The 57,671-nt window shown below is 69.3% G+C and carries 47 protein-coding genes, 1 tRNA gene and 2 pseudogenes (1 of these 50 cut by a window edge); 35 read left to right on the top strand and 15 right to left on the bottom strand.

Annotated elements, in window-relative coordinates:
- The 4 genes from ACIOJD_RS17975 to ACIOJD_RS17960 all read right to left on the bottom strand — a co-directional run.
- Positions 1–144, bottom strand: the beginning of a protein-coding gene (locus tag ACIOJD_RS17975) for a helix-turn-helix domain-containing protein (protein ID WP_401914338.1). The gene continues 678 nt to the left of window position 1, outside the view; only the first 144 of its 822 coding nucleotides appear in the window; it begins with the start codon at positions 142–144; the stop codon falls past the left edge of the window.
- A gap of 152 nt (positions 145–296) precedes the next feature.
- Positions 297–1,127, bottom strand: coding sequence for an aldo/keto reductase (locus tag ACIOJD_RS17970; RefSeq protein ID WP_401914337.1), 831 nt, complete (start codon positions 1,125–1,127; stop codon positions 297–299).
- Between the two features lie 185 nt (positions 1,128–1,312).
- Positions 1,313–3,142, bottom strand: a complete 1,830-nt coding sequence (locus tag ACIOJD_RS17965; RefSeq protein WP_401914334.1) for an AMP-dependent synthetase/ligase — start codon at positions 3,140–3,142, stop codon at positions 1,313–1,315.
- Between the two features lie 396 nt (positions 3,143–3,538).
- Complete coding sequence (locus ACIOJD_RS17960) at positions 3,539–4,420, bottom strand: LysR substrate-binding domain-containing protein (RefSeq protein WP_401914331.1); 882 nt, start codon at positions 4,418–4,420, stop codon at positions 3,539–3,541.
- 178 nt (positions 4,421–4,598) lie between these two features.
- Between ACIOJD_RS17960 and ACIOJD_RS17955 the strand changes: the two genes are divergently transcribed.
- On the top strand, positions 4,599–5,657 hold the full coding sequence (locus ACIOJD_RS17955; protein ID WP_401914328.1) for a bile acid:sodium symporter family protein: 1,059 nt from the start codon (positions 4,599–4,601) through the stop codon (positions 5,655–5,657).
- 288 nt (positions 5,658–5,945) lie between these two features.
- Here the strand turns inward: ACIOJD_RS17955 and fdhD are convergent, their stop codons facing one another.
- A complete protein-coding gene (gene fdhD, locus ACIOJD_RS17950) occupies positions 5,946–6,785 on the bottom strand; it encodes a formate dehydrogenase accessory sulfurtransferase FdhD (protein WP_401914326.1) in 840 nt (279 codons plus the stop codon).
- A 33-nt stretch (positions 6,786–6,818) separates the two neighbouring features.
- Positions 6,819–6,935: pseudogene (locus ACIOJD_RS17945) on the bottom strand (Fe-S-binding domain-containing protein); the annotation flags it as partial.
- A gap of 1,822 nt (positions 6,936–8,757) precedes the next feature.
- Between ACIOJD_RS17945 and ACIOJD_RS17940 the strand changes: the two are divergent.
- The gene (locus tag ACIOJD_RS17940; RefSeq protein WP_401914324.1) at positions 8,758–9,726 is read left to right on the top strand and encodes a helix-turn-helix domain-containing protein; all 969 of its coding nucleotides are present in this window, start codon (positions 8,758–8,760) and stop codon (positions 9,724–9,726) included.
- Between the two features lie 135 nt (positions 9,727–9,861).
- Positions 9,862–10,302, top strand: a pseudogene (locus tag ACIOJD_RS17935) (transposase family protein); the annotation flags it as partial.
- A gap of 71 nt (positions 10,303–10,373) precedes the next feature.
- Here the strand turns inward: ACIOJD_RS17935 and ACIOJD_RS17930 are convergent.
- Positions 10,374–10,829, bottom strand: coding sequence for a PaaI family thioesterase (locus tag ACIOJD_RS17930; protein ID WP_401914322.1), 456 nt, complete (start codon positions 10,827–10,829; stop codon positions 10,374–10,376).
- A gap of 187 nt (positions 10,830–11,016) precedes the next feature.
- Here ACIOJD_RS17930 and ACIOJD_RS17925 point away from each other — a divergent pair, with 187 nt between their 5' ends.
- The 18 genes from ACIOJD_RS17925 (at position 11,017) to ACIOJD_RS17840 (ending at position 34,947) form a co-directional block, all read left to right on the top strand.
- A complete protein-coding gene (locus ACIOJD_RS17925; protein WP_401914319.1) occupies positions 11,017–12,381 on the top strand; it encodes an OFA family MFS transporter in 1,365 nt (454 codons plus the stop codon).
- A gap of 223 nt (positions 12,382–12,604) precedes the next feature.
- On the top strand, positions 12,605–13,552 hold the full coding sequence (locus ACIOJD_RS17920; protein WP_401914316.1) for a beta-ketoacyl-ACP synthase III: 948 nt from the start codon (positions 12,605–12,607) through the stop codon (positions 13,550–13,552).
- A gap of 128 nt (positions 13,553–13,680) precedes the next feature.
- Positions 13,681–14,358: a GntR family transcriptional regulator gene (locus ACIOJD_RS17915; protein ID WP_401914313.1), complete on the top strand. Its 678-nt coding sequence runs from the start codon at positions 13,681–13,683 to the stop codon at positions 14,356–14,358.
- 346 nt (positions 14,359–14,704) lie between these two features.
- Complete coding sequence (locus ACIOJD_RS17910) at positions 14,705–15,895, top strand: ROK family protein (RefSeq protein WP_401914310.1); 1,191 nt, start codon at positions 14,705–14,707, stop codon at positions 15,893–15,895.
- Between the two features lie 290 nt (positions 15,896–16,185).
- Positions 16,186–17,715, top strand: a complete 1,530-nt coding sequence (locus tag ACIOJD_RS17905; RefSeq protein WP_401914308.1) for a sugar ABC transporter ATP-binding protein — start codon at positions 16,186–16,188, stop codon at positions 17,713–17,715.
- Complete coding sequence (locus ACIOJD_RS17900) at positions 17,712–18,815, top strand: ABC transporter permease (protein WP_401914305.1); 1,104 nt, start codon at positions 17,712–17,714, stop codon at positions 18,813–18,815. Before ACIOJD_RS17905 ends, ACIOJD_RS17900 begins: the two co-directional genes overlap by 4 nt.
- Positions 18,816–18,914: 99 nt before the next feature.
- A complete protein-coding gene (locus ACIOJD_RS17895; protein ID WP_401914303.1) occupies positions 18,915–19,952 on the top strand; it encodes a substrate-binding domain-containing protein in 1,038 nt (345 codons plus the stop codon).
- A gap of 136 nt (positions 19,953–20,088) precedes the next feature.
- Entirely contained in the window at positions 20,089–21,318 is a 1,230-nt protein-coding gene (locus tag ACIOJD_RS17890; protein ID WP_401915500.1) for a Gfo/Idh/MocA family protein, read from the top strand.
- Positions 21,319–21,328: 10 nt separating this feature from the next.
- A complete protein-coding gene (locus tag ACIOJD_RS17885) occupies positions 21,329–22,333 on the top strand; it encodes a sugar phosphate isomerase/epimerase family protein (protein WP_401914300.1) in 1,005 nt (334 codons plus the stop codon).
- A 314-nt stretch (positions 22,334–22,647) separates the two neighbouring features.
- Entirely contained in the window at positions 22,648–26,331 is a 3,684-nt protein-coding gene (locus tag ACIOJD_RS17880; RefSeq protein WP_401914297.1) for a ThuA domain-containing protein, read from the top strand.
- A 171-nt stretch (positions 26,332–26,502) separates the two neighbouring features.
- A complete protein-coding gene (locus ACIOJD_RS17875; protein ID WP_401915497.1) occupies positions 26,503–27,666 on the top strand; it encodes an inositol-3-phosphate synthase in 1,164 nt (387 codons plus the stop codon).
- Positions 27,667–27,692: 26 nt separating this feature from the next.
- On the top strand, positions 27,693–28,778 hold the full coding sequence (locus tag ACIOJD_RS17870; RefSeq protein ID WP_401915495.1) for an SCO3242 family prenyltransferase: 1,086 nt from the start codon (positions 27,693–27,695) through the stop codon (positions 28,776–28,778).
- A complete protein-coding gene (locus tag ACIOJD_RS17865) occupies positions 28,775–29,620 on the top strand; it encodes a sugar phosphate isomerase/epimerase family protein (RefSeq protein WP_401914295.1) in 846 nt (281 codons plus the stop codon). Before ACIOJD_RS17870 ends, ACIOJD_RS17865 begins: the two co-directional genes overlap by 4 nt.
- Positions 29,617–30,288, top strand: coding sequence for an EboA domain-containing protein (locus ACIOJD_RS17860; protein WP_401914293.1), 672 nt, complete (start codon positions 29,617–29,619; stop codon positions 30,286–30,288). Before ACIOJD_RS17865 ends, ACIOJD_RS17860 begins: the two co-directional genes overlap by 4 nt.
- Positions 30,288–31,136 carry a TatD family hydrolase gene (locus ACIOJD_RS17855; RefSeq protein WP_401914291.1) on the top strand — a complete coding sequence of 283 codons (849 nt, stop codon included), beginning with the start codon at positions 30,288–30,290 and terminating at the stop codon, positions 31,134–31,136. The genes ACIOJD_RS17860 and ACIOJD_RS17855 overlap by 1 nt, the downstream gene beginning before the upstream one ends.
- A gap of 7 nt (positions 31,137–31,143) precedes the next feature.
- Positions 31,144–32,313, top strand: a complete 1,170-nt coding sequence (gene eboE / locus ACIOJD_RS17850; protein ID WP_401914288.1) for a metabolite traffic protein EboE — start codon at positions 31,144–31,146, stop codon at positions 32,311–32,313.
- Positions 32,310–33,824, top strand: coding sequence for a nucleotide pyrophosphatase/phosphodiesterase family protein (locus tag ACIOJD_RS17845; RefSeq protein ID WP_401914285.1), 1,515 nt, complete (start codon positions 32,310–32,312; stop codon positions 33,822–33,824). Before eboE ends, ACIOJD_RS17845 begins: the two co-directional genes overlap by 4 nt.
- A 70-nt stretch (positions 33,825–33,894) precedes the next feature.
- A complete protein-coding gene (locus ACIOJD_RS17840) occupies positions 33,895–34,947 on the top strand; it encodes a sugar phosphate isomerase/epimerase family protein (protein ID WP_401915492.1) in 1,053 nt (350 codons plus the stop codon).
- A gap of 184 nt (positions 34,948–35,131) precedes the next feature.
- Here ACIOJD_RS17840 and ACIOJD_RS17835 read toward each other — a convergent pair whose 3' ends face one another.
- The 5 genes from ACIOJD_RS17835 to ACIOJD_RS17815 form a co-directional block, all read right to left on the bottom strand.
- On the bottom strand, positions 35,132–36,556 hold the full coding sequence (locus tag ACIOJD_RS17835; RefSeq protein ID WP_401914283.1) for an OFA family MFS transporter: 1,425 nt from the start codon (positions 36,554–36,556) through the stop codon (positions 35,132–35,134).
- A 1-nt stretch (position 36,557) separates the two neighbouring features.
- On the bottom strand, positions 36,558–37,946 hold the full coding sequence (locus ACIOJD_RS17830; RefSeq protein WP_401914280.1) for an OFA family MFS transporter: 1,389 nt from the start codon (positions 37,944–37,946) through the stop codon (positions 36,558–36,560).
- A gap of 131 nt (positions 37,947–38,077) precedes the next feature.
- Positions 38,078–40,186: an acetate--CoA ligase family protein gene (locus tag ACIOJD_RS17825; protein WP_401915489.1), complete on the bottom strand. Its 2,109-nt coding sequence runs from the start codon at positions 40,184–40,186 to the stop codon at positions 38,078–38,080.
- 104 nt (positions 40,187–40,290) lie between these two features.
- Complete coding sequence (frc, locus tag ACIOJD_RS17820) at positions 40,291–41,565, bottom strand: formyl-CoA transferase (protein WP_401914279.1); 1,275 nt, start codon at positions 41,563–41,565, stop codon at positions 40,291–40,293.
- Between the two features lie 12 nt (positions 41,566–41,577).
- On the bottom strand, positions 41,578–43,260 hold the full coding sequence (locus ACIOJD_RS17815; RefSeq protein ID WP_401914277.1) for a thiamine pyrophosphate-binding protein: 1,683 nt from the start codon (positions 43,258–43,260) through the stop codon (positions 41,578–41,580).
- A gap of 163 nt (positions 43,261–43,423) precedes the next feature.
- Here ACIOJD_RS17815 and sucC point away from each other — a divergent pair, with 163 nt between their 5' ends.
- From sucC to ACIOJD_RS17785, 6 genes are all read left to right on the top strand, one after another.
- The gene (sucC, locus tag ACIOJD_RS17810) at positions 43,424–44,557 is read left to right on the top strand and encodes an ADP-forming succinate--CoA ligase subunit beta (protein WP_401914275.1); all 1,134 of its coding nucleotides are present in this window, start codon (positions 43,424–43,426) and stop codon (positions 44,555–44,557) included.
- Positions 44,558–44,684: 127 nt separating this feature from the next.
- Positions 44,685–45,587, top strand: coding sequence for a succinate--CoA ligase subunit alpha (sucD, locus tag ACIOJD_RS17805; RefSeq protein ID WP_401914274.1), 903 nt, complete (start codon positions 44,685–44,687; stop codon positions 45,585–45,587).
- 104 nt (positions 45,588–45,691) lie between these two features.
- Positions 45,692–47,236, top strand: coding sequence for an aldehyde dehydrogenase family protein (locus ACIOJD_RS17800; RefSeq protein WP_401914273.1), 1,545 nt, complete (start codon positions 45,692–45,694; stop codon positions 47,234–47,236).
- Positions 47,237–47,286: 50 nt separating this feature from the next.
- A complete protein-coding gene (locus ACIOJD_RS17795) occupies positions 47,287–47,865 on the top strand; it encodes a TetR/AcrR family transcriptional regulator (RefSeq protein WP_401914271.1) in 579 nt (192 codons plus the stop codon).
- Between the two features lie 123 nt (positions 47,866–47,988).
- Positions 47,989–48,867, top strand: a complete 879-nt coding sequence (locus ACIOJD_RS17790) for an SDR family NAD(P)-dependent oxidoreductase (RefSeq protein WP_401914268.1) — start codon at positions 47,989–47,991, stop codon at positions 48,865–48,867.
- 232 nt (positions 48,868–49,099) lie between these two features.
- Positions 49,100–49,187, top strand: a tRNA-Leu gene (locus ACIOJD_RS17785).
- A 246-nt stretch (positions 49,188–49,433) separates the two neighbouring features.
- On the opposite strand, the gene ACIOJD_RS17780 is transcribed toward ACIOJD_RS17785, so the two are convergent.
- The gene (locus ACIOJD_RS17780; RefSeq protein WP_401914266.1) at positions 49,434–50,039 is read right to left on the bottom strand and encodes a TetR/AcrR family transcriptional regulator; all 606 of its coding nucleotides are present in this window, start codon (positions 50,037–50,039) and stop codon (positions 49,434–49,436) included.
- Positions 50,040–50,223: 184 nt separating this feature from the next.
- Here ACIOJD_RS17780 and ACIOJD_RS17775 point away from each other — a divergent pair, with 184 nt between their 5' ends.
- Entirely contained in the window at positions 50,224–50,616 is a 393-nt protein-coding gene (locus tag ACIOJD_RS17775; RefSeq protein ID WP_401914264.1) for an ester cyclase, read from the top strand.
- A gap of 130 nt (positions 50,617–50,746) precedes the next feature.
- On the opposite strand, the gene ACIOJD_RS17770 is transcribed toward ACIOJD_RS17775, so the two are convergent.
- Positions 50,747–51,547: an SDR family NAD(P)-dependent oxidoreductase gene (locus ACIOJD_RS17770; protein ID WP_401914262.1), complete on the bottom strand. Its 801-nt coding sequence runs from the start codon at positions 51,545–51,547 to the stop codon at positions 50,747–50,749.
- Positions 51,548–51,865: 318 nt separating this feature from the next.
- Between ACIOJD_RS17770 and ACIOJD_RS17765 the strand changes: the two genes are divergently transcribed.
- Complete coding sequence (locus ACIOJD_RS17765; protein ID WP_401914259.1) at positions 51,866–52,372, top strand: DUF4232 domain-containing protein; 507 nt, start codon at positions 51,866–51,868, stop codon at positions 52,370–52,372.
- Between the two features lie 217 nt (positions 52,373–52,589).
- On the opposite strand, the gene ACIOJD_RS17760 is transcribed toward ACIOJD_RS17765, so the two are convergent.
- Positions 52,590–53,039: a DNA-binding protein gene (locus tag ACIOJD_RS17760; RefSeq protein WP_401914257.1), complete on the bottom strand. Its 450-nt coding sequence runs from the start codon at positions 53,037–53,039 to the stop codon at positions 52,590–52,592.
- 300 nt (positions 53,040–53,339) lie between these two features.
- On the opposite strand from ACIOJD_RS17760, the gene ACIOJD_RS17755 reads away from it, so the two are divergent.
- The 6 genes from ACIOJD_RS17755 to ACIOJD_RS17730 all read left to right on the top strand — a co-directional run bounded on the left by ACIOJD_RS17755 (position 53,340) and on the right by ACIOJD_RS17730 (position 57,614).
- Positions 53,340–53,840: a hypothetical protein gene (locus ACIOJD_RS17755; protein WP_401914254.1), complete on the top strand. Its 501-nt coding sequence runs from the start codon at positions 53,340–53,342 to the stop codon at positions 53,838–53,840.
- Between the two features lie 191 nt (positions 53,841–54,031).
- The gene (locus tag ACIOJD_RS17750) at positions 54,032–54,490 is read left to right on the top strand and encodes a nitroreductase family deazaflavin-dependent oxidoreductase (RefSeq protein ID WP_401914251.1); all 459 of its coding nucleotides are present in this window, start codon (positions 54,032–54,034) and stop codon (positions 54,488–54,490) included.
- Positions 54,491–54,492: 2 nt separating this feature from the next.
- Positions 54,493–54,954 carry a cupin domain-containing protein gene (locus tag ACIOJD_RS17745; protein WP_401914249.1) on the top strand — a complete coding sequence of 154 codons (462 nt, stop codon included), beginning with the start codon at positions 54,493–54,495 and terminating at the stop codon, positions 54,952–54,954.
- 97 nt (positions 54,955–55,051) lie between these two features.
- Positions 55,052–56,011, top strand: coding sequence for an alpha/beta hydrolase (locus ACIOJD_RS17740; protein WP_401914246.1), 960 nt, complete (start codon positions 55,052–55,054; stop codon positions 56,009–56,011).
- Positions 56,012–56,075: 64 nt separating this feature from the next.
- The gene (locus ACIOJD_RS17735; protein ID WP_401914243.1) at positions 56,076–57,029 is read left to right on the top strand and encodes a helix-turn-helix transcriptional regulator; all 954 of its coding nucleotides are present in this window, start codon (positions 56,076–56,078) and stop codon (positions 57,027–57,029) included.
- A gap of 27 nt (positions 57,030–57,056) precedes the next feature.
- Positions 57,057–57,614, top strand: coding sequence for a TetR/AcrR family transcriptional regulator (locus tag ACIOJD_RS17730; RefSeq protein ID WP_401914240.1), 558 nt, complete (start codon positions 57,057–57,059; stop codon positions 57,612–57,614).
- Positions 57,615–57,671 lie beyond the last annotated feature (57 nt).

Raw genomic sequence — 57,671 nt, 5'->3', positions numbered from 1 at the left:
GCGTGCCCTGCCCGTCTCGACGAAGCTGATGTGCCGGGCGGACGAATCCGCCCGGCTGGCCAGTTCCAACTGGCTGACCCGGCGCTGCCGGCGCCAGTCGCGCAACAGGGGACCGATGGCCGGGTCCGGGGCGGTTGCTGTCATACGAGGACCGTAATACAGAGGGCGGTGACACCGTCCGCCGCCGACATCGGGGCCGCGTGCTCAGAGCCTGCTCAGGACCCCCGGGGCCGCAGCCGGACACGGCGGTGCCGTCGGCCGAGGGGCACCTCGGCCGACGGCACCGTGGGGCCCGCTCAGCCGTTGAACTCCGCCGGGTGCGGGCCGATGCGCCTGCCCTCGTCGAGCGCAGCGAGCGCCGCCAGGTCGTCCGCGTCCAGCTCGAAGCCGAAGACGTCGATGTTCTCCTGGATCCGGGACGGGGTCACGGACTTGGGGATCACCACGTTCCCCAGCTGGACGTGCCAGCGCAGCACCACCTGGGCGGGAGTCCGGTCGTGCTTGCGGGCGATCGCCACGACCGTGGGGACCTCCAGCAGTCCCTTGCCCTGGCCGAGCGGCGACCAGGCTTCGGTGAGGATGCCGTGCTCCGCGTGGAAGGCGCGCGACTCGGCCTGCTGGAGCTGCGGGTGCAGCTCGATCTGGTTGATCGCGGGGACCACGGAGGTCTCCTCGATCAGCCGCTCCAGATGCGCCGGAAGGAAGTTGGAGACACCGATGGCCCTCGTACGGCCGTCCGCGAGGATCTTCTCGAACGCCTTGTACGTGTCTACATAGGTGTCGACTTCCGGCATCGGCCAGTGAATGAGGTACAGGTCGACATAGTCGACGCCGAGCTTCTCCAGCGAGGTGTCGAAGGCTCGCAGGGTCGAGGCGTAACCCTGCTCGGCGTTCCACAGCTTGGTGGTGACGAAGAGATCCTCACGGGCTATCCCGGAGGTGGCGAGCGCCTTGCCCGTGCCCTCTTCGTTGCCGTAGATCGCCGCGGTGTCGATGCTGCGGTAGCCGGCCTCCAGCGCGGTGGAGACGGCCTGCGTCGCCTCGTCGTCCGCCACCTGCCAGACGCCGAAACCGAGCTGGGGCATCTCGATGCCGTTGTTGAGAGTGAGGTTGGGGACCTTGCTCACGAGCGATCGATCCTAACGTCGTCGGTTGCTTCTCCGTTGTACAACGGTCACGGAGACGGACGGATTCCCGCCACCGTGCTCCGTCACACGTCCGGTGCGTTCTGTGTTCCGCGTGTTCCGCATGTTCTGCGAGTTCCGCGTATTCCGTATGTGTCCTGACGGGAGTGCCGGGACATGTGCGGCCTTCAACGGTAGAGCGCGTCGACCTCCGCCGCATAGGCGGCCTCGATCGCCTTGCGCTTGAGCTTCAGCGACGGCGTGAGCAACCCGTGCTCCTCACTGAACGGATGGGCCAGTATCCGGAAGGTACGGATCGACTCGGCCTGCGACACCGCGGTGTTCGCGGCCACCACCGCACGCCGGATCTCCGTCTCCAGTTCCGGATCGCGCACCAGGGCGGCGGGTGCGAGCGGCTGCTTTCCCTGGATGGAGAGCCAGTGCTCGACGGCCTCGTGGTCCACCGTGACCAGCGCCGCGATGTACGGCCGGTCGTTGCCGACCACGATGCACTGGGCCACCAGCGGATGCGCCCGTACCCGCTCCTCCAAGGCCGAGGGCGACACGCTCTTGCCGCCGGAGGTGACAAGGATCTCCTTCTTCCGCCCGGTGATGGTCAGATAGCCGTCCTCGTCGAGCGCGCCCAGATCGCCGGTGGCGAGCCAGCCGTCGTGCCGGGAGGCATCGGTGGCCTTCTGGTCGTTGAGGTAGTGGGCGAAGACGTGTTCCCCGCGCAGCCACACCTCGCCGTCGTCCGCGATATGCACCGAGGTGCCGGGAATGGGCTGCCCGACCGTGCCGAAGCGGGTGCGCTCCGGCGGGTTGGCCGTGGTGGCCGCGGTCGACTCCGTCAGTCCGTACCCCTCGTAGATGGTGACGCCCGCGCCCGCGAAGAACAGCCCGAGCCGCCGGTCCATCGCCGAACCGCCGGACATGGCATGCCGTACGCGCCCGCCCATCGCGGCCCGCACCTTGCCGTACACGGCCTTCTCGAAGAACTGGTGCTGTAGGCGCAGCCCGGCGGAGGGCCCGGGACCCAGTCCGAACGCCCGCTGCTCCAGGGCCTCCGCGTAGCGCACCGCCACGTCCACGGCCTTGTCGAAGGGGCCGGCCTTGCCCTCTCTCTCCGCCTTGCGGCGTGCCGCGCCGTACACCTTCTCGAAGATGTGCGGCACCGCCAGGATGAACGAAGGCTGGAACGCGGCCAGATCGGGCAGCAGCGCGCTCGCCGCGAGAACGGGCTGGTGGCCCAGCTTCACCCGGCCGCGTATCGCCGCTATCTCGATCATCCGCCCGAAGACGTGCGAGAGCGGCAGGAAGAGGAGAGTCGCCGCCTCGTCACCCTTTCTGGAGTGGAAGACGGGCTCCCAGCGTCTGAGGACCGTGTCGGCCTCGAACATGAAGTTGGCGTGGGTGATCACACAGCCCTTGGGGTTGCCGGTGGTGCCCGAGGTGTAGATCACCGTGGCCACGGACTCGGGGGTGACCGCTCTGCGGTGCCGGTGCACCATCTCGTCATCGATCCCGGCGCCCGCCTCGAACAGCTCCGCCACGGCGTCGGCGTCCAGCTGCCACAGTCGCTTGAGCTGCGGCAGCCGGTCCACCACCGAGCCGATGGTCATGGCGTGGTCCTCGTGCTCCACCACACACGCGGTGACCTCCGCGTCGTACAGCATCCAGTGGACCTGCTCGGCGGAGGACGTGGGGTAGACCGGTACGGGCTGCGCGCCGACGGTCCAGAGCGCGAAGTCGAAGAGCGTCCACTCGTAGCGCGTACGGGACATGATCGCGACGCGGTCCCCGAACCGTACGCCGTGCGCGAGGAGCCCCTTGGCCAGAGCGAGCACCTCGTCGCGGAACGCGGCGGAGGTCATGTCCCGCCACTGACCCGCCTCGTCCTTGCGGCCGAGCGCCACGCGATGCGGGTCGTCGAGCGCATGCTCGAAAACGGCATCCGCGAGCCCACCGACGTGGGGTGCGGCCGGAAGAGGTGGGACGGTGATCTCGCGCAATGACATGCTCCTCGTGGCGCTCCGCACAGCGCCGGTGACGGTACCCCACCGGGAAAACGGGGGCGGGGCGTGTACGCGACCAGCGCTTAGTCATATATCCACAGGTCAGCGGCCGAAACGGGGCCGAGGTCGCAGCGCGGGGATCGGCTTTCGGCTGTGCGGTACGTACGCCGCGCGGGAATCTCCACCGAATCCGTACGCCGTCAGCACGCACGCATGGGCATCGCATTACCACAGGGCGGATCTTGGTCTGTACCTGGGGGGTGTACGGGGAGGGGAGGGGTACGGCGGGGCCCGTGGGGCGTTCGGGGCTTTCGCGGCCTGGCCCGGGGTGTCGGCTCCGGGGTATCAGCCTGGGGTATCAGCGTGGGGGGCCGGCTCTGCGGTGACGGTCGCGGGGTGTCAGCTGCCCGCCGGTGGCCGGTGCAACCGGTCGCCGCCCGCCAGGATCGCCGATGCCAGGGCGTCCGCCGCCTCCTGCGCCGCCGCGTGCCTGCGGCCCTGCCCGTGCAGCAGGACGAAGTCCACCTCGCCCAGTTCGGGCAGCCCCGCCTTGGCCGGAACCGGGGCCAGGCCCGGCGGTATCAGCCCGCGGGTGTGGGCCATCACGCCCAGGCCCGCCCGAGCCGCCGCTATCAGCCCGCTCAGACTGCCGCTCGTGCACGTCACACGCCAGCGCCTGCCGTGCGCCTCCAGCACCTCCAGCGCGCGGGCACGGGTGATGCCGGGCGGCGGGAACACGATCAGCGGGACGGGGCGGTCCGGGTCGAGACGCAGCTGTGGCGCCCCGATCCAGGCCAGCGTCGACTGCCAGACCAGCTCGCCGTGGGTGTCGCCCGTACGGCGCTTGGCCAGTACCAGATCGAGCCGGTCGTCGGCCAGCTGCTCGTGCAGCGTGCCGGACAGCTCGACGGTCAGCTCCAGGTCGACCTCGGGATGGTCGCGCCGGAAGGACTCCAGGATCTCCGGGAGCCGGGTGAGTACGAAGTCCTCCGAGGCGCCGAAACGGAGCCGCCCGCGCAGCCGGGTGCCGGTGAAGAAGGTCGCCGCGCGATCGTGGGCCGCCAGGATCGTCCGGGCGAAGCCCAGCATGGCCTCGCCGTCCTCGGTGAGCTCCACGCTGTGGGTGTCACGAGTGAACAGCGGCCGCCCCGTCGCGTCCTCCAGACGCCGGACGTGCTGGCTCACCGTGGACTGGCGGACCCCCAGACGGCGGGCCGCCTGGGTGAAGCTCAGGGTCTGGGCCACGGCCAGAAAGGTGCGCAGCTGTCCGGGGTCGTACATACGACCAGGCTACGGCGTTATCGCGGAACGTGATGACAGTCAGAGTCGTATGCGGGATTCCCGATCAAGGAGTGGGAGTGGAGCATGGGGAGGGCACGATCGCGCGGTCTGTACGGCTGCGCGACGCGCACGACCTGCACGACCGTACTACCTGCACCGACCGCTAGTTGTGGAGCACATGAACCGCCGCCGTTCCCCGCGCATGCCGTCCTGGCTGCCCGTAGACCCGTTCATCCTCGCGCTCATCGGAACCGTGGCCCTGGCGGCGTTGCTGCCCGCGTCCGGTGCCGCGGCCGATATCGCGGGGGGAGCCTCCACCGGGGCGGTGGCGCTGCTGTTCTTCCTCTACGGGACGCGGCTCTCCACGGCCGAGGTGGTCGACGGAGTGAAGCACTGGCGGCTCCATGTCACCGTCCTCGCCTGCACGTTCGTGCTCTTCCCGCTCCTGGGACTGGCGGCGGGTGGACTCGTCCCGTACGTCCTGACGCCCCAGCTGTACAGCGGGCTGCTCTTCCTCTGCCTGGTGCCGTCGACGGTCCAGTCATCCATCGCCTTCACCTCCATGGCCCGCGGCAACGTACCCGCCGCGATCTGCGCCGGATCGTTCTCCAGCATCGTGGGCATCATGATCACTCCGCTGCTCGCGGGGCTGCTGATCAGCGGCGGGACGGCGGGCTTCTCCGCGGATTCGTTGTTCAAGATCGTGGCGCAGCTGCTGCTGCCCTTCCTCGCGGGGCAGCTGCTGCGCCGATGGATCGGCGGCTTCCTCGCCCGTCACAAGAAGCTGCTGAGCTTCGTGGACCGCGGCTCGATCCTGCTGGTCGTCTACACCGCGTTCAGCCAGGGCATGATCGCGGGCGCCTGGCACCAGGTGACACCGGGCCGTTTGGGGGCGCTGCTGGCCGTCGAGGCGGTGCTGCTCACGGTGATGCTGGCGGTGAGCTGGTACGGCGGCAAGGGGCTGGGCTTCGACCGGGCGGACCGGGTGGCGATCCAGTTCGCCGGCTCGAAGAAGAGCCTGGCGGCGGGACTGCCGATGGCGAGCGTGCTGTTCGGGGCGCATGCGAGTCTCGCGGTGCTGCCGTTGATGCTGTTCCATCAGATGCAGTTGATGGTGTGCGCGGTGATCGCGAAGAGGCGGTCGGGGGACGGGGAGTTGGAGACGGGTTCGGCGTCCGCGTCTGCGTCCGTGTCGGCGTCGGCGTCGGCTGAGGCTGAAGTGGCGGCGGTGCGGTGACGCCTGCCGGCTGGGGGCCGTGGGCGCGGGTGGTGCGGGGGCCGGGGACTCCGGAGGCGCATGTCCGGACTGCATGATGTACGGCGTGTGCGGGTTGGTTTTCCGGGTGCGGGTTGTCGTACGCCACACATCACGCTTTACATCCGGACACGTCACCTCCTGCGACCCCGGTCCCCTCCCGCCGGTCCGCTGTCTGCGGGCCGCCTTGTGCTTCTGAAGGCTGGGCCCGGCCGACGCAGGGGGCGCTCCCCGTCGGCCGGGCCCTTGTCCCGTGCAGCGGGCGACCCTTCACACCTCGGTGTGCAGGGCGATCCGTTCGTCGCCCGCGTACACGTTCATGGAGGCGCCACGGAGGAAGCCGACGAGTGTCAGCCCTGTCTCCGCGGCGAGATCGACGGCGAGCGAGGACGGCGCGGATACGGCCGCCAGTACGGGGATGCCGGCCATCACGGCCTTCTGGGCCAGTTCGAAGGAAGCGCGTCCCGAGACCAGCAGGATCGACCGGGAGAGCGGGAGTTGGTCCTGCCGTAGTGCCCGGCCGATCAGTTTGTCGACCGCGTTGTGCCGGCCGACGTCCTCGCGGATGTCCAGCATCTCGCCGGATTCCGAGAAGAGGGCCGCCGCGTGGAGGCCGCCGGTGCGGTCGAAGACCTGCTGGGCTGCCCGTAGCCGGTCGGGCAGAGCGGAGAGCAGCGCGGGTTCGATCCGGACCGGGGGAGTGTCGGCGATCGGGAAACGGGCGGTGGTCCGTACGGCGTCCAGGCTGGCCTTGCCGCACAGTCCGCACGACGAGGTGGTGTAGACGTTGCGCTCCAGCGTGATGTCCGGGACCGGTACTCCGGGCGCGAGTTGGACGTCGACCACGTTGTACGTGTTGGAGCCGTCGTCCTTCGCTCCGGCGCAGTACACGATGGACCGTACGTCCGTGCCGGACGCCAGCACGCCCTCGCTGACGAGGAAGCCCGCCGCGAGCGCGAAGTCGTCGCCGGGGGTGCGCATCGTGATGGCGAGCGGATTGCCGTTCAGCCGGATCTCCAGCGGCTCCTCGGCCACCAGGGTGTCGGGGCGGGTCGTGACGGCTCCGTCCCGGATACGGATGGTGCGGCGGCGCTCGGTGACCCGTCCCATGGTGATCAGCCCTACTCGTTCTCGTCGGTCCTGTCAGCGCTGCTGTACGTGCTGGAAGCCGAAGTGGCCCTTGATGCGAACGTTCTCGTGCGGTGAGGTCACCTTCACCGTCTCATTGTCCTGTACGGGTAGGGGCAGGTGGCAGCCGATCCGCCGTACGCGCAGCTGATGGTGAGCTTCACTCCTTTTCGTGATGTGCATACAGTATTTCGTAGACGCTCCTGTGTGGAAGTCCACGTACGGGATTCGTCACGAGCCCTTCACCGTAGGGAGTTGAGGTATCGGTGCCCTCGGGTTGGAGGTACGGTGATCGCCGCTCCTGTCCGGCCCGGCGGCTCCAGACTTCGGTGCTCAGCCGGGCTGCGACGTGTTCCCGGCCAGTCGCCACCACCTCAGGAGCAGCGCCGACCTGGTCCGGATGATCTACTTCGGTGAGGTCGCTGTCGATACGGATCAGTACCACCTGATGGACCCCGTACCGATGCTCGTCCAAGACGTCCAGGGCATCCTCAGGCCGTACCGGACCTTGTGCGACGCCCAGCGACCGGCGCTCAAGGCGACCCGCAACGACCGACTACGCACCAGCATCGTTGAGAGCCCCTTCCTGCCGGTTCGGAACGGCGCGCAGGACTGTGGTCACCGTCGCGCGGTGCACGGCCCGGGTCAAGGGATTTCGTGGAGTCCGAGCACCGTAGGCCCGCTCCGACCGTCAGTGCCACGGCAGCGCCGAGGTGATGCAACAACAGTTTGCAGCGGGGACCGAGTACGCCGCATGGAACGCTGACTCCAGGCAGACCGCAAGCGCCTACAGAACGATGGCAGCGCCAGTCTCTACGACGAGCCGAAAGACGCCGCGTGGTTCCGCACGAAGCACGTCGATATGGGCAAGGAGGTCAAGGAACTTGAAGACGCTCCCAGAGTGTGCGCCGGACGTTTGCCTGGTGCCGACGGAACGGACCATTGCGGACGAATGTCGGACAGCCTCAGAATACGCCGCGCGGCGTGAACTTCTTGCCAAGTTCTCCGTGCGCATCACGCTCGAAGGAGCCCGTGGGACGGCAGTTGGGATGGCAGAAGCCCCCAGAAGATGTGAGCTCTTCCGGGGGCTTATGCGCGCCCACGGCCTAGCGGCAGTTCTTGGGCGAACCTAATTCAGGCCCAGTTAATGCATGAATTAAGTTTCGTGTCACCCTCGAATCGGGCTACTTCGACACCCACCTCGTAGATGCCGTACTCGCTTTGGGCGCTGGTCTCCCACTCCTTCGTTGTGTTTGCGCCGCTGGTATTGGAGCGCCACGACCACGGCACCGACACGCTCCCACTCGTCTTGTGCATGAACCTAACCCTGACGTGATGGTTATCAGCCGACGTGTCTGTAACGCTCAACGTCACCTTCGACTCGGCGTACGGAGAGGTTGAAGTGTGGACCGTGACCGATGAACCCTTCGCCCCGGGAGTGGAGCAACTCGCCGTTTTGGTGATGGCTGCGTTGGACGCATGAGCAGCCGTTGCAGTTCCTACCGTCAGGGCTGTAGCGGTCAGGGCCAAACCGAGTGTGCGGCCGATTTTTATCTTCGAGCGGTTCATTATTCCCCCGATGTTTGATCTTCGTACCGTTTGATCGAAACACATGGAGCGCTTTCCAATCTCACGGTGCCAACCGTGCGGTCTTGTTCGTCATCCAGGTCGTTCTCTCAAACGTCGTCCACTGCCTCGCTATGGATCTTAGGGTCATAGTGGGCTTCGGACTTTGTCAGCGGTGCAGGGAACTTTGTCAGTGGTGCACCGCCTCGTAGTTGACGCCACACCAGGCGAGAGCCCTGCGTGTGTCTGTCGAAGCGCGTTGCGCAGCGAGAGAGAATCCTGCCAAACTGATGTCCGGAACCGTCCGTGTCGAGGAGTGGCTTGTGGGGGAACGGGGAGAGGTCTTGTCAGGCGGGCTTTATGACCGATGCAGACGAAGGTCTGCCTCGTGAGCCCGGTGCTGGACACCGAGTTCATGCCTCCGCAGGACCGGGAGGAAGTGCTCCGGCACGCGGTGCGGGAATCTATGGTGGCCGTCGACATCGATCACCGTCCCGCAGCTGAGGACATCTCAGTTCGCATGGAGCTCGACGCCATTGAGCCCCTCCGGATCTGTTCGGTGCGGGCGACCGCGGTCACGATCCGTCGGACGGAGCAGCTGGCCCGGGAGGACGAGGAGCCGGCCGTCTTCGTCGGTCTTCAGCGGACGGGCACCAGCCTGGTGGTGCAGAACGGCCGCCAGTGCTTACTGAGGCCGGGAGCCCTCGCCGTCTTCGAAACGATCGCTCCCTACACACTTCTCTTCGACGAGGGACTCGATCACCACTTCTTCCGTTTCCCCCGCGTGGCGCTCGCGCTCCCCGAACGGTTGCTACGAGACATCACCGCGGTTCCCCTGGGACCCGACAACCCCATTGCGCGTCTCGCCTTCACCTACTTCTCCCAACTGGCCGTCAGCGACGACATACACCAAAGCATGCACGCCGACGCCGTCGTGGAACCCAGCATCGAACTACTCCGTGCCGTCTTGACGTCCCAGCAAGGTAACTCCGGCCTGGCCAGAGGGCCGTTCGATGCGACGCTCGGTCTGCGGATCACTCAATACATCCGGGCGCACCTGGCTGATCCCGATCTGTCGGCGGCACGGATCGCCGCCGCACACAACATCTCCGTGCGTCATCTCTACGCTGTGCTGTCCCGGTCGGGCATCGGCCTCGGAGACTGGATCCGTACACACCGCCTGGCCGAATGCAGGCGAGAGCTGGCCGGCCCGAACAGCCGACTGCGGACCATCGCAGCAATAGGACGGAGTTGGGGCTTCGCTGACGCGACCCACTTCAGCAAGGTGTTCAAACAGGCATACGGAATCTCGCCTCGAGCCTGGCGCGAGCAGAACCACCCCCGCTCCTCCGAGTGATGGAGCGTTTTCCAATCTCACGGTGCCGACCTTGAGATTGGACGCTCCTGCGGAACCACGAAGCTCCTGGCGGGCGGGGGCTCGATCAAGATCACTCTGTCTGCCAGGAGCTTCGTGTGCTTGTTTCCCGTCTTCGACAACCCGTACTACTCCGGAGAACACAAGCGGCACGACATGAACGTGCAGGTCCTGGCCAATCCGTTCGGTCAGTTGCTCCGAGCCTCGCCCGCTCTGCCCGGCTCGACTCACGACCTGACCGCCGCGTGGCGACAGCGGATCATCGAGGCCCTCACCGATGCGAACCTCAAATGCTGGGCGGATAAGGCGTATCAAGGAGCGGACGGCCCCGTCTGGGTACCATATTGGGGCCGCCACCTCAACCGATGGAAGCGTCATCACAACACCACCCAGGCCAAGATCCGTTGCCTCGGCGAACGCGCCATGGCCACCCTGAAGGGCCGGCGCCTCCTCCGGAAGCTCCGCTGCGGCACCAACCGGATCACCAAAGTACTGAAAACCATCCTCGTCCTTCAGCACGCCTCAACACGAGGATGGAACATGCCCACTGGCGGCTGATTGGGCATCACTGGGCGGCCTTGGCATACCGGACGCGATGCCGCGCCGCTGTATCGGCGGCCCCTGAGACGTCACTGCTCGGGCCTGTTCACGCGGATCAGGGTCTGCTGCCCGTTCGCGACGAGCGATCGTCGGTCGTCCTGGACGCCGAAGACCTCCAGTTGGCACACGGTCAGGGTCCGCCCGGACTTCAGGACCGTTCCTACCGCCTCGATGTACTCGCCGGCGGCCGGTGCCAGGAGGTTGATCTTGTATTCGACGGTGAGCACCGAGGTGTTCTCGGGGAACAGGGTGAATGCCGCGTAGCCGCCCGCGCTGTCCGCGATCGCGCTCGTGGCGCCCGCGTGGAAGTAGCCGTGCTGCTGGGTCACTTCCGGGCGGCTCGGGAGCGCGATGTGTACGCGTCCGGGGGCGATGTGCGTGATGCGGGCGCCGAGGTGGCCCATGAGCCCCTGGCGGTCGAAGCTGTCCTGGACGCGTGACTTGATCTCGGGGCTTGCCTGCTCCTGGCTCGTCCGGTCTTCCATCTGAACTCCTTCGGCGATACCGCGGCCGGGGCAGTGGCCACGGGTGGTTTCCTGGACGGGATCGTGCTACAGGAGCGGCCGATCCTGTCGAGTACGCCCCGACCGAACCACATCAGAAGCCGCATCCGGTCGGCAAAGATCGCCGCGGTCTTCACAACCGGTCAGTGGGTTCCTAGAGTTCGCGACCATGACGCCACCACTCGCACCCCCTGGCTGGAGCCGTTGGCTCGTACCTCCCGCCGCGCTGTCGGTGCATCTCTCGATCGGCCAGGCCTACGCATGGAGCGTGTTCAAACCCGCGTTGGAGTCGGCCCTCGATCTCTCCGGCACTCAAAGCGCGCTCCCCTTCCAGCTCGGCATCGTGATGCTCGGCCTGTCGGCCGCCTTCGGCGGCACGCTCGTCGAACGCAATGGGCCGCGCTGGGCGATGACCGTGGCCCTCTGCTGTTTCTCCTCCGGCTTCCTGCTCGCCGCGCTCGGCGCCGCCACCGAGCAGTACTGGCTGATCGTCTTCGGCTACGGCTTCGTCGGCGGGATCGGGCTCGGTATCGGCTACATCTCGCCCGTCTCCACGCTCATCAAATGGTTCCCCGACCGGCCGGGCATGGCCACCGGCATCGCGATCATGGGCTTCGGCGGCGGTGCGCTCATCGCCTCGCCGTGGTCCGCGCAGATGCTGGAGTCGTTCGGTGCGGACAGTACGGGCATCGCGTACGCCTTCCTGGTGCACGGGCTGGTCTACGCGGTCTTCATGTCGCTCGGCGTCCTGCTGGTCCGCGTCCCCGCGCCCGGCTACCGGCAGAGTGAGAGCGCCGGTCCGGCCGCGCCGCCGGCGGCGGGCTCGCTGATCTCCACCGCACAGGTGTCGGCCAGGTCCGCCGTGCGTACCCCGCAGTTCTGGTGCCTGTGGGTCGTCCTGTGCATGAACGTCACCGCGGGCATCGGGATCCTGGAGAAGGCCGCCCCGATGATCACCGATTTCTTCACCGGGACCAGCGCCCCGGTCTCGGCCGCGGCCGCGGCGGGTTTCGTCGCCCTGCTCTCCGCCGCCAACATGGCCGGCCGGATCGGCTGGTCCTCCACTTCGGACCTGATCGGCCGCAAGAACGTCTACCGCGTCTACCTCGGCGTCGGCGCCCTGATGTATCTGCTGATCGCGCAGTTCGGCGACTCCTCCAAGCCGCTGTTCATCCTCTGCGCGCTGGTGATCCTCTCCTTCTACGGAGGAGGCTTCGCCACCATCCCCGCCTACCTCAAGGACCTCTTCGGCACCTACCAGGTCGGTGCCATCCACGGCCGGCTGCTCACCGCGTGGTCCACCGCCGGCGTGCTCGGTCCGCTCATCGTCAACTGGGTCGCCGACAGCCAGGAAGAGGCGGGCCGAAGCGGCGCGGGACTCTACTCGCTCTCGTTCAGCATCATGATCGGCCTGCTGGTCGTCGGCTTCGTCGCCAATGAGCTGGTACGGCCCGTTCATCCCCGCCACCACGTCCCCGCGCCCGAGGAGGCCACCGATGACGAGCCCGTCAGCGAAAAGCAGCACAGCGCCTGAGTCCCCGCGTACCGGTCTGATCGCCTTCGCCTGGCTTTGGGTAGGAGCGCCGCTCGCGTACGGTGTGTATGAGCTGGTCCTCAAGGCCGCACAGCTGTTCACCGGATGAGTCGGAGTCTCCAAGCGGCGTGGATGAATCCTGTTGGTTCACCTGTACGCCTACCGGTGAGTCGCTGACGAGACTGGAGGGCTCCTGACGTCGACAACAGAGGGGGTCCCGGGCATGACCGGCACTCGTATCGCCGCGCTCGGGCACTATCAGCCCGCCAAGGTGCTCACCAATCACGATCTGGCCGCGATGGTGGACACGAGCGACGAATGGATCAGCAGCCGGGTCGGCATCAAGACCCGGCATGTGGCGGGTCCGGACGAGCCGGTGGATGAGCTGGCCGCGCACGCGGGCGCCAAGGCGCTCGCCGCGGCCGGTCTCACCCCGGCGGACATCGATCTCGTGCTGGTCGCCACGTCCACCGCGATCGACCGTTCGCCGAACACGGCCGCCCGGGTCGCTGCCCGGCTCTCCATGGGGTCGCCCGCAGTGATGGACCTGAATGTGGTGTGCGCGGGATTCACCCACGCCCTCGCCACGGCCGACCATGCCGTACGGGCGGGCTCGGCGTCCCGGGTGCTGGTCATCGGCGCCGACAAGATGGCCGGGGTCGCCGACTGGACGGACCGTACGACCTGCGTCCTGGTCGGTGACGGCGCGGGCGCCGCGGTGGTCGTCGCGACCGACGAGGACGAGGAGCCGGGGATCGGCCCGGTGCTCTGGGGCTCGGTTCCGGAGATGGGGCACGCGGTACGGATCGAGGGCTCACCGCCGGTGTTCGCGCAGGAGGGCCAGTCCGTCTACCGCTGGGCGACCACCCAGCTGCCGCCGATCGCCCGCAAGGTCTGCGAGCGGGCGGGTATCGCCCCCGAGGATCTGGCCGCGGTGGTGCTGCACCAGGCGAACCTGCGGATCATCGAGCCCGTCGCCCAGAAGATCGGGGCGGTCAACGCCGTCATCGCCCGGGATGTGGTGGAATCCGGCAATACGTCCGCCGCCTCCATCCCGATGGCCCTGTCCAAGCTCGTGGCCAGGGGAGAGGTTCAGTCCGGGGCGCCGGCCCTGCTGTTCGGCTTCGGCGGGAATCTCTCGTACGCGGGCCAGATCATTCGCTGCCCCTGACCACACGGCGACCCCGCGGTTCTCGGTAGACTGTAGACGATAGCCAATGTCTCGATGCCGTCCGTCGGACGGCATCATCACCGTCATTGACACCGTCATTGACTCTGCCGGCCAGGAGGGGACCGCGAATGTTGTCCGCGAAGTTGGCGCAGGGAGCCGTACCCAAGCTCGAACGACCGGGGCCACTGCGTGAGCGCGTGTACGAGGCCCTGCTCGAACTGATCACGACCCGGGCACTCCAGCCGGGCCAGCACCTGGTCGAGAGTGAGCTGGCGGGTCATCTCGGGGTCTCCCGGCAGCCGGTGCGCGAGGCGCTCCAGCGGCTCAACACCGAGGGCTGGGTCGATCTCCGCCCGGCCCAGGGCGCGTTCGTCCATGAGCCGACCGACGAGGAGGCCGACCAACTGCTGTCGGTCCGTACGCTCCTGGAGGCGGAGGCCGCCCGGCTGGCCGCCGCCAACTCGGGCACGGCGGGGATCGCCGCGCTGGAGGCGCTGTGCGCCACCGGCGAGCAGGCGGTGGCGGACGACGACGTGGATCAGGCGGTCGCCACCAACGCGGCCTTCCATGCCAAGGTCATGGAGCTGGCGGGCAATGTCGTGCTGGCCGAGCTGGCCGGGCAGGTGGACCGCCGGGTCCGCTGGTACTACACGCCGGTCGCCCGGCAGCGCGGCAAGCAGTCGTGGATCGAGCACCGGGACCTGATCGCCGCGATCTCGGCGCGGGACGAACAGCGCGCGACAGAGGTCATGAAGGCGCACACGGAACACACGCGTACGACCTATCACCAGCGCGAACGCGGCTGACGGCGCACACGCCCCCCCCGGGCGGTCGGGCGGGCGGTGCTGATGCCGGGCAGCGCCCGCCGATCCTGCGGCGGCCCTCGCGGATCCCGGGCCGGCGGGCGCAGGTCCCGGGGCCGCCCCGCTGATCCCGCGGCAGTCCTCGCCGACCTCCGCGGCAGTCCTCGCCACCCCCGGGGCAGTGCTCACGAATCCCGGGGCGGTGCTCTCGCGAAACCTTTGTCCTGGGTGTGGAGAAAGTTGGTACGGATTCCCGCGCAACTTCTTCCCCCTGCGGGCAAGCGCTGCTACGTTCCCTCAAAAGCCCGATAATCACAGCCGACAGGGCGGGGAGGGGCGCGTGAGACGTATGACCGCACGACCCGCGAACGCGCACCAGGCGCGACTGCTGCGGCTGTTGCGCGACGGCGGACCCAACTCCCGCGCACAGCTGGGCGATCAGGTCGACCTCTCCCGCTCCAAGCTCGCCGTCGAGGTGGACCGGCTGCTGGAGACCGGCCTGGTGGTCGCCGACGGACTCGCCGCCTCGCGCGGCGGACGGCGCTCCCACAACATCCGGCTGGCCCCCGGTATGCGTTTCCTCGGCGTGGACATCGGCGCCACCTCCATCGATGTGGCCGTCACCAACGCGGAGTTGGAGGTGCTGGGACACCTCAACCACCCCATGGACGTCCGTGAGGGCCCCGTCGCCGTCTTCGAGCAGGTGCTCGTGATGGTCTCCAAGCTCAAGACCTCCGGACTCGCCGAGGAGTTCGACGGCGCGGGGATCGGCGTGCCGGGCCCGGTCCGCTTCCCCGAGGGCGTCCCGGTCGCGCCGCCGATCATGCCGGGCTGGGACGGATTCCCCGTACGGGAGGCGCTCAGCCAGGAACTGGGCTGCCCCGTCATGGTCGACAACGATGTGAACCTGATGGCGATGGGAGAGCAGCACGCGGGCGTCGCACGCTCGGTGGGCGACTTCCTCTGCGTCAAGATAGGCACCGGCATCGGCTGCGGCATAGTCGTCGCCGGCGAGGTCTACCGGGGAACGACCGGCAGCGCCGGTGACATCGGCCATATCCAGGTCGAATCCGACGGCCGCGCCTGCGCCTGCGGCAACAAGGGCTGCCTGGAGGCGTACTTCAGCGGCGCCGCGCTCGCCCGTGACGCCGAGGAGGCGGCCCGCACCGGCCGATCGCCCGAACTGGCCTTCCGTCTCGATGCGCTGGGCCCCGGGGGCCGGCTCACCGCGGCGGATGTCGCCAAGGCCGCGGCCGCCGGTGACCCCACCGCGATCGACCTGATCCGCGAGGGCGGAAACCGCGTCGGCCAGGTCATCGCCGGGCTCGTGAGCTTCTTCAACCCGGGGCTCGTGGTGATAGGCGGCGGGGTGACCGGTCTGGGACACACGCTGCTGGCGAGCGTCCGTACCCAGGTCTACAAGCAGTCACTGCCGCTGGCCACGGGCAATCTCCCCATCGTCCTGGGTGAGTTGGGGCAGACCGCCGGAGTGACCGGCGCGGCCCGGCTCATCAGCGACCACCTGTTCTCGCCGGTCTGACACCGGCGGCGCATCACCCGGGACCTCGCGTTCCGCCCCGGCACCACAAGATCACCCCGCACCACCCGGCACCACAAGATCCACCCCGCACCACGCGCACACCTGGCACCACGCGCTCCACCCGCACCGAGCCGCAAGCACTCGCACGAGCCGCTCCACCCGCACCGAGCCGCGTCACCCGCACCGAGCCGCACCATCGCGCCACCGCATCACAGGCTCCGCCGCACCTGGTTCCGTCCTGCCCTTGTACAGCCCTTGTACAGCCCTTGTACTGCCCGAGGGGATACGCCATGGCACCAGCACCACCAGAAACCCTTCTGCTCACCATGTCCGGCATCACCAAGACCTTCCCCGGCGTCCGCGCGCTCGACGGCGTGGACCTGGAGGTCCGGGCGGGCGAGGTGCACTGTCTGCTCGGCCAGAACGGCGCCGGGAAGTCCACCCTCATCAAGGTGCTCGCCGGTGCCCACCAGCCCGACGACGGTGTCGTCAACTGGCGCGGCGAAGCGGTCACACTCAAGTCGCCCATCGCCGCCATGCGGCTCGGCATCGCGACCATCTACCAGGAACTCGACCTGGTCGAGGGCCTGTCGGTCGCCGAGAACATCTTCCTCGGACACGAGCCCACCACCGCCGGCTTCGTCGTCAGGGGCAGGGAGGCCAGGGCCGAGGCGACCGCGCTGCTGGCGCGGCTCGGCCACCCCGAGATCCAGGCCCACCGGCCCGTCGGCTCGCTCTCCGCAGCCCAGCAGCAGATCGTGTCCATGGCCCGCGCCCTCTCCCACGACGTACGGCTGATCGTGATGGACGAGCCGTCCGCGGCTCTCGACCCCGACGAGGTCGACAACCTCTTCCGTATCGTCTCCACCCTCACCGACGACGGTGTGGCCGTCATCTACATCTCCCACCGGCTGGAGGAGATCCGGCGCATCGGCGACCGGGTCACCGTCATCAAGGACGGGCGTACGGTGGCCGTCGCGCTGCCCGCGAAGGAGACCCCGACCTGCCAGGTCGTCGCGCTGATGACCGGCCGGAACGTCGAGTACGTCTTCCCCGAGCGGCCCGCGTACGCCGCGCCGCCCGCCGAGCCCGTACTGCGGGTCGAAGGGCTCGCCAGGGAAGGGGAGTTCGAGCCGGTCGACCTCGAACTTCGGCCCGGCGAGATCGTCGGACTCGCGGGTCTCGTCGGCTCGGGACGCTCCGAGATCCTGGAGACGGTCTACGGGGCGCGCAAACCCACCGCGGGCCGTGTCCTGGTCGACGGCGCCCCGTTGCGGCCCGGCAGCGTACGAGCCGCCGTCCGCGCGGGACTCGGCCTCGCCCCCGAGGAACGCAAGGCCCAGGGCCTGCTGATGCTCGAATCCGTCACCCGCAACGTGTCGGTGTCGTCGCTGTCCCGCTTCTCGCGGGCCGGCTGGCTCGACCGCTCGGCGGAGCGGGCCGCGGCCCGGGAAGCCACCAGGGAACTCTCGCTGCGCCCCGACAACCCGGACGCCCGTATCCGTACCCTCTCCGGCGGCAACCAGCAGAAGGCGGTCCTCGCCCGCTGGCTGCTGCGCGGCTGCCGGGTCCTGCTGCTGGACGAACCGACGCGCGGCGTCGATGTCGGCGCCCGCGCCGAGCTGTACGCCGTGATCCGCAGGCTGGCCGACGAAGGCCTCGCCGTACTTCTCGTCTCCAGCGAGGTCCCCGAAGTGCTGGGCCTCGCCGACCGGGTGCTGGTGCTCCGTGAGGGCCGGGTCGTCCACCGGGCGCCGGCCCAGGAGCTCGACGAGCACCGTGTACTCGACCTTGTGATGGAAGGGAGCCCGACGCCATGAAACAGCCTGCCTCCGAGGCGCGGCAGGGGGCCGACGGCGCGGCCGGCTCCGAGCCGTCCGGCCCGCCCGCCGAGCCCACCGCGCACACCACGTCCGGCACATCCGCCGCCGTGCTCACCAAGTCCGGTACGGACAAGGGTGGTTGGCGTGCGTTCGGGCTGCGGCTCGATGTCCGTAACCTCTCCCTGCTCGGAGTGCTCGCCGTACTGATCATCGTCGGGGGCATCACCAAGCCCGATCAGTTCCTCGACACCAACAACCTCCAACTGGTCCTCACCCAGGCATCGGTCATCGGTGTGGTCACCGTCGGTATGACGTTCGTGATCACCAGCGGTGGGATCGATCTGTCGGTGGGCGCGATCGTGGCCCTGTCGTCGGTCTGGGCGACCACGCTGGCCACCCAGGAGTACGGTTTCGCCGGCATCCTCTTCACCGCCGTCGTCGTCGGTCTCGGCTGCGGCCTGGTGAACGGGCTGCTGATCGCGTACGGCGGCATGGTGCCGTTCATCGCGACCCTCGCCATGCTCGCCTCCGCCCGCGGGCTCGCCCTTCAGATCACCGACGGCAAGACCCAGATCGTCAGTGTGCAGTCGGTGCTCGACCTCGGCGTCCCCGACGCGTACATCCTGGGGATACCGCCGCTCGTCCTGGTCTTCGCGGCCGTCACCGTCATCGGCTGGCTGGTGCTCAACCGTACGACCTTCGGCCGGCGCACCGTCGCAGTCGGCGGCAACGCGGAGGCCGCCAGGCTCGCCGGTATCGATGTCCGCAGGCAGCGGCTCTACCTGTACCTGCTCTCCGGCCTCTGCTGCGGTATCGCGGCCTTCCTGCTGATCATCCTGGCCGGCTCGGGACAGAACACCAACGGGAACCTGTACGAGCTGGACGCCATCGCCGCCGCGATCATCGGCGGCACCCTGCTCAGCGGCGGTCGCGGCACCATCGTCGGGTCCGTCCTCGGTGTGCTGGTCTTCACCACGATCACCAATATCTTCGCCCTCAACAACCTGCAGAGCGACGTCCAGCAGATCGCCAAGGGCGCCATCATCGTCGCCGCCGTACTGGTCCAGCGCCGCACCTTGCGCAACGGCGAGGCCTGACACCCGGATCCCCGGGCTCCGTACACGCCCGGACCCCGGAACCTCAGGTCCCGCACCCGCCCGCCCGCCGTACCGACCTACCCGAAGGGTCAAACCGACATGCCAGAAACCAGCCGCAGAGGACTGCTGTTCGGCGCCGCCGCCGTGTCCACGGGCGCCCTCCTCACCGCCTGCACCAGCAACGAGCCCGACAAGAAGGAGACAGCGGCCGACAGCGCACCGGCCGCGGACGACAAGCCCGGCAAGCCCGTCACCATCGGTTTCGCCGGACCTCAGGCCGACCACGGCTGGCTGAACGCGATCAACGAGCAGGCAAAGACCCGCGCGGAGAAGTACTCGGAGGTGACTCTCGACAGCACCGAGGGCTCCAACGACACCGCCGCGCAGATCGGCCAGGTCGAGACGCTGATCAACAAGAAGGTCGACGTCCTGGTGATCCTGCCGGCCGACGGCAAGGCGCTCACCCAGGTCGGGCTCAAGGCCATGCGCGCCGGAATTCCGGTGATCAACCTGGACCGCGTCTTCGCCGACCCGCAGGCGTACCGCTGTTACATCGGCGGCGACAACTACGGCATGGGCGTCAGCGCCGGCAACTACATCGGCCAGAAGCTCAAGGGCAAGAAGAACGCCAAGGTCGTCGAACTGGCCGGAATCGACGGGCTGGAGCTGACCCAGCAGCGCACCAAGGGCTTCGACGACGCCCTGAAGAACTACCCCAACATCACCAAGGTCGCCCGCCAGGCCGCCGACTTCACGGTCGAGTCCGGCCAGGCCAAGATGGCCCAGCTGCTCCAGGCGCAGTCCTCCTTCGACGCCCTGTGGAACCACGACGACGACCAGGGCGTGGGCGCGCTGCGCGCCATCCAGCAGGCGAGCCGTGACGAGTTCCTGATGGTCGGCGGCGCCGGGGCCAAGTCGGCGATGGACGCGATCAAGGCCGGAAACAGCGTGCTCAAGGCCACCGTCCTCTACCCGCCGACCATGGCCGCCTCCGCCATCGACCTGGCTCGCGCGCTGGGTCAGGCCAAGGGCATCAGCGGTATGTCGGAGCTGGAGATCCCGGCCTCGGTCACCCTCTACTCGGCCGTGGTCGACCAGGAGAACGTCGACCAGTACCTGCCCACCGGCTTCAGCTGACCGGCCCTCCCGCAGTTGGCCCCCACCGAGTGAGAGACGAGGAGTACTCCGTATGACCCCCAGTCCCAGGGAACCGTCGGAGCAAGAAGCCGGTACCCCGCCGACGACGGCGCAGCTGCCGACGCTCGGTATCGGCATGGTCGGATACGCGTTCATGGGCGCCGCCCACTCGCAGGGGTGGCGCACCGCGGGACACGTCTTCGACCTGCCGATGCGGCCCACCCTCGCCGCGATCTGCGGCCGTGACCCGGCCGCTGTCCGGGCCGCGGCCGACCAGCACGGCTGGGCCGCCACCGAGACCGACTGGCGGGCACTCATCGCGCGCGACGATGTGCGGGTGGTCGACATCTGCACCCCGGGGGACAGCCACGCGGAGATCGCCATCGCCGCGCTGGAGGCGGGCAAGCACGTCCTGTGCGAGAAGCCGCTGGCCAATTCGGTGGCCGAGGCCGAGGCCATGGTGCGGGCCGCCGATGCGGCCCGCACACGCGGGCAGTTGGCGATGGTCGGCTTCAACTACCGCCGGGTTCCGGCCATCTCGTACGCGCGAAAGCTGATCGAGGAGGGCAGACTCGGCACCCTGCGGCACGTCCGGGTCACCTATCTCCAGGACTGGCTGGTCGATCCGGCGTTCCCGCTCACCTGGCGGCTCAAGCGGGAGCACGCGGGATCCGGGGCGCTCGGCGATCTGGGGGCGCACATCGTCGACCTCGCGCAGTTCCTGACCGGGGAGCCGCTGGTGGGCGTCACCGCGCTCACGGAGACCTTCGTCAAGGAACGGCCGGTGCTCAGCGGGGCGACGGCCGGGCTGTCGGGGACCGGCGGGAGCGAACTGGGGGCGGTGACCGTGGACGACGCGACGCTGTTCACGGGGCGGCTGGCCTCGGGCGCGCTGGCCTCCTTCGAGGCCAGCCGGATGGCGGCGGGGCGCAAGAACGCCCTGCGGCTGGAGATCAACGGCGAGCGCGGTTCGCTCGCCTTCGACCTGGAACGGCTCAACGAGCTGTCGTTCCACGACCACACCGAGCCCGCGGCCACGTCCGGCTTCCGCCGGATCCTGGTCACGGAGCCGGAGCATCCCTATCTGGAGGCGTGGTGGCCGCCGGGCCACGCGCTCGGCTACGAGCACACCTTCGTCCACCAGGCGCGCGATCTGGTCGAGGCGGTCGCCACCGGGACCGATCCGGTGCCGTCCTTCGCCGACGGGCTCCAGGTGCAGCGGGTGCTCGCGGCGGTGGAGGACAGCGCGGCGAAGAACGCCGTGTACACGCCGGTGCCGCAGCCGGCGCACTCGCCTGTGCCGCGGCCGTCGCACACGCCCGTGCCGCAGCCGTCGGAAACGCACGCGTCCGGAAATCGAGCGTAGGAGGCCCGAATTGCCACGTCCGTTCACGCTGTTCACCGGCCAGTGGGCCGATCTGCCCCTGGAGGAGGTGTGCCGGCTCGCCCGTGACTTCGGTTACGACGGGCTGGAACTCGCCTGCTGGGGCGACCACTTCGAGGTCGACAAGGCACTCGCGGACCCCGGGTATCTGGACGGCCGCCATCAACTGCTCGACAAGTACGGGCTGAAGTGCTGGGCGATCTCCAACCACCTGGTGGGCCAGGCCGTCTGCGACCACCCCATCGACGAGCGCCACCAGGGCATCCTGCCGGCCCGGATCTGGGGCGACGGCGAGCCCGAGGGGGTCAGGCAGCGGGCGGCGGCCGAGATCAAGGACACCGCCAGGGCCGCGGCCGCCTTCGGGGTCGATACGGTCATCGGCTTCACCGGGTCCTCTATCTGGCACCTGGTCGCGATGTTCCCGCCCGTGCCGCCCCGCATGATCGAGAGGGGGTACGAGGACTTCGCGGAGCGCTGGAACCCGATCCTGGACGTCTTCGACGCCGAGGGCGTGCGCTTCGCCCACGAGGTCCACCCGAGCGAGATCGCGTACGACTACTGGACCACGCACCGCGCGCTGGAGGCGGTGGACCACCGGCCGGCGTTCGGGCTGAATTTCGACCCCAGCCACTTCGTCTGGCAGGACCTGGACCCGGTCAACTTCCTCTACGACTTCCGGGACCGGATCTACCACGTGGACTGCAAGGAGGCCCGTAAGCGCCTCGACGGCCGCAACGGCCGCCTCGGTTCGCATCTGCCCTGGGGCGACCCCAGACGCGGCTGGGACTTCGTCTCGGCGGGCCACGGCGACGTCCCCTGGGAGGACGTCTTCCGGATGCTGCGGTCGATCGGGTACGAGGGACCCGTCTCGGTCGAGTGGGAGGACGCCGGGATGGACCGGCTGGCCGGCGCCCCCGAGGCCCTGGCAGGTCTCAAGCGCTTCGATTTCGACCCGCCCACCGCGTCCTTCGACGCGGCGTTCGGAGGCGCTGAGTAGCGACCACTTCCGGACCGCCCGGCGACGCGTGTGGCGTCGTGGGGCGGTCCGGCCTGCCGTCAGGATCCTTTGTCCTGAGGCTGGGGAAAGTTCAACTTGGGTCCTGCGCAAGGTCTTTCGGTCCGGGACGAACACAGCTACGGTCCACGGAGATGTACACGACTTAGGTGGTCTCCGATGTGACGGCGCACGTCGGTGACACAGCCAGCTCCACGGGGGAGCGGTGCTGGACGAGCATCGCGTGGCACGGGACGCGTACCACCCCTCCGGATTGGCACCCCGCACGTACGAACGGCCCATTGTGGAGGACTTTCGTGCACAGAAAACGCCCCAGAGCCGCATCCCTCCTCGCACTCCTCACGGGCGCCGTGCTCGTGGGATCGAGCCTCAGCGCCGTACCCGCCACCGCCGCGGACCCGCGGTCGCCCGCCGCGGAGGAGAGCTTCCAGCAGGTGACCCTCGCGAAGGGCGCCGACGAGGTGGGTGAGCCGATCTCGCTCGCCGTCCTGCCGGACCGGCAGGTGCTGCACACCTCGCGCGACGGCACCCTGCGGATCACCGACGCCGGCGGAGACACCACCGTCGCGGGCAAGCTGGATGTCTACGACCACGACGAAGAGGGTCTCCAGGGTGTCGGGGTCGACCCCGACTTCGCCGAGAACCGGGCGATCTATCTCTTCTACGCCCCCAAGCTCGACACCCCCGCAGGGGACGCCCCCGAGAACGGCACCGCCGCCGACTTCGCTCCCTTCGACGGGTACAACCGCCTCTCGCGCTTCACCCTGAAAGAGGACGGCACCCTCGACAAGGCGAGCGAGAAGAAGGTCCTCGACGTCACCACCTCGCGCGGCACCTGCTGCCACGTCGGCGGCGACATCGCCTTCGACGCGGACGGCAACCTGTATCTGTCGACCGGGGACGACACCAACCCCTTCTCCTCCGACGGGTACACCCCGATCGACGAACGGTCCGACCGCAACCCGGCGTTCGACGCCCAGCGCAGCGCCGGCAACACCAACGACCTGCGCGGCAAGGTTTTGCGCATCAAGGTCGCCGAGGACGGCTCGTACACGATCCCCGAAGGCAACCTCTTCGCCCCCGGCACCGAGAAGGCCCGGCCCGAGATCTACGCGATGGGCTTCCGCAACCCCTTCCGTATCTCCGTCGACCCGAAGACCGGCGTCGTGTACGTGGGCGACTACGGCCCCGACGCGGGCGCCGCCTCACCGACGCGGGGCCCCGGGGGACAGGTCGAGTTCGCGCGCGTCACCAAGGCCGGCAACTTCGGCTGGCCCTACTGCACCGGTGACAACGACGCGTTCGTCGACTACGACTTCGCGACCAAGGAGTCCGGCGCGCCCTTCGACTGCGCCGCGCCCAAGAACACGTCGCCGCACAACACCGGCCTGACCGACCTCCCACCGGCCCAGGCCGCCTGGATCCCGTACGACGGCGGCAGTGTGCCCGACCTCGGCGACGGCTCCGAATCGCCGATGGCCGGACCGGTCTACCGGTACGACGCGGACCTCGACTCCCCGGTGAAGTTCCCGGAAGGCTACGACGGTGACTTCTTCGCCGGCGAGTTCGGCCGGCAGTGGATCAAGCGGATCGAGCAGGGCGAGGACGGAACGGTCAGCAAGATCAACCCGTTCCCGTGGACCGGCACCCAGGTCATGGACATGGAGTTCGGCCCCGACGGGGCGCTGTACGTCCTCGACTACGGACTGTCCTGGTTCGGCGGCGACGAGCACTCCGCGCTCTACCGCATCGAGAACTCCACCGGCGGCAAGTCGCCCATCGCCGAGGCCTCCGCGAACAAGACCTCCGGCCAGGCGCCGCTGAAGGCCACCTTCTCCTCCGAGGGCACCGAGGACGCCGACAGCGACACCCTCACCTACGCCTGGGACTTCGGCGACGGCGGCACCTCCACCGAGGCCAACCCGGTACACACGTACAAGAAGAACGGCACCTACACCGCCCGGCTCACGGTCACCGACCCGACGGAGCGCACCGCCACGGCGTCCGTGCGGGTGGTCGTCGGCAACACGGCGCCCAAGGTGACGCTCGAACTGCCCGCCGAGGGAACGCTGTTCAACTTCGGCGACACTCTTCCCTTCAAGGTGACCGTCACCGACCCGGAGGACGGGCCGGTCGACTGCTCCAAGGTCGTCGTGCGCTACATCCTCGGCCATGACAGCCACGGCCACCCGATCACCTCGGCCAAGGGCTGCGAAGGCACCATCACCGCACCCGCCGACACCGAGCACGATCCCAACGCCAATATCTTCGGTGTGATCGACGCCGAGTACACCGACGGCGGAGGCGGCGGCCAGGCCGCGCTCACCAGCCACGACCAGGCGCAGCTCCAGCCCCGGCACCGGCAGGCCGAGCACTTCAACAAGTCCTCCGGGATCAATGTCTTCGACAAGGGTTCCGCCAACGGCGGCAAGACCGTCGGCGACATCGACAACGGCGACTGGATCTCCTTCAAGCCGTACCACCTCGCCGGGTCCAAGACGCTCACCGCCCGGATATCCTCCGGCGGCGCGGGCGGGTTCCTGGAGGTGAGGACGGGCTCCGCGGACGGCAATCTGCTCGGCTCCGCGCCGGTCCCGGTCACCGGCGGCTGGGACACGTTCCAGGACATCGACGTACCGCTGCGCTCCGTACCGAAGAAGACCACCGAACTGTTCCTGGTCTTCAAGGGCGGTTCCGGCGCGCTGTTCGACGTGGACGACTTCCAGATCTCCACGGCCGTCCCCGGCAAGACCGAGAAGCGGGTCCTGGTCTTCTCCAGGACCGGCGGCTTCCGCCACGACTCGATCCCCGAGGGCATCGCCGCTCTCAAGGAGCTGGGCAGGACCACCGGCATCACGGTCGACGCCACCGAGGAGCCGGGCCAGTTCACCACCAACAACCTCGCCCGCTACGACGCGGTGGTCTTCCTCTCCACCACCGGTGACGTGCTCAACTCCGAGCAGCAGAAGGCGTTCGAGAACTATGTCGCCACCGGCGGCGGCTACATGGGCGTGCACGCGGCGGCCGACACCGAGTACGACTGGGCCTTCTACGGCGGGCTGGTGGGTGCCTACTTCGACTCGCACCCGGCGATCCAGCCGGCCACCGTACGGGTCGAGGACCACGAGCACCCGGCGACCGCCTCCCTCGGCGACGAGTGGCAGCGCACGGACGAGTGGTACAACTACCGCACCAGTCCGCGGACTCAGGCCCGGGTCCTCGCCACCCTGGACGAAACCACCTATCAGGGCGGCAACATGAAGGGCGATCACCCGATCGCCTGGTGCCAGACGTACGAGGGCGGCCGGTCCTTCTACACCGGGGGCGGTCACACCAAGGAGTCGTACGCCGAGGCGCCCTTCCGGCAGCATCTGCTCGGCGGGCTGCGGTACGCGGCCGGCCAGGTCAAGGCCGACTGCAAGCCGAGGACCGGCTACCGGGACCTCTTCAACGGGAAGACCCCGGAGGGCTGGAAGCAGGCGGGACCGGGCAGGTTCACGGTCGTGGACGGTGAACTGCGCTCCGAGGGAGGCATGGGACTGCTGTGGTACCAGGCCAAGGAGCTGAAGTCGTACTCGCTGAAGCTGGACTGGAAGCTCGACGGGGACGACAACTCCGGTGTCTTCGTGGGCTTCCCGGCCTCGGACGACCCCTGGTCCGCGGTGGACAAGGGGTACGAGGTGCAGATCGACGCCACCGACAGCCCTGACCGCACGACCGGCGCCGTGTACGGCTTCAAGTCGGCGGACATCAAGGCCAGGGACCGGGTTCTGCGGCCGCCCGGTCAGTGGAACAACTACGAGATCAAGGTCGAGGGCGAGCGTCTGCGGATCTTCCTCAACGGAGTGAAGATCAACGACTTCACCAACACCGACCCGGCACGCAGCCTGAAGGACGGTCACATCGGCCTCCAGAACCACGGAGCCGACGACCAGGCGTCCTTCCGGAACATCCAGATCAAGGAGCTGCCCTCCGCCTAGAGAACGTCCGGGCCGGGCTCCGCCGGCCCGGACGGCTCCAGGACGGGCGGCCCGTCAGCCGGCGGCGGGCGGGGAGGCGCCGTACCCCCCGCCCGCCGTCCACCAACCAGCACACGACAGGCAGGGAGGCAGCCCGTGACGACGACCGGACCTGTGACGATCACCGGACCCGTGACGGCCGGTCGTACGGAGACGAGCCGTACGGAGACGAGCCGTACGGAATCGACCCCAGTACGCACCGGAGTCTGGTTCGTCGGAGCGCGTGGCTCCGTCGCCACCACGGCGGTCGCGGGATGCGCGGCGGTCACCGCCGGGCTCCACCCCCCGACCGGCATGGTCGCCGAGACCGCGCCCTTCGCGGACTCGGGCCTTCCCGCCCTCTCCTCCCTCGTCTTCGGCGGCCACGACACGGCGAGCTGCCCGCTGCCCAAACGGGCGGAGGCACTGACCCTGGCGGGCGTGCTGCCGCACGGCCTGCCCTCGGCCGTCGGCGCCGAACTGGCGGCGGCGGACCGGGAGATCAGGCAGGGCGGGCCGCAGGCGGGTGACACACGGAGCGACGAGGAGATCATCACCGCCTTCACCGACGACCTCACCGATTTCACGCGACGCACCGGCGTCGCGCGCACGGTCGTCGTCAACGTCTCCTCCACGGAACCCGAGCCGGCGCCGGACGACCCACGGCTGCCCGCCAGTTCGCTGTACGCGGCCGCCGCCGTCCGGGCCGGTTGCGCGTACGTCAACTTCACCCCGTCCACCGGGCTGCGCACCGAGGCCCTCATGGCGGCCGCCGAGGCCGGCGGACTTCCTCACGCCGGCCGCGACGGCAAGACAGGCCAGACGCTGCTCCGTTCCGTGCTCGCCCCCATGTTCGTCCAGCGGGCCCTGACCGTACGGGCCTGGTCGGGCACGAACCTGCTGGGCGGCGGGGACGGGGCGGCGCTGGCCGACCCGGCAGCGGCGGCGGCCAAGAACGCGGGCAAGGAACGCGTCCTGGCCGACACTTTGGGCGTTGCCCCCGAGGGCGAGGTGCACATCGACGACGTACCGGCGCTCGGTGACTGGAAGACCGCCTGGGACCACATCGCCTTCGACGGTTTCCTCGGCTCACGGATGATCCTCCAGACCACCTGGCAGGGCTGCGACTCGGCGCTGGCCGCGCCGCTGGTGATCGACCTGGCGCGGCTGGTGGCCCGCGCGCACGAGGCGGGGCTGAGCGGACCGCTGCCCGAACTGGGCTTCTACTTCAAGGATCCGGACGGCGGGCCCGCCGCGCTGGCGGAACAGTTCGACGCGCTGCTCGCCTTCGCCGAGCGGCTGAAGGAGACGAAGTGAGCCCGGCAGCGGGGCGAGGTTCGGGCCTGGGCGCCGGCCAGGGCACGGGCTTGGGTGCCTGGGCGGAACTCCTGCGGGTGTCGGCCCTGTTCACGGTCCCCGGCGACGCGCTGGCCGGCGCGGCGGCCCTCGGCGTACGCCCCAACCGCTCCACGGCCCTCGCCGTGGGCGCCTCGCTCTGCCTGTACGAGGCGGGCATGGCGCTCAACGACTGGGCGGACCGTGAGGAGGACGCGGTGGACCGCCCGCACCGCCCGATCCCGTCGGGCCGTATCTCCCCGCCCGCGGCCCTCGCGGCGGCGGGCGCCCTGACGGCCGCCGGCCTGGGCCTCGCGGCCCGCGCGGGCCGGCCGTCCCTGGCGGTGGGCACGGCGCTGGCGGCCGCGGTCTGGTCGTACGACCTGCGGCTGAAGCACACGGCGGCGGGACCGGTGGCGATGGGCGCGGCGAGAGCGCTGGACCTGCTGCTGGGCGCGACGGCGACGGCGGGTCGTGCTCCGGCCTCGGCAGGTCGTGCTCCGGCCTCGGTGGGTCGCGCTCCGGCCTCGGCAGGTCGGGCTCCGGCCTCGGCGGGAGGAACGGGAGTGGGCGGTACGGCGGGCGCCGGGCGCGCGCCGCGCACCGCACCGCCCTCGGCCGCGTTGCGCTCCGCCGCGCTGCTCGGCGCGCACACCCTCGCCGTCACCACCGTCTCGCGCCGTGAGGCACAGGGCGGTTCGACCGCCGCACCGCTCGCCGCGCTCGCGGCCACCGGGGTGCTGGGCGCGCTCGCCGGCCGTCGGCCGGAGGGCGGGCCGGGCGAAGGAGGTGGACGGCGCGGATCAGGTGACCGGGGATCCGTTGGACGAAGTGTCACCGCCCGACGGACCGCTCCTCTCCTCGCCGGCGCGCTCGCCGCCGTCTACGCAGGGACCGCCGGGCGGCCTCTGCTGCATGCCGCGCTCAACCCCTCCCCGCCCCTGACCCAGCGCGCCGTCGGCGGCGGCATCCGGGCCATGATCCCGCTTCAGGCGGCGCTCGCCGCGCGCGGTGGGGCGGCCGGGGCCGCCCTCGGAGTCATGGGCCTCGTCCCTCTCGCCCGCACCCTCGCACGGAAAGTGAGCCCGACATGACTCTGCGATTCGGTTACGGCACCAACGGGCTCACGGACCTGCGGCTCGACGACGCGCTCGGGCTGCTCGCCGATCTCGGGTACGACGGCGTCGGGCTGACGCTCGACCACATGCATCTCGACCCCATGGCCCCCGGCCTCGCCGCCCGTACCCGGCAGGTCGCCCGGCGGCTGACCGAGCTGGGACTCTCGGTGACCGTCGAGACCGGCGCCCGCTATGTGCTCGACCCGCGCCGCAAGCACGGGCCCTCCCTGCTGGACCCCGACCCCGAGGGGCGCGCCGCCCGGACCGGACTGCTCGTCACAGCCGTCCAGGTCGCCGCCGATCTGGGCGCGCACGCCGTGCACTGCTTCAGCGGTGTCACCCCCGAGGGCACCGACACCGACACCGCCTGGAAGCGGCTCGACGACGCGATGGGCCCGGTCCTCGACGCCGCGCGGGCCGCCGGTGTCCCCCTCGCCGTCGAACCGGAACCCGGCCATCTCGTCTCGGCCCTCGCCGACTTCCACGAGCTACGGAACCGCCTCGGCGACCCCGAACCCCTCGGCCTCACCCTCGACCTCGGCCACTGCCAGTGCCTGGAGCCCGCCTCGCCGGCCGACTGCGTGCGGGAGGCCGCGCCCTGGCTTCGGCATGTGCAGATCGAGGACATGCGGCGCGGTGTCCACGAGCATCTGCCGTTCGGGGACGGCGAGATGGACTTCCCGCCCATCCTCGACGCACTGGCCGCCACCGGCTATCACGGCCTGACCGTGGTCGAACTGCCCCGTCACTCCCACGCCGGGCCCGAACTGGCCCGTACCTCCCTGGACTTCCTCCGTACGAAGGGAGCCCGGACGTGACAGAGACAGCGGCAGAGACAGCGGCAGATGCGGCGACGGCGGCAGCGGTACCGACCCGCGAGGAACTCCTGCCCCGACTGGACGCGCCCGCCCGGTCCTGGCTCCATGACGCACTCGCCGAAGCGTCGGCTCCGACGGCGGGAGGCGGCAACGTTGCCCCGGGAGGCGACAACGTCGCCCTCGCCCCCTGGGAGCTGCGCTTCGCCGCCGCCGGCCGCCACTGCGGCCAGGACCACGCCGATTCCGTACGGACCCTGCTCCTCCAGGAAGCCCGCGCCGACCTCGCCACCCTGACCAGGCTCTACCACCAGGGCACCGCCGCCGAACGCCGCGCCGTCCTGCTCGCCCTGCCCCACCGCGTCACGGGCCCCGGCGCGCTGCCACTGGTCGAGGACGCCCTGCGGACCAACGACACCCGGCTGGTCGCGGCCGCCGTCGGCCCGTACGCCGCCGCCCACCTCGGCCCCCACGCCTGGCGGCACGCCATCCTCAAATGCCTCTTCACCGGGGTGCCGACCGCCGCAGTCGACAGCCTGGAGCAGCGTGCCCGCGAAGACACCGAACTGGCCCGGATGCTCGCCGACTTCGCGGCCGAACGCACCGCCGCCGGCCGCCCCGTACCCGCCGACCTGCACCACGTACTGAACCTGACCGGCGAGGAGTCCTGATGCGTATCTTCGACCCGCACATCCATATGACCTCCCGCACCACGGACGACTACCAGGCGATGTACGCCTCCGGTGTCCGCGCCCTGGTCGAGCCCTCCTTCTGGCTCGGTCAGCCCCGCACCTCACCCGCCAGCTTCTTCGACTACTTCGACGCGCTCCTGGGCTGGGAGCCGTTCCGCGCCGCCCAGTACGGCATCGCCCACCACTGCACGCTCGCCCTCAACCCCAAAGAGGCGAACGACCCGCGCTGCACGCCCGTCCTGGACGCCCTGCCCCGCTATCTCGTCAAGGACTCCGTCGTCGCCGTCGGTGAGATCGGCTACGACTCCATGACCCCGGCCGAGGACCACGCCCTCGCCACCCAGCTCCAGCTCGCCGCCGAACACGCTCTGCCCGCGCTCGTCCACACCCCGCACCGCGACAAGCTCTCCGGCCTGCGCCGCACCATCGACGTCGTACGCGAATCCGCCCTCGACCCGGAGCGGGTCCTGCTCGACCACCTCAACGAGACGACGGTCAAGGAGGCCGCGCGGAGCGGCAGTTGGCTCGGTTTCTCGATCTATCCGGACACCAAGATGGACGAGGACCGGATGGTCGCGGTCCTGAAGTCGCACGGTACGGAGAAGGTGCTGGTCAACTCGGCGGCGGACTGGGGCAAGAGCGACCCGCTCAAGACCCGCAAGGTCGCGGACGCGATGCTCGCCGCCGGCTTCGGCGAGGACGACGTCGACCAGGTCCTGTGGCGCAACCCGGTGGCCTTCTACGGGCTCAGCGGCCGGCTCCAGCTCGACGCCCCCGCGCCCCAGGCCCTCCACGAGGGCAACTCCATCCTCCGTGGCGGGGAGTGAGGACGGCATGCGCTTCCGCCACCCCGACGGCTCCACCGTCCACCTCTCGTACTGCACCAATGTGCACCCCGCCGAGAATCTCGAAGGCGTACTCGCCCAGCTGCGCGACCACTGCGAGCCGGTACGCAAACGGCTCGGCCGGGACCGGCTCGGCATCGGCCTCTGGCTCGCCCGGGGCGCGGCCCAGACCCTGGCCAACGACCCGGCGGCGCTGCGCGGACTGCGCGCCGAACTGGACCGGCGCGGCCTGGAGGTCGTCACCCTCAACGGCTTCCCGTACGAGGGTTTCGGCGCCGAAGAGGTCAAGTACCGCGTGTACAAGCCCGACTGGGCCGACCCCGAGCGGCTCTCCCACACCGTCGAGCTGGCCCGACTGCTGGCCGCGCTGCTTCCCGACGATGTCACCGAGGGCTCGGTCTCCACCCTCCCGCTCGCCTGGCGCACCGTCTTCGACGCTCCCGCCGCCCGCGCCGCGCACAAGGCGCTGACCGTGCTCTCCGAACGCCTCGACGCGCTGGAGGAGATGACCGGCAAGTCCATCAGGATCGCCCTGGAACCCGAACCGGGCTGCATCGTCGAGACCACCGCCGACGCGATCCGCCCGCTCACCGACCTCCCCGGCGACCGGATCGGTATCTGTATCGACACCTGTCACCTCGCCACCTCCTTCGAGGACCCCGCCACCGCCCTGGACGCGCTGGAGGCCGCGCACATCACCATCCCCAAGGCCCAGCTCTCCGCCGCCCTGCACGCCGAGGAGCCCCATCTCCCCGAGGTACGGGAAGCCCTCGGCGCGTTCGCCGAGCCCCGCTTCCTCCACCAGACCCGGACCCGTACGGCGGCCGGACTGCGCGGCACCGACGACCTGGACGAGGCTCTCGGCGGCGGCGCGCTGCCGGACGGCGCACCCTGGCGGGCGCACTTCCATGTGCCGCTGCACGCCCCGCCCGCGCCCCCGCTCACCTCCACCCTCCCCGTGCTCCGGGACGCGCTGACCCGGCTGGTCGGCGGCGCGGAACCGCGCACCCGCCACCTGGAGGTCGAGACCTACACCTGGCAGGCGCTCCCGCCGGAGCTGCGCCCGCGCTCACGCGGGCAGCTCGCCGACGGCATCGCCGCCGAACTCACCCTGGCCCGCGACCTCCTGGTCGATCTCGGACTCAAGGAGCTGCCATGACCGAGGCCGAAGACCCGACCCCGACCGCACCTCCCAATCCGGCCCTCGGCCCGTCCCCGACCGCACGCCCGGCTCCGGCCCTCGGCCCGACCCCGACCGCATGCCCGGCTCCAGCCGATCCCACGCCCGGGGGCCCGTCCCCCACCCCGCTGCTCGTCCTCGACGTCGTCGGCCTCACCCCCCAGCTGCTCCACCACATGCCGAACCTGAAGAGGCTGGCCGGCGAGGGCTCCCGGGCCCCGCTGACCACCGTGCTGCCCGCCGTCACCTGTAGCGCGCAGTCCACCTTCCTCACCGGGACGCTCCCCGCCGAGCACGGCATCGTCGGCAACGGCTGGTACTTCCGCGAGCTCGGTGACGTACTGCTCTGGCGCCAGCACAACGGACTGGTCTCCGGCGACAAGCTCTGGGACGCGGCCCGCCGCGCCCACCCCGGCTATACCGTCGCCAACATCTGCTGGTGGTACGCGATGGGCGCGGACACCGACTGGACGGTCACCCCCCGCCCCGTCTACTACGCCGACGGCCGCAAGGAACCCGACTGCTACACCCGCCCGCCGGAGCTGCACGACGAACTGACCGAGCAACTCGGCACGTTCCCCCTCTTCCACTTCTGGGGCCCCGGCGCCGACCTGGTCTCCTCGCAGTGGATCGTGGACGCCACCCGCCACATCATCCGCACCCGGCGGCCGGATCTGGCGCTCTGCTACCTCCCTCATCTCGACTACGACCTCCAGCGCTTCGGCCCCGACGACCCCCGCTCCCATCAGGCGGCCGCCGACCTCGACGCCGCGATGGCCCCGCTGCTGGACGATGCCAGGGCCGAGGGCCGTACTGTCGTCGCGCTCTCCGAATACGGCATCACCCGGGTGTCCCGGCCCGTCGACATCAACCGGGCCCTGCGCAGGGCCGGCCTGCTGGAGGTCCACACCCAGGACGGCATGGAGTACCTCGACCCGATGGCCTCCCGCGCCTTCGCCGTCTCGGACCACCAGCTCGCCCATGTCTATGTGCGCCGCTCGGAAGACCTCGACGCCACCCGCGCGGCCCTTGAGGACCTCGCGGGCATCGACGAGATCCTGGACGACCACGGCAAGAAGGCCCACGGCCTGGACCATCCGCGCTCGGGCGAACTGGTGGCCATCGCCGAACCGGACGCCTGGTTCACGTACTACTACTGGCTCGACGACGACCGGGCGCCCGACTTCGCCCAACTGGTCGAGATCCACCGCAAACCCGGCTACGACCCGGTCGAGCTGTTCATGGACCCGCTCGATCCGTACGTACGCCTCAAGGCGGCCAAGGCGATCGCCCGCAAGAAACTCGGCATGCGCTACCGGCTCGCGGTCGTCCCTCTCGACCCCTCGCCTATTCGCGGCAGCCACGGCCGCCTCCCGGGAAGCGACGACGAAGGCCCGCTCATCCTCTGCTCCATTCCCCGTGCCGTCGGCGACCGTGTCGCGGCCACCGATGTGAAGTCCCTGCTCCTCCAGCTTGCGGGACTGCACTGACAACCGGCACGCGCTGACAACCGGAACGCACTGGCAAGCACACGACACAAGGAGTTCCGCAATGAGTTCCATGAGCCGCAAGAAGCCCGCCGATCCCGAACTCGCGCACCAGCTCAGCAGACGCGGCATGCTCGGTGTCGCCGCCGGGGCCGGAGCCGCCGCCGTCCTCGGCGCCTCGGCGCTCACCCCTGCCGCCGCCCAGGACAAGGGCCACGGTCACGGACATGGTCACGGCAAGGGACAGCCCGTCCTGCCGCCCGGCCGCCTGGGCGTCCAGCTCTACTCGCTGCGCGACAAGGTCTCCACGATCGGCTTCGCGAAGGTCTTCGACGAGCTGGAGCGCTTCGGCTACGACGAGATCGAGTACGCCGGCTACACCCAGGGCGCCGCCGGGGCGATCACGCTGCCCCAGCTCAAGAGGCTGGCCAGGGACCACGGCCTGAAGGCCATCGGCAGCCACGTCGGCTATTACGACGACAACAACCCCAACGCCTACAGCTTCGCCCAGAACCTCACCAAGGTCCTGGACGACGCCCAGGCGCTCGGCCTGGACCATGTGGGGACCGCCTCGGGCCCGTTCCGCTACGGGACCACCGTGGACGCCTGGAAGCGGGCCGCCGCGGACTTCAACACCTATGGCGCCGCCGCCAAACGGCGCGGCATGAAGTTCTACCAGCACAACCACGCGGAGGAGTTCTCCTTCGCCACCGACCGGCCGGACGTCCGCCTCTACGACGTCCTGCTGGCCGAGACCGACCCCGAACTGGTCTATCTGGAGATGGACATCTACTGGGCGTTCGCCGGGCAGTTCCGCTTCAGCAAGACCCCCGAGGGCAAGCCCGCCCCCTTCGACCCACTGCGCTACGTACTCAAGCAGCCCCACCGCTATCCGCTGTTCCACGTCAAGGACGGCATCGAGGACATAGCCGCCCACGACGGCTACCGGATGGTCGACGTCGGTGACGGCGACATCGACTACAAGCGTTTCATCTCGGCGGTGAACAAGACCCACGGCGGGCGCCGCGACCACCACTGGCAGGTGGAGCACGACCTGCCGGTGGACTCCCTGGCCTTCGCCCGCAAGTCGTCGGCGCACCTGCACTCGCTGCGCGAAAGGCGCTGACGCCCCGGCGCCGACAACCCGGGCGCCGACAACCCGGGCGCCGACGACTCGGGCGCCGAAGACTCGGGCACACCACGCGACAGACGCGACGGATCGCGCAGCATCACGACGGCGGCCCTCCGCGCGGCTCATGAAAGCCGCGGGGAGGGCCATCCGTCCGTACGGGTCAGACTGTGGCCATGAGTCAGGCAGGAGCCCCGCCGGAATGCCCGGCCCGCTTCCAGGGCGCCGAAACCACGCCGCGCCCGCCCGCCGGATCGCCCGGCCGACGCAGTATGAGCGAGATCCCCGCCGCGACCAGCGAGACCACACCCGACGCCACATACGCGCCGACATAGCCCCACGACGCCACCACGACCGCGCCCATCCCGCCACCGAACAAGCCGCTGACCAGCTTCGCGCTGTAGACCATGCCGTAGTTGGAGGCGTTGTTGTTCTCCCCGAAGTAGTCGGGTGTCAACGCCGCGAACAGCGGGTAGAACGCGCCGCCGCCGAAGCCGGACAGGAACGCGAAGACCAGGAACAGCGTCTGGTTGCGCATCTCACCCGCCGTCAGCACACCGAACTGCGCCACGGCCAGCACCAGACAGACATACGTGAGGGTCCGCTGCCGTCCCAGCTTGTCCGACAGCCAGCCGACCACACCGCGCCCGGTGCCGTTGATCACCGACATCACGCCCATCGACGACGCCGCGATGAGCGGGCCGAAGCCCATCTCCTTCGCGAACGGCACCTGGAACGAGATACCGAAGATGGAGACGCCCGCGCAGCACAGCATGCACAGCCACATCAGCGGGACGACTCCGGTCCGTAACGCCTCCTGCGGCGTGTACTGCCGTACCGCCGGAGGGTTCTTGGCGAGAGCGGCCGACGACTTGGTGTCCGAGCCGCGCCCCAGCGGATCCACTTCCTGCGGCCACCAGTTCTTCGGCGGATCCTTGAAGAACAGCCCCGAGACCAGGGTCAGCACCAGGACGTAGACGCCGACGAGGTCCAGTACGGAGTGGTAGTTGGAGGTGTCGAAGCCGTACGTGAACAGGAAGATGAACGGCACCGCGCCATAGGCGAACGCACCGTTGACGAAGCCGGTCTTGCCGCCCCTGCGCTCCGGGTACCACTTGCCGACCATGTTCACGCACGTCGAGTAGATCAGGCCGGAGCCGAGCCCGCCGAGCAGTCCGAAACCGGCCAGCGCGAACCAGATGTCCGGCGCGTGACTGAGACTGACGAAGCCCAGCAGCGAGAAGAACGAGCCGATGAGCATGGCCGCCCTGCTGCTCAGGATTCCTTTCTCCCGCAGCCGCCCGGCGGGGAAGGACACGGCCGCCTGGAAGAAGATCCAGACGCTGAGGACCCAGAACGTGTTCGTCGAGGTCCAGTGATGGGCTTTGGACAGGGTTTCTTCCGCGGCCCCGAAGGCGTACTCGAACACACTGATGGCGAGCATGGCGAGCCAGGGCAGCGCCACCATCGTCCAGCGGGGGAGGCCGAGGATCTGCCGGTCGGACTCGCCGACCCGGTAGATCCGGCCATGGGCGTCGGTGATCTCGTGGTAGTCCGGACCGGCCGAGGCCGGCACGGACGCAGGAGAAAGAGGTTCCGCTGTCATTTCAGGTGATCTCCCGGCCGATCGGATGGGGGTTGGGTTGGATCTTCTTGATGTCCGGCCGTCCCGGCGCCTTCAGGAACAGGGCCAGTAAGGCGGAGGCGATGCCGATGCTGCCGGCGATGACGAACGCGCCCTGGTAGTCCCAGGCGCCCACCACGACGGCTCCCATACCGGAGCCGACCAGGCCGGAGACGAGCTTGGAGCTGTAGACCATGCCGTAGTTGGAGGCGTTGTTGTTCTCCCCGAAGTAGTCCGCCGTCATCGCCGCGAACAGCGGGAAGATCGCACCGCCGCCGAAGCCGGAGACCATCGAGCAGAAGAGGAAGAACGGCATGCTGCCCATCGAGCCGGATATCAGCACGCCGAACTGCGCGCTGCCCAGGATCAGGCAGACGAAGATCAGCGTGTTGCGGCGGCCGTAGCGGTCGGAGATCCAGCCGATGACTCCGCGCCCCGTACCGTTCACGATCGCCTTGAGCGACATCGCGGTGGCCACGATCCCGCCCGTGAAACCCATGTCCTTGCCGAAGGGAACCTGGAACGCGATGCCGAAGATATTGATCCCGGCGGTGCAGAGCAGGCAGAACCACATCATCCACAGCACCGGTGTGCGTGCCGCCTCCCTCGGTGTGTACTGCTTCACCGCCGGCGGGTTCTTCGCCAGCGCACGCCGGATCCTCGGGTCCCGCGACGTCTTGAGCGGGTCGGCGCCCTCCGGCCACCAGTACTTCGGCGGGTCCTTGAAGAACCAGCCGGCGCTCGCCACGACGAGGCAGCAGATCACACCGACGAGCACCAGCACGCTCTGGTAGTTGCTCAGGTCCATGTACGAGGTGAAGAGGAAGACGAAGGGCACGGAGCCATAGGCGAAACCGCCGTTGACGAGGCCGGTCTTGCCTCCCTTGCGCTCCGGATACCACTTGCCGACCATGTTCACGCAGGTGGCATAGACGAGTCCGGCGCCGATACCGCTGAACATCCCGAAGCCGAGATACGCCACGATCACATGCGGCGCGTAGGCGAGGGAGACATAGCCGAGCAGGGTGCCCAGCGCGCCGAGCAGCATCGCGTAACGGGCGGGCAGCCTGCCGCTCTCCCGGAGTTGCCCGGCGGGAAAGGCGACGGCCGCCTGGAAGAACACCCAGACGCCCATCAGCCAGAATATGTGTCCGCTGTTCCAGAGATGAGCCTCGTGCAGAGTGTCCTCCGCCGAGGTGAACGCGTACTCCGACGAACTGATGCCGAGCATGCCCATCCAGGGGAAGAGCACCATCGTCCATCGCGGCCGGCCCATGATGTCCCGGTCCTTCTCGCCGATCCGGTACACGCGGCCGTTGCGGTCCGTCACCTCTTTGAAGGGGACGGAGCGCTTGAGCTGAGTAGTGGTCATGTGGTCTCGCACCCCTTGCATCGAAAGAACTGGCCAGCGCCCCCTGTCCAAAACCTTCGTGCTCGCGCGAGTGGGTCAGGTCATCAGTCGCCCTCCCAAACGAGTGTGTGAAGAAAGAAAGTGACTGAACGTCATAGCAGCCCCGCCGCCCGCGCCCACTCGTACTTCGCACCGAGCACCGCGACCGGCTTCTCCGTGGTGTACGGGTACGCCACGACACCGTGCTCGAAGAGGTACTGGCACGCCTCCTCGACCTCGACATCGCCCGCGAGCGATGCCACGACCGGCTTCCGGATGCCCCGCTCGCGGAACTCGGCCACGACCCGCGCCGTCAGTTCGGCGAAGACCATGGGCGGGGTGACGATGGTGTGCCAGTAGCCCAGGACCAGCGCGTGGATCCGTGGATCCTCCAGGCCCAGCCTGATCGTCGCCTCGTAGGTGGACGGAGGCTCACCTCCGGTGATGTCCACCGGATTGCCGGCCGCGCCGAACGGCGGGATGAACGCCCGGAACGACTCGTCCAGATCCGGCGGGATCTCCATCAGCGACAGTCCGTTGTCGACGATGGCGTCCGACAGCAGTACGCCCGAGCCGCCCGCGCCCGTGATGATGACTACGTTGTCACCCTGTGGGGTGGGAAGCACGGGCAGCGCCCGCGCGTACTCCAGCATCTCGTTCAGACCCGGCGCCCGGATCACCCCGGCCTGCCGCAGGATGTCGCCGTACACCGCGTCGTCCCCGGCGAGCGCGCCGGTGTGCGAACCGGCCGCCCTGGCACCGGCCGCCGTACGCCCGGCCTTCAGCACCACCACCGGCTTCTTCGGTACGGTCGCGCGTGCCGCCTCCACAAAGGCCCGGCCGTCCTTCAGATCCTCCAAGTGCATCGCGATGCACCGGGTGTTGGGGTCCTCGCCGAACCAGGTCAGCAGATCGTCCTCGTCCAGGTCCGATTTGTTGCCGAGCCCGACGATGGCCGAGACACCTGTCCTGGTGGTCCTGGCGAAGCCGAGGATCGCCATGCCGATACCACCGGACTGCGAGGTCAGCGCCACACCGCCCTTGACGTCGTACGGGGTGCAGAAGGTGGCGCAGAGGTCCTGCCAGGTGGAGTAGTAGCCGTAGATGTTCGGCCCCAGCAGCCGTACGCCGTACTCCTCCGCGATGGCCACGATCCGTGCCTGGAGCGCGTGTTCGCCGGTCTCGGCGAAACCGGACGGGATCAGTACGGCGTTGGGGATGCCCTTGCGGCCGACCTCCTCCAGAGCCGCGGGCACGAACTTCGCGGGGATCGCGAAGACCGCCACATCGGGCTCGCCCGGAACATCCATCACGCTCTTGTACGCCTTGCGGCCGAGGATGTCATCGGCTTTGGGATTCACCGGGTGGATGTCGCCGGGGAAACCACCGTCGATCAGGTTCCGCATGACCGAATTACCGATCTTGCCCTGCTCGTTGGAGGCGCCGATGACGGTCACCGAACGCGGCTTCATCAGCCGCCGCATCGAGACCAGGATCTCCTCGCGGGTGTACGTACGCCGGGTCGCCGGAACCTCGGCGGTCAGCAGGATCCGCACGTCGGCGGCCATCACCCCGTGCTCCGAGGCGAACACCGGATTGAGGTCGACCTCGGCGATCTCGGGGAAGTCGGCCGCGAGCCGCGACACCTTGACCACCAGCCCGGCGAGCGCGTCCCGGTCGACGGCCGCGCCGCCGCGCACCCCGCGCAGGATCTCCGCCGCGCGGATCGAGTCGAGCATCGACAGCGCGTCGTCCTTGGAGGCCGGGGCCAGCCGGAAGGTCACATCCTTGAGGACTTCCACCAGGATGCCGCCCAGCCCGAAGGCCACGATCTTGCCGAAGGTCGGGTCGGTGACCGTACCGATCAGCACCTCGGTGCCGTCCGGCACCATCTGCTGGACCTGGACGCCGAGGATGCGCGCCGTCGGATCATACGTCCTGGCGTTGGCGACGATCGCGGTGAACGCCCCGCGCACCTCGGCGGCCGACGTGAGCCCGATCCGGACGCCGCCCGCGTCCGTCTTGTGCAGGATCTCGGGCGAGACGATCTTCATCGCGACCGGGAAACCGATCCGGTCGGCGAGCGCCACGGCATCGTCGGCGCACTCGGCGAGCCCTTCGGCGGGGGTGGGGATGGCGTAGGCGTCGGTGACGGCCTTGCCCTCGGGGCCGGTCAGTGCGGTACGTCCCTCGGCGAGCGCGGTGTCCAGGACGGCGCGCACGGCCTGCCGGCGTTGTTCGCCGGGTTCTGCGGTGTCGACCGGCGGTCCGGTGATGCCCGTCGCCGGTTCTGTGATGTCCACTGCCGGTTCGGTGATGTCCACTGCTAGATGACTCCGTTCGTCTTGAGAGCGCGCAGTTCCTCGTCGCCCAGGCCCAGTTCGCCCACGTACACCTCGGTGTTGTGTTCGCCGAGCAGTGGTGAAGTGACCACATCCACGGGGGAGTCGGAGAGCTTCAGCGGGCTGCCGACCGTGGTGAACGAGCCGCGCTGGGGGTGGGGGACCTCGACGACCATCTCGTTCGCCGCCAGCGAGCCGTCCTCGATGATCTCCTTGGTCGAGAGGATCGGACCGCACGGGATGTTGTGGGCGTTGAGCTGCTCCAGCACCTCCCACTTGGGGAGGGTGGCCGTCCACTCCTCGATGAGCTGGAACATCTTGCCGAGCTTGGGCAGCCGCGCCTCCGGGGTCGCCCACTCGGGGTCGTCCGCCAGCTCGGGCCGGCCCATCAGCGCGGTGACCGGCCGCCAGCCCACCGGCTGCACGATCACATACACATAGTCGTTGGGGCCGCCCGGCGCGCACTTGACGGCCCAGCCGGGCTGTCCGCCGCCGCTCGCGTTGCCGCTGCGCGGCACCTCGTCGCCGAAGTCGTCATTGGGGTACTCGGCGAGCGGACCATGGGCCAGGCGCTGCTGGTCACGCAGTTTCACCCGGCAGAGATTGAGCACGGCGTGCTGCATCGCCACATTGACCCGCTGGCCACGGCCGGTGTGCTCGCGCTGGTAGAGCGCGGCGAGAATGCCGGCGACGGCGTGGATACCGGTGCCGGAGTCGCCGATCTGCGCGCCGGTGGCGAGCGGCGGCCCGTTCTCGAAGCCGGTCGTGGACATCGAGCCGCCCATGGCCTGCGCGACGACTTCGTACGCCTTGAAGTTGGTGTACGGGCCCTCGCCGAAGCCCTTGATGGAGGCGTAGACGATCCGGGGGTTGATCTCCTGGATGCGCTCCCAGGTGAATCCCATGCGGTCGACGGCCCCGGGGCCGAAGTTCTCCACCATGACGTCGGAGCGGCGGATGAGCTCGGTGAGGATCTCCTTGCCGCGCTCGGTCTTGGTGTTGAGGGTGATGGACCGCTTGTTGCAGTTGAGCATCGTGAAGTACAGCGAGTCCACGTCCGGGAGGTCGCGCAGCTGCTTGCGGGTGATGTCGCCGCTCGGCGCCTCCAGCTTCACCACGTCCGCGCCGAGCCAGCCGAGCAACTGGGTGGCGGAGGGCCCGGACTGAACGTGCGTCATGTCCAGCACCCGTATCCCGGTGAGGGCCTTGGGGGTGTCGCCGCCGTGCGGGGACCGCCGGTTCTCAAGAGCCTGGGTCATGGGAGGGCTCCTTCACTTGTACATGGTCTGGTTCATGGTTCCGGGGGCGTACGCGTCGGGGTCGACCCAGACGTTGATCAGCGACGGCAGCCCGGACTCGCGGGCGCGCCGGAGTGCGGGCGCGATCTCGGCCGGGTCGCGGACCTCTTCGCCGTAACCTCCCAGCATCTGGGCGAACTTGTCGTAGTGGACGTCGCCGAGGGTGTTGCCGACGCGCTCGCGCTCGTCGCCGTACTTGGCCTTCTGGCCGTAACGGATCTGGTTCATCGAGGAGTTGTTGCCGACGATGCCGACGAACGGCAGGTTGTAGCGCACCAGCGTCTCGAAGTCCCAGCCCGTCAGGGAGAACGCGCCGTCCCCGAAGAGCGCCACCACCTCCTTGTCGGGCCGTGCCTGCTTGGCGGCGAGGACGAAGGGGATGCCGACACCGAGGGTGCCGAGCGGTCCCGGGTCCATCCAGTGGCCGGGCGACTTGGGCTGGACGACCTGGCCGGAGAAGGTGACGATGTCGCCGCCGTCGCCGATGTAGATCGAGTCCTCGGTGAGGAATTCGTTGATCTCGCTGACGAGCCGGTACGGGTGGATGGGGGAGGCGTCCGACCTCAGCTTCGGCAACCGCTTCTCGATCGCGCTCTGTTCGGCCGCGCGCAGCTCGTCCAGCCACGCCTTGCGCTTGACCGGACCACCGTTGACACGGCCGCTCGCGGCCTGGGTGACCGAGGAGAGCACGAGTCCCGCGTCACCGACGATGCCGAGGTCGATGTCCCGGTTCTTGCCGACCGTGCGGTAGTCGAGGTCGATCTGGACGACGGTCGCGTTTGGCGAGAGCCGCTTTCCGTAGCCCATCCGGAAGTCGAAGGGCGTACCGACGATGACGATGAGGTCGGCGTTGGAGAAGGCGTAGCGCCGGGACAGCTGGAAGTGGTGCGGGTCGCCGGGCGGCAGTGTGCCGCGCCCCGCCCCGTTCATGTACGCGGGGATGTTCAGCGTCCGCACCAGTTCGGTCGCCGCGTCCGTCCCGCGCGTCGTCCAGACCTGACTGCCGAGCAGGATCGCCGGCTTCTCGGCCTGGACGAGCAGGTCGGCGAGTTTCTCGACGGCTTCGGGATCACCGGCCGAGCGGGTGGAGGCCCGGTAGTGGCCGGCCGCGGGGACCCGGGCCTTCTCCACCGGCACCTTGGCGTCCAGCACATCGCGCGGGATCTCCAGGAAGGAGGGCCCGGGGGCGCCGTGGTAGCACTCGCGGAAGGCCATCGACACCATGTCGGCCGCGCGCGCCGTGTCCGGCACGGTGGCGGCGAACTTGGTGATGGGGGTCATCATGTCGACATGCGGCAGGTCCTGGAGGGACCCCATCTTGTGCTGGGTATGGGCCCCTTGGCCGCCGATGAGCAGCATGGGTGACTCGGCGCGGAAGGCGTTGGCGACCCCGGTGACGGCGTCCGTCGTGCCGGGGCCCGCGGTCACCACGGCGCAGCCGGGCCTGCCGGTGATACGGGCGTAGCCGTCGGCGGCGTGGGCGGCCACCTGCTCATGACGTACGTCGACGACGTCGATGCCTTCGTCGACGCAGCCGTCGTAGATGTCGATGATGTGGCCGCCGCAGAGGGTGTAGATGACCTCGACGCCCTCTGCTTTGAGCGCCTTGGCGACGAGGTGACCACCGGAGATGAGTTCTTGGCTGTCGTCGGGCATGAGGAGGTCCCTGTCCCTTCGTCGGGGAGGGTGAGAGCCCTCCCGCATATTGCATACAGGTTCATTGCATACAGTCTACGAATACTGTATGAAACTTGTTATCCCGCATCGAGTGGATGGTGTCCAGGGGGCGTGCGCCACTTTCCGTCAAAAGGGAGCCGGCATGGATCTGTACGAGCACCAGGCAAGGCAACTCTTCGCCGAGCACGGCATCGCGGTGCCGGAGGCCGAGGTGGTGGCGCTGGCCAGGGAGGCACGGTCCGCCGCCGAACGGCTCGGTGGCCGCGTGGTCGTCAAGGCGCAGGTGAGGACCGGAGGCCGGGGCAAGGCGGGCGGGGTGAGGCTCGCGGCCGATCCGGCGGCGGCGGAACTGACCGCGCGTCATATCCTGGGCATGGACATCAAGGGGCACACCGTCCGGAAGGTGATGCTCGCCCAACCCGTCGACATCAAGGCCGAGTTCTACGTCTCGTACGTCCTCGACCGCGCGGCCGGGGCCTTCCTCGCCATCGCCTCGGCCGAGGGCGGCACGGAGATCGAGGAGGTCGCGGCCACCCGGCCGGAGGCGGTGGCCCGTATCCCCGTCGATCCGGCGAACGGCGTCACCGAGGCGAAGGCCGCCGAGATCGCGGCGGCGGCCGGGCTGCCGCCCCCCACCCTGCCCGTACTTCGGGCACTGTGGCAGGTACTGATCCGTGAGGACGCGCTCCTGGTCGAGGTGAACCCTCTCGTACGCACCGCGGAGGGGCTGATTCTCGCCCTCGACGGCAAAGTGACCCTTGACGACAACGCCCGCTTCAGAAACGGGCGTTGGGACAACGGCGGAACCGAACCGGGCGCGGATCCACTGGAGGCCACCGCGGCGGCCAAGGGGCTGAACTATGTGAAGCTCGACGGCGAGGTCGGCGTCATCGGCAACGGCGCGGGCCTGGTGATGTCCACCCTCGACGTGGTCGCCGGCTGCGGCGCCCGCCCCGCCGACTTCCTTGACATCGGGGGAGGGGCGTCCGCCCAGGTGATGGCGGACGGGCTGTCCGTCATCCTCTCCGACCCGGCCGTGAAGTCCGTCTTCGTCAATGTCTTCGGCGGGATCACCGCCTGCGACGCGGTCGCCGACGGCATCGTCCAGGCCCTGGAAACCGTGCGGTTGACCAAACCGCTCGTGGTGCGCCTGGACGGCAACAGCGCCGCGCGGGGCCGCGAGATCCTCGCGGAGCGCGCGCATCCGCTCGTGGAGCAGGTCACCACCATGGACGGCGCGGCCAAGCGGGCCGCCGTACTCGCGAACGCCGGATGACCGGCGATGAAGACGAAGGCGCTGCCCAGCTCGCGCTGGAGTTCCTGGAGCAGGTTGACGACCTGACCAGGAACTCGCAGGGAGCAGCTGGCTCACCCGGATCGACTGGATCAAGGAGAAGAAGACCATGGCCATTTTCCTGACCAAGGAGAGCAGGGTCCTCGTCCAGGGCATGACCGGCGGCGAGGGCATGAAGCACACCCGGCGGATGCTCGCCGCCGGCACCGATGTCGTCGGCGGCGTCAACCCGCGCAAGGCGGGCCGTACCGTCGACTTCGACGACCGTTCCGTACCCGTCTTCGGTTCCGTGGGGGAGGGCATGGCGGCGACCGGCGCGGACGTCACCGTCCTCTTCGTCCCGCCGCCGTTCGCCAAGGCGGCCGTCATCGAGGCCGCGGACGCCGGTGCCGGACTCGCCGTCGTCATCACGGAGGGCATCCCGGTCCATGACGCCGTCGTCTTCCACGCCTACGCCAGGAAGCGGGGCACCCGTATCATCGGCCCCAACTGCCCAGGACTGATCAGCCCCGGGCAGTCCAACGCGGGCATCATCCCGGCGGACATCGCCGCCAAGCCCGGCCGGATCGGACTTGTCTCCAAGTCCGGCACCCTCACCTACCAACTCATGTACGAGCTGCGGGAGATCGGCTTCTCGTCGGCGGTCGGCATCGGCGGAGACCCCGTCGTGGGCACCACTCACATCGACTGCCTCGCCGCCTTCGAGGACGACCCGGACACGGAACTCGTCGTACTCATCGGAGAGATCGGCGGCGACGCGGAGGAACGCGCGGCGGCCTACGCGGCTTCGCACGTCACCAAGCCGGTCATCGGCTACATCGCCGGATTCACCGCGCCCGAGGGCAGGACCATGGGGCACGCGGGCGCGATCGTCTCCGGCTCGTCCGGCACGGCGGAGGCCAAGAGGAAGGCCCTGGAGGCGGCCGGTATCGCGGTCGGCTCGACCCCTTCGGAGACCGCGCGGCTGGTACTCGATCACCTCGCGGCGGCAGGCGACCTCACCCATAATTGAACGGGGTGCGTGCCACCACGAGGTGACGCCGTCGAGTGACGACGACTCACCGGCAGTGTGCGAGCCGAGCCACGCACCTCCCGCCCCGCAGAGCGGAGACCTCAATGGCACCCCCTCTCACCATGGTGAAACCCGGCACGGCCTGGTCCGACGCCTGGCAGCGCAGCCTCGCCGTCGCGCCCGAGGCCTTCCGCGACGACCGTGTGCTCAACCACTGGGCAGCGTCGTGGCGGACCGACGGCCGGTCCCTGGCCGCCACCAGCCCGGTCGACGGCACCCCCGTCGTGGGCCCGCCGCGCCTCGACGCCGCCACGGCCCAGCAGGCGGTACGCGCCGGCCTGGACGAACACCGCGCCTGGCGGCACGTCCCGCTGCCGGAGCGCGAAGCCCGCGTCGGGGCCACCCTCGACGCGCTCTCCGAACACCGCGACCTGCTCGCCCTCCTCCTCGTCTGGGAGATCGGCAAGCCGTGGCGGCTCGCCCGCGCCGACGTCGACCGTGCGATCGACGGTGTGCGCTGGTACGTCGACGGCATCGAACCGATGCTGGAAGGCCGCAGCCCGCTGCCCGGACCGGTATCCAACATCGCCAGCTGGAACTACCCCATGTCGGTCCTGGTCCACGCCATGCTCGTGCAGGCCCTGGCCGGCAACGCGGTGATCGCCAAGGCCCCGACCGACGGCGGAGTGGCCTGCCTGACCCTGGCCTGCGCGCTCGCCGCCCGCGAGGGCATCCCGGTGACACTCGTCAGCGGCAGCGGCGGCGACCTCTCCGAGGCGCTCGTCCGCTCGCCGGAGATCGGCTGCGTCTCCTTCGTCGGTGGCCGGGACACCGGCGCGAGAATCGCCACAGCAGTCGCTGACCTGGGAAAACGCCATATCCTCGAACAGGAGGGCCTCAATACCTGGGGCATCTGGAACTACAGCGACTGGCCCGCCCTGACCGCCGTCATCCCCAAGCTGTTCGACTACGGGAAGCAGCGGTGCACGGCCTACCCGCGTTTCGTCGTCCAGCGCTCGCTCTTCGCCGACTTCCTCGCCGCGTACCTCCCCGCCGTACGCTCCCTGCGCATCGGCCACCCGCTGGCGGTCGAGCACCCCGACGACCCCCTCCCGCAACTGGACTTCGGTCCACTCATCAACGCGGCCAAGGCCAAGGAACTGGAGGACCAGGTCTCCGAGGCGATCGGCCGCGGGGCCGTCCCGCTCCACCGGGGAACGCTCGACGAGGGGGCCTTCCTCCCGGACCAGGACACGAGCGCCTATGTCCCGCCCGTAACCCTGCTGAACCCGCCGCCGTCCTCCCCGCTCCACTACGCGGAACCCTTCGGCCCGGTCGACACGATCGTCCTGGTCGATACGGAGGCGGAGCTGCTGGCCGCGATGAACGCCTCGAACGGCGCCCTCGTCGCGACCCTCTCCACGGACGACCCCGACACCTACGACCGGCTCTCACCCCAGATCCGCGCGTTCAAGACCGGTCATGGAAAGCCGCGTTCGCGCGGTGACCGCGATGAACTCTTCGGTGGCTTCGGCCACTCCTGGCGAGGCGCCTTCGTCGGCGGCGAGCTTCTCGTACGAGCGGTGACGGACGGCCCGGCGGGGGAGCGCCCACCGGGCAACTTCCCGGACTACCACCTGATGCCGTAGGCGGTGCCCGACGCTGTGGGCGGTGCGGAAGGCGCCTCTATGCTGGGGGCGTGACCCCCAGAGCCGACCGGAGTACCGGGCTGCGAGCGGACGCTGCCCGCAACCGCGCCCGGGTGCTGCGGATCGCCCGCGAGCAGATCGCCGCCGGCGACGAGTCGCTCCAGCTGAACGCCCTCGCCCGGCTCGCGGGACTGGGTATCGGGACCGTGTACCGCCATTTCCCCAACCGGCACGCGCTGGTGGAAGCGCTCTCGGCGGAGCGGTTCCGGGAACTCGTCGAGGAGGCGCAGGCCGCCGCGGTCGAAGAGGACGCCCTGGCGGGCCTGCATCGCCTGCTGCGGTTCGCACTGGAGCGGGCGCTGGACGATCCCGGCTTCGCGGCCGTACTGGAATCCGCCACGGACGCCGCCGAACAGACCTCGGAGATGAAGTCCGAACTGGACGGCGCGGTCGAAGAGTTGCTCGGACGCGCCCGCCGCACCGGCGTGATCCGGAGCGACGTCGAGGCCGACGACGTACGAAGGCTGCTCTGCGGCATCCAGCACGCGGTGCGCACCGGAGACGGCGGCCCGGGGCGCGCCGAGATGTACCTCGACATCCTTCTCCAGGGCCTGCGTCCCCCGCTCTGACGGTCGTTTCGGCGGCGCCGTCGTACGACATCACCCGTAAGTGGATAGGTATCCGCTTGTGTTGGTGTGCTGCCCGACGAGAATCGGATAGTTATCCGTTTGCGGGTGATGGAGGGCGGGGCCATGGAAAAGCGGGCCGTAGTGACAGCGGGGACCGGAGGCATCGGCCTGGAGACAGCGCTGGGGCTGGCCGCGGCCGGCTACGCCGTCACGGTGGTCGGCCGCAATGCCGAGCGCGGCGCGGCGGCCGTCGAGCGGATCGCCGCCGTGGCCACCGCGGGGAACCCGGTCTTCGCGCAGGCCGACCTCTCCTCACTCGGCGAGACCCGGGCGCTGGCCGCACGACTGGCGGCGGCGGGGCCGCTCGCCGTCCTGGTGAACAACGTCGGCGCGATGTACGAGCAACGGCAGCGGACCGTCGACGGCATCGAAGCGACGTTCGCGGTCAACCACATCTCGCCCTACCTGCTCACCGAGCTGCTCCTGGAGACGCTCCGGGCGGCGGACCGGAGCCGGATCGTGAACGTGAGCTCCAGCGCCATCCGGGCCGCCAAGCGCAGCTTCGACGCTGTCGAGCCGCCGGGCGGGTACTACGGCTTCCATTGGTATGGCCGAGCCGAACTCGCCCATCTCGCCTACACGTTCCACCTGGCGGAGCGGCTCCGCGGCACCGGTGTCTCGGTCTTCGCCGCCGACCCCGGCGGCGCCGCGACCACGATGACCGACCGGACCATGCGCTCGCCCACGATCGTCTCGCCGGGGCTGCGCCTGCTGTGGCCGCTCGTCCGCCGCACCTTCGAACGCGCCACCTCCGGCCCCGCCGCGACAGCCGCGCGGCCCTCCCTCTTCGTCGCGACCGAGGCCTCGCTGGAAGGGAAGACGGGCCTGCTCATCGGCCCCGACGCCCGCCCCGCGACGCCCTCACGCCGGAGCGTCAGCCCGCAGGTGGTGCGCGACGTCCTCGCGCTCAGCCGCCAGTGGGCACCACTCACGACGACGTGAGCGCACCCGGAGGGGGCCGGCACTGCCCGGATCCATCCGTTTGCCACCATCGTCCACACGCTGCGTGACGGTCCGTGCGCGACACGTCGATGCGGGTCGCAGGGCGGTCCAGGGGGCGTCGAAGGCTTTGTCTGCGGACCGCTGACCACCGGATATGTGGGTGAGGGCAGCTCTGATCCCCTGGTATTGTTGTCTCTGTCGCCGCGAGCACACCACCGCGGTTCGACCGCTCGTCCGGGTGGCGGAATGGCAGACGCGCTAGCTTGAGGTGCTAGTGCCCTTTATCGGGCGTGGGGGTTCAAGTCCCCCCTCGGACACCAGGGGTAGTTCACTCGAATACCCAGGTTGGTTTCACGGAACTCCCAGCACGGACTCGTCCGGGCTGGGAGTTCTTTCGTATGTTCGGGATCTTGTTCGGCAAGGGGCAGCTGACGAGCCCGGCAGGACGCGAACAGGCGGATACCTCGTGGCTGCCCGGCCAAGCACCGTACGAAGAAGGGCATCAAGAAATGGCCAATACCTCCAGGCCGCTGTTGTCCGCCCCGTGCGGGTCCGCCGCACGCCTGCTACCGCAGCCAGCGCTCCAGTGCCATGTCGGCGATGTCCTGGAGTTCGTCGCGGCCGAGGCCGCCGGCGGCCTGGACGGCGATGCCGAACGACACCGTCATGACATATCGGGCGAGCTGTCGCGGGTCGGCGTCGCGCGGAAGATCGCCCTCGTCGACAGCCCGCTGGAATCGTTCCTCGAGGCGTAGACCCGAATCGTTCCGCCACTCGGCCAGCATGTCGTGCGCGGGCCGCCCCGCATCGCTCGACGCCAGCGCGCCCTGCACGACCAGGCATCCCGCAGGGCCTTCGGGGTGCGTCGTGGTCCGAACCGCTCCGTGGAGAATCGCCTCGGCCACGCCTCGCGCGGTCGGCTCCTCCAGGGCGCGCGTCCCGTAGTCGGCCGGACCCTCGGTGTAGCGCTCCAGAGCTTTGCGGAACAGCTTCTCTTTGTTGCCGAAGGCCGCGTACAGGCTTGGCTTCGTGATGCCCATGGCCTTGGTCAGATCGGTGAGGCTGACCCCCTCGTATCCCCGTTCCCAGAACACCTGCATGGCGCGCTCGAGCGCCTCGTCGATATCGAACTCTCGAGGCCGACCGATAACGGCGCTCCGCGAACCAGCCATGTGTGCAGCGTACTCCCGAGTGACGATCCGGCACGACTTCTATACCGATCGGAACAGAAAGCTTGTACTCTCGGTTCCTGCCCACGACGGCAGTCACCACGGCGAGTTCATGGAAGGGCGTCGTCACAGTTCGATCATCGTCCGAATACACGCCCCGCGGGTCGGGGGCGGCAGGGAGGCCAGCATGTCCGAGAAGGAAGTACGCGAAGTCTTCGAGCGTTACATCGAGGCGCTCAACGCCCATGAGTTCGACCGGATGAACGAGTTCATTCATGACGAGCTCACCGAGAACGGCCGGCCGGTCACGCGGGACGACGTCATCGCGGAGCTGAAGGGGCACGGCGACGCGGTGCCGGACTTCACCTGGCGGGTACGGGACGTGGCCACCGACGGTGACCGCGTCGCAGCCCGTCTGTTCAACAAGGGCACCCCCGCGAAGGAGTGGTTCGGTGTCGCTCCGACCGGCGAAACGATCGAGTACGCCGAGTACTCCTTCCACAAGGTGCGTGACGGACGCTTCTACGAGATGAACTACCTGATCGACGCCCAGGCCGTACAGCGACAACTCGGCATCTGACCTCCGGAAGCGACCCTCGCCTGCGACTGAAGCCACCGCGCCTCCGAGAGCCCGGCCACCGGCCGGGCTCTCGTTGTGTGTCGACCATGTCGCGACTCGGATGTCTCCGGTATCCCCGGAGGGATACCGCCTACAGGCGGAAGCCGCCGGTTGCGTCGATGAGCTGGCCCGTGATCCACCGGGCGTCGTGGGAGGCGAGAAGTCCGACTACGTCGGCGACGTCGGCGGGTTCGCCGATGCGGCCGAGGGCGTTCTGTGCGGCGATCGTGGCGATGAGTTCGGAGTTGCCGCGCAACCAGGACGCGTTCATGTCGGTGTCGATGGTGGCGGGGACGACGGTGTTGACAGTGATGCCGCGGGGGCCGAGGTGCTGGGCGAGGGGCAGTGTGAGGGCGTCGATGGCTCCCTTTGTCATGGTGTAGCCGATGAGATCGGGGAAGGCGACGCGGGACGTGCCTGAGGAGATGTTCACGATGCGTCCGCCGTCGGCCAGGCGCGGCAGAGCGGCCTTGATGATCAGGAACGGTGCGGTGGCGTTGATCTGCTGCTGGAGGATGAAGTCCTCGGCGCTGAACTCCTCGATGGAACCGTGCAGGGCGATCGCGGCGTTGTTCACCAGCACCCGTACGGGCGCGTCGCGCAGCGAGCCCGCGGCCGCGTGGTAGGCCGTCCAGAACGCGGTGCCGGTGTCGGGTGCGGCCAGGTCGGCGGCGAAGGAGAACGCCGTGCCGCCGGCCGCGGTGATCTTCTCGACGACATCGGCCGCGGCGGCCGAGTCCTGGCGGTAGTGAACCGCGACGGTGTACCCGTCGGCGCCGAGACGGCTGGCGATGGCCGCCCCGATGCCACGGCTGGCGCCGGTGACAACGGCGATGCCATCGGACTCACGGGCGTCGAGCGCTTCGGTGTCGCGCAGGTCGGTGTCAGACATGATGCCCTTCTCTCGCCCCGGATCGGGCGGTGCTGGGTGCTGATGACGTGCGACGCCCTCCCGCGCTCTCGTCGCGGCGGCTGTCATGGGAGCGAACCTCGACCCCGCGACTTATATTCCGGGCGGTACGTAAGTTGTCGCGTCGGCGATGCCGGTCATGCCGCCCGCGGGCGGCGGCCCGGCAGGGGGGAGCGCTCGGACCGGGCTGTGGCCGTCCTGAGACATTTTCCGCGAGGGCATGCGGGCAGGAATGGCGCTGACCATGGTTCTGACGGCCAACACCCGCAGGGCCATTGAGCAAGGCAAGGAGCTTTTATGATGCGTACCAACCGGAAGACTGCCGTCACCCTCGCCGCCGCTGTGCTGGCCGGCGCCGCTGGTGCGGGAGTCGCGCAGGCTTCGCCGGCAACGGGCGGGAGCGTTGCCCCCTCCGCCTGCCGTCCGGCCAACCACACCGCGAAGATCACCGAGGCACCCAACAGCGCGGGGCACCGTCACTACCGCGTCACCCTGACCGCGCCGCGCGGGTACGAGCCGTGTGAGCTGGCCGGTTCACCGACCGACGTGCGGTTCACGAACAACGGCTCGGACAGCGGGGTCACCGCCGGCCGCTACGGCGGCCAGGAGACCGTGGTGACCTTCGGGCCGGGCAAGCCGGTGCACTTCGACATCCAGGTTCCGAACAGTGGGCGCGGTACCCGCGCGAACGAGGCATCGTTCACGCTCCAGGCTCCGGGCGGGCAGATCCCCGGCACGTCTTTCGCCGAGGGCACGCTCAACGTGGCCACCGGCACCCTCATCGGTCCTGTCCAGAGCGGCGCCTGACCTCCTTTCACACCCTGGTGGGGGGGGGGGGGGGGGGGGGGGGGGGGGGGGGGGGGGGGGGCGCCGCCCCCCCCGGGGGGGGGGGGGGGGGGCGGGGGGGGGGGGCGGGCCCCCCCCCCCCCCCCCCCCCCCCCGCCACCAGGTTTTTAGCGTGGTGCCAACGATCGGAGAGGAGGGCCCGGCCTCCAACTGGCGAGGGAATCAGGGGGAGGTCCTTCTACTCCGAGCCGTCCACCTCGGCTGTGACGCGGCCGGCCAGTCGTTCGTATCGCTGCCTGGCGGCCTGCGGAGTGCCGAGCCCGAGTCCGAAAGCGATCTCCTGCCAGGTCATTTCGCGGCCCCGGGCCATCTGGAGGAGTCCGGCTTCCAGTTCGTCCATCTCCCCGCGAACCAGTGGGACAAGGCTCAACGCAGCGGTGATATCGGCGTGGTCCACCTCCGGTTCGCCGTCCTCGGGCTGTGCCGCTCCGCTGAGCAGGAACGACACCAGCCTGACTGCCTCGTGCGGCCCGATGGTCGAAGGATGGACCTGTCGTCGGCGTTGTTTTTCGGTGGTCGCGTGTCGCTCGGCGATGCGGAAAAGGGACGCATGGACGCGGTGTGCTCGCGCCTGTTCCGGCTGCGGAGGTGTGAAGGGATCGGTGTGCTGATCAGGAGTCGACGGCATGATACGAGGATGAGATGCGCATGACTTGATGTCAACTGAGCGTTGTGAACAACTTGTTCACTTGCTGTCGCTTCACGCGCTCGGTGCTCCCTTGCTGAACCGGCCGGCGGAGTCCTCGTCGTGACGGTTGGATATGCGGTGACATCCTCTCCGAGCGCTGGAGGCGCGGTGGCTGGTCCTGGCCATGAGGTGGGTGGCGATGCTCGTCGGCGTCGGCCTTTCTTGACCTTCGGGTTGGCTGAAGCTCAATGATGGCGAGGTGCCACATTCCGCGCTGAGAAAGACGACGAGGAACACTCCATGACCACCGCCCCCGACCCGACCATGGAAGCCATCGGTCAAGCCGTCACCGAAGGCCGAGCCGGTGACGGCGCTTCCGCCCGCCGGAAACTGCTGAGCCTGTGGCACGCGACCGGTGTCACCGGCGACCCGCTGCACCGCTGCTCTCTCGCTCACTACCTGGCGGACCTCCACGAAGATCCCGCCCAGGCCCTCGCCTGGGACGTCCGCGCACTGGACGCTGCCGACGCCGTCACCGATCAGCGCGTCCAGGAGCACCATGCCGGCCTCCACATCGCCGGCTTCTACCCCTCCCTGCACCTCAACCTTGCCGACAACTACCGCCGGCTCGGCTCCTTCGAAGCCGCGACCGAGCACATCGACGCGGCCACAGCGCATGCCCCCAGCCTTCCTCGGGATCCCTACGGTGACCTTCTTCGTGGCGCCATCCAAGAGGCCGCCGAGGCCATCGCCCGGCGGGACCGCACGCGGCGAGCCTCCGCACCCGGTTCCGCCGCGTGACGCGTATGACCGACAAGGAGTACACGGGCGCCGACGGTTCCGGACCGCCCTCGGTGCCGCACGGGGGAGTGGTACTGCTGTTCCTACCCTCGTGACTGGCGGCCGGCGTATCGCCAGAGGATGATCGAACAAGCGAACCACGGCCGGGTCCGCGACGCGGCAGACAGGCACACCCCGAACCGGAGGCGGCCATGACCGACACACCGGACTTGAACGCACGCATCATCGACGAGTTCCGCGCCAACCAGGGGCAGGTCGGTGGTGGCTTCAGCGGGGCGCCCCTCCTCCTGCTGCACACCGTCGGCGCGCGCTCCGGCAGATCCCGCGTCAACCCGATGATGTACCTGGCCGACCAGGGCCGCTTCCTCGTCTTCGCCTCCAAGGCCGGTTCCGACCGTAACCCGGACTGGTACCACAACCTGCTCGCGCATCCCGAGGTACGCATCGAGGTGGGCGAGGCGATCCTCGATGTACGCGCGGTCGAACTGCGGGGCGCGGAGCGCGACGCGGCGTTCGCAGAGCAGGCCCGCCGCTATCCCGGCTTCGCCGACTATCAGAGCAGGACCGAGCGGGTCATCCCGGTGATCGCGCTCAATCCCCTCGGCGAAGGCGCCGAGTCCTCCGATGACACTGAACGGACACCGTCATGACCATGGCCTACCTCGCACAGGCCGAGCAGCAGCAGAGGCTCGAATGGCTCGACGGCGGTGAGTTCGCCGTACTTCTGGACAGCGCGGCCACCGGCGGGCAGTTGACCGTCGGACGGTTCTCCGTCGGCAAGAGCGAGGCGCCGCCGTATCACAAGCACACCCGTGAGGACGAGGTCTTCATGCTCATCAAGGGCAGTGCGCTGCTGTGGTGCGACGACCAGGAGATGGAACTGTCGGAGGGAGGCATCGTCTTCCTCCCCCGCAACGTCCCCCATGGCTACCGGATCACCTCCGACACCGCCGACCTGCTGATGATCTGTACCCCCGGCGGCATCGAGGGCATGTTCCGCCACGCCGGACGCGACCTGTCCACCCCGCGCCCCGAAGGTTTCGAGATCGCACAGGACCTGTTGGCCGAAGCCGCCGACATGTACGGTCAGATCGTCGTCGGGCCACCGCGCTGACCGTCGGCAACTCCGCGATGACCGCCGCTCCGCCGTACGGTGCGCCGCTCACCGCCCCGCCGTACGGCAATCACCAGAACCACGAAGGGCACACCGCATGTCCCGGCAACAGCGCCGCATCCTCGACGACCTGCTGCGGAACGGACCGCTCGACGTCGGAGGCGATGTCGCCGAACAGCGAGCCGTCTTCCACGACATGATGACGTCCATACCGTTGCCGCCCGATGTCTCCACCACGGCAGGGGAGTTGGGCGGCGTACCCGTCGTCACCGTGGAGACGCCGGAGCCCGACCCGGCGACCGTACTGCTGTACCTGCACGGCGGCGCCTACGCCATCGGCTCCGCGGCCGGCGCCGCGGGCCTGGCCGCGGACGTCGCCCGGCACACCGGTGCGCGTGCCGTGTGTGTGGACTACCGGCTGGCACCCGAGAACCCGTTCCCCGCGGCCGTCGACGACGCGCTCGCCGTCTACCGCGCTCTGCTCGACGACGGTGTTCCCAGCTCCGCCATCGCCTTCGTCGGGGAGTCGGCGGGCGGCGGTCTCGCCGTCGCGACGCTGGTCGCCGCCAAGGACGCGGGCCTGCCGCAGCCCTCGTCGGCCGCGGTCTTCTCCCCGTGGGCCGACCTGAGCCTCTCCGGCGACAGCATGGTCGGCAAGGCCGCCGTCGATCCCTCGCTGACCCCGGAAGGCCTGCGTACACGCGCCCGTGACTATCTGCGGGACACCGATCCCGCCACCCCGCACGCCAGCCCCGTCTTCGCGGATCTGACCGGCCTGGCGCCGCTGCTCATCCAGGTCGGCTCGCACGAGATCCTGCTGGACGACGCCGTACGGCTGGCAGCACGCGCGGCCGCGCACGATGTCCACGTCGAGCTTCAGGTCTGGCCCCAGGTACCGCACGTCTTCCAGGCGTTCGCCGCGATGCTCGACGAGGCCGACGCCGCGCTGCGCGCCGCCGCCGGCTTCACCCGCGCGCACTGGACGGCCACCGACGACACGTCCGACCAGGCGCCGCCGACGAGTCACGCGTCCGAACAGGCTCTGCCGGCCAAGTAAAGAGTCCGTTGTGCGGCGGTGGAAACACCGTGCGGTCCATGCCATCTGGACGACGATGATCCGCATGGCGACGATGAACCACTTCGGCATCGCTCTGCGGGGCTGGCGCGAGCGCGTGGCACCGCAGGACAACGGGCTGCCGTCGGACCGCGACCGGCGCATTCCCGGACTGCGCCGAGAGGAACTGGCAGGACTGGCCGGGCTGTCGGTCGACTACGTGGTACGGCTGGAACAGGGCCGCGCCCGGCACCCCTCGGCCCAGGTGGTCGCCGCTCTGGCCAGAGCGCTGCGACTCGATCCCTCCGAGCGTGACCATCTGTTCCGCTGCGCCCGTCTGGCACCGCCCGCCACCGGGAACGTGTCGCGGCAGGTGCCCGCGAGGGTGCACCGACTGGTGAGCCGCTCGGGAGACAACCCCACCGCCGTCTTCGCCGCCGACTGGACCATCATCGGCTGGAACGAGATGTGGTCCGCCGTGGTCGGTGATCCCCGTGCGTACGGCTGGGACGAGCACAACCTCGTCGCCGGGATGTTCCGGACGAGCGGCGGACGAGCGCGGGAACCGGTCGCGGCATGGCCTGTTCGGTCCTGGGCGGGCGACGAAGCGGAGGAGGAGGATCTCGTCGCGGACCTGCGTGTGACAGCGGCCGCCCATCCCCACGACGTACGGCTCGACTCGTTCGTCGACCACATGCGGCGGAACAACCCCCGCTTCGCCCGCCTGTGGTCCAACGGCACCGCCCGCACCCATGTCGGTGACCGCAAGACCGTCGAGCATCCTCTGGTGGGCGACATCGTCCTCGATCTCGATGTGGTGATGGCCGCCGGGACCGACCTCAGGATCGTCACGTACACGGCCGAGGCCGAGACCACCGACGCGGAGAAGATGAACGCGCTGCGTGCCGCCTGCCATCGGCCGGGCAAGAGCCCGTCCCGTCTCATATCGGAGACCTCCAGCCGCAGTGCCGTTCAACTCCCGCCCGCCGTCGACCTGTTCTCCTATGGCGCGGTTGAATGAATATGTAGATCGGTCTATTTTGGTGTCATGGGACAGAAGGGCGCCGAGACCAGGGACCGACTGCTGGACGCGACACAGGAGTTGGTGGAGACCGGGGGATACTTCGGCACCGGGCTCAACCGGGTGATCGCGGTCAGCGGCGCACCCCGTGGCTCGCTCTACTTTCATTTCCCCGGCGGCAAGGACCAGTTGGTCGGCGAGTCCGTACAACGGGCCGGACAGGCGATCGGCGACTCCCTGGGCGGTCTGGCCGAAGCCGGCCTGTCCGTGACGGAGTTCGTCCAGGCCGTACTGCGGCACCTGGGCGACCGACTGGAGGAGTCGGGCTGGCGCAAGGGATGCCCGGTGGCCACCGTGGCCCTGGAGACGGCCGCCACCAGCGACCCACTTCAGGAGGCGTGCTCGGAGGTCTACACGGCGTGGGAGGAGGCCCTGCGCGCACAACTGGCGGGCCGTCCGGACGCTGACGATCTCGCCGTCACGATCCTGGCCCTGGTGGAAGGCGCGCTCCTGCTGGCACGGGCGCACCGCAGCAGGGACCCGCTGGACCGTGTCGCCCGTCAGATCGGCACCCTGTTGAGCTGACACGGCCCGCCGCGACCGGCGGGCCCCCTTTATGGCCAAGAAATATGTAGACCGATC

The sequence above is a fragment of the Streptomyces sp. NPDC088116 genome, from assembly GCF_044741745.1.
In the GTDB taxonomy this organism is placed as follows: Bacteria; Actinomycetota; Actinomycetes; order Streptomycetales; family Streptomycetaceae; genus Streptomyces.
This window is presented reverse-complemented; position numbering and strand designations above follow the sequence as displayed.

Coding starts and splice junctions, on each gene's coding strand:
- ACIOJD_RS17965 (WP_401914334.1), bottom strand. CDS start 3,142: ATGTCATTGCGCGAGATCACCGTCCCACCTCTTCCGGCCGCACCCCAC.
- ACIOJD_RS17960 (WP_401914331.1), bottom strand. CDS start 4,420: ATGTACGACCCCGGACAGCTGCGCACCTTTCTGGCCGTGGCCCAGACC.
- ACIOJD_RS17955 (WP_401914328.1), top strand. CDS start 4,599: ATGAACCGCCGCCGTTCCCCGCGCATGCCGTCCTGGCTGCCCGTAGAC.
- fdhD (WP_401914326.1), bottom strand. CDS start 6,785: ATGGGACGGGTCACCGAGCGCCGCCGCACCATCCGTATCCGGGACGGA.
- ACIOJD_RS17930 (WP_401914322.1), bottom strand. CDS start 10,829: ATGGAAGACCGGACGAGCCAGGAGCAGGCAAGCCCCGAGATCAAGTCA.
- ACIOJD_RS17925 (WP_401914319.1), top strand. CDS start 11,017: ATGACGCCACCACTCGCACCCCCTGGCTGGAGCCGTTGGCTCGTACCT.
- ACIOJD_RS17920 (WP_401914316.1), top strand. CDS start 12,605: ATGACCGGCACTCGTATCGCCGCGCTCGGGCACTATCAGCCCGCCAAG.
- ACIOJD_RS17915 (WP_401914313.1), top strand. CDS start 13,681: ATGTTGTCCGCGAAGTTGGCGCAGGGAGCCGTACCCAAGCTCGAACGA.
- ACIOJD_RS17910 (WP_401914310.1), top strand. CDS start 14,705: ATGACCGCACGACCCGCGAACGCGCACCAGGCGCGACTGCTGCGGCTG.
- ACIOJD_RS17905 (WP_401914308.1), top strand. CDS start 16,186: ATGGCACCAGCACCACCAGAAACCCTTCTGCTCACCATGTCCGGCATC.
- ACIOJD_RS17900 (WP_401914305.1), top strand. CDS start 17,712: ATGAAACAGCCTGCCTCCGAGGCGCGGCAGGGGGCCGACGGCGCGGCC.
- ACIOJD_RS17895 (WP_401914303.1), top strand. CDS start 18,915: ATGCCAGAAACCAGCCGCAGAGGACTGCTGTTCGGCGCCGCCGCCGTG.
- ACIOJD_RS17890 (WP_401915500.1), top strand. CDS start 20,089: ATGGTCGGATACGCGTTCATGGGCGCCGCCCACTCGCAGGGGTGGCGC.
- ACIOJD_RS17865 (WP_401914295.1), top strand. CDS start 28,775: ATGACTCTGCGATTCGGTTACGGCACCAACGGGCTCACGGACCTGCGG.
- ACIOJD_RS17855 (WP_401914291.1), top strand. CDS start 30,288: ATGCGTATCTTCGACCCGCACATCCATATGACCTCCCGCACCACGGAC.
- eboE (WP_401914288.1), top strand. CDS start 31,144: ATGCGCTTCCGCCACCCCGACGGCTCCACCGTCCACCTCTCGTACTGC.
- ACIOJD_RS17845 (WP_401914285.1), top strand. CDS start 32,310: ATGACCGAGGCCGAAGACCCGACCCCGACCGCACCTCCCAATCCGGCC.
- ACIOJD_RS17840 (WP_401915492.1), top strand. CDS start 33,895: ATGAGCCGCAAGAAGCCCGCCGATCCCGAACTCGCGCACCAGCTCAGC.
- ACIOJD_RS17835 (WP_401914283.1), bottom strand. CDS start 36,556: ATGACAGCGGAACCTCTTTCTCCTGCGTCCGTGCCGGCCTCGGCCGGT.
- ACIOJD_RS17830 (WP_401914280.1), bottom strand. CDS start 37,946: ATGACCACTACTCAGCTCAAGCGCTCCGTCCCCTTCAAAGAGGTGACG.
- frc (WP_401914279.1), bottom strand. CDS start 41,565: ATGACCCAGGCTCTTGAGAACCGGCGGTCCCCGCACGGCGGCGACACC.
- ACIOJD_RS17815 (WP_401914277.1), bottom strand. CDS start 43,260: ATGCCCGACGACAGCCAAGAACTCATCTCCGGTGGTCACCTCGTCGCC.
- sucC (WP_401914275.1), top strand. CDS start 43,424: ATGGATCTGTACGAGCACCAGGCAAGGCAACTCTTCGCCGAGCACGGC.
- sucD (WP_401914274.1), top strand. CDS start 44,685: ATGGCCATTTTCCTGACCAAGGAGAGCAGGGTCCTCGTCCAGGGCATG.
- ACIOJD_RS17800 (WP_401914273.1), top strand. CDS start 45,692: ATGGCACCCCCTCTCACCATGGTGAAACCCGGCACGGCCTGGTCCGAC.
- ACIOJD_RS17790 (WP_401914268.1), top strand. CDS start 47,989: ATGGAAAAGCGGGCCGTAGTGACAGCGGGGACCGGAGGCATCGGCCTG.
- ACIOJD_RS17780 (WP_401914266.1), bottom strand. CDS start 50,039: ATGGCTGGTTCGCGGAGCGCCGTTATCGGTCGGCCTCGAGAGTTCGAT.
- ACIOJD_RS17775 (WP_401914264.1), top strand. CDS start 50,224: ATGTCCGAGAAGGAAGTACGCGAAGTCTTCGAGCGTTACATCGAGGCG.
- ACIOJD_RS17770 (WP_401914262.1), bottom strand. CDS start 51,547: ATGTCTGACACCGACCTGCGCGACACCGAAGCGCTCGACGCCCGTGAG.
- ACIOJD_RS17765 (WP_401914259.1), top strand. CDS start 51,866: ATGCGTACCAACCGGAAGACTGCCGTCACCCTCGCCGCCGCTGTGCTG.
- ACIOJD_RS17760 (WP_401914257.1), bottom strand. CDS start 53,039: ATGCCGTCGACTCCTGATCAGCACACCGATCCCTTCACACCTCCGCAG.
- ACIOJD_RS17755 (WP_401914254.1), top strand. CDS start 53,340: ATGACCACCGCCCCCGACCCGACCATGGAAGCCATCGGTCAAGCCGTC.
- ACIOJD_RS17750 (WP_401914251.1), top strand. CDS start 54,032: ATGACCGACACACCGGACTTGAACGCACGCATCATCGACGAGTTCCGC.
- ACIOJD_RS17745 (WP_401914249.1), top strand. CDS start 54,493: ATGGCCTACCTCGCACAGGCCGAGCAGCAGCAGAGGCTCGAATGGCTC.
- ACIOJD_RS17740 (WP_401914246.1), top strand. CDS start 55,052: ATGTCCCGGCAACAGCGCCGCATCCTCGACGACCTGCTGCGGAACGGA.
- ACIOJD_RS17735 (WP_401914243.1), top strand. CDS start 56,076: ATGGCGACGATGAACCACTTCGGCATCGCTCTGCGGGGCTGGCGCGAG.
- ACIOJD_RS17730 (WP_401914240.1), top strand. CDS start 57,057: ATGGGACAGAAGGGCGCCGAGACCAGGGACCGACTGCTGGACGCGACA.